Source organism: Pseudoalteromonas sp. SG41-2, assembly GCF_014164535.1.
In the GTDB taxonomy this organism is placed as follows: Bacteria; Pseudomonadota; Gammaproteobacteria; order Enterobacterales; family Alteromonadaceae; genus Pseudoalteromonas; species Pseudoalteromonas rhizosphaerae.
Genome location: NZ_JACJFK010000016.1, coordinates 1 through 57,671, shown reverse-complemented (window position 1 = coordinate 57,671; position 57,671 = coordinate 1). Strand labels below are relative to the sequence as shown.

Genomic DNA, 57,671 nt, shown 5'->3' with positions numbered 1-57,671 from the left:
AGCTTTAGCTAATGCTTTTTCATAGATCAACAACGCATCGGCAAACTCATCGGTAAAATCAGCGAGCGTTTCCCACTGTACAGGATGATCTTTCTCAGTATTTTCATGCTCAATACACAGTGCTTTTAGCTGCCCATAGAGTGAATCGAACGTAACTTGATCTTGCTGCTGTGCAGCATTCATTAGCTCACCGGCTAAGTTCAATACTGATTTATACAGTTTTGTATTCATTATTCTTTCATTACCTTTTGTTAGAAATTACAGCCAAATTAACTATCTTGCATGGCTAAGAACAACAACTCAAAGCGAAACGAAAGAAAATACAAGGCCGAGAGCGTACTATTCTAATACACTCGAGACTAAAATGATTCATTCTAAAGCGTATCAAGCCTAAGGCGGGGAAAAAATCTCAGCTCAAATCAGGTGATAACCCCCCTGTTACAAGTTATCACCTCAGCCAAATTTTTATTGTTTCAAGGCTAACTCTCAGTTTTTGCTGTATCTTTACCACTTGCATGAATAAAATACAGCGCAATACCCAAACATATTACAGCGCCAATACGACTTGGCGAAAAAGCAATCACATCGTTACCAAGCCAACCAAAATTATCAATTAACATACTCATAAATAATTGACCGAATATTACCGCAACCGTTGCGACTGCGGTGCCAATTCGCTGCACAGCAAACACCATTATCACGATATAGGGTACTCCACACATTGCCCCTAATAATTGCCACTTTGGCACATCCAACAGGGTTAGCGCATGCCTAGGTTCAAAATAAAAGATAAGTAACCCGGTGATCAACGCACCCACCGAAAAGGTTAAAAATGCGCAGCGAAAAACACCTACTTTACTTCCTAATTGGCCATTAATGGCAGCCTGAATACTCAAGGTTGCACCACCAATCACCGCCAGAATTATCATAATTATAGTCATTAGCGTCCCCTAACCTTGTGCCATCAGAATTAATGCAATGACAATAAAAAATAGTGCCATAAGCCGTTTACGGTCAATCTGGCGATGTTGACTACCAAATAAACCATAATGATCTATCAGCAAACTTTTCGCTATTTGTCCCATCAAGATACTGATCATCGTCATAGCAATACCTATCACAGGTGCTGTGAACGTCAATATAACGACATAAACAGGCCCCAACACGCCGCCTAACAATGTCCATGATGGTTGTTTGAAAAAAGATGGGCTATTGCGAGGACTAAAAAATAGCATCAACATAAAGGTAAGAGCAGCACCAACACCAAACACACTAAATGTGGCCCATAATTCTCCAACCTCACCACCTAAAGGGCCCAATAAGCCTGCTTCTACAGACAGCCCCATTCCTCCCATAACGACAATTAAAATCAAAATAAACTGCATGCAAATCTCCTATTAATAAGGAATAAATAATAACCTAGAGCTTTAACGCGAAAAATGGGATTATATAAGAAACACTTTTGCAGGATTTGCACAAATGAATGATTTCAGTTCGATCAATATCAGAGCGTTAAAATTTTTTATCGCCGTGTATAAATGTAAAAGCTTTTCTGTTGTTGCTCGACATGAAAATGTATCGCCTTCTATGGTCTCTAGAGTAATTTTGCAACTTGAAGATGCCCTTGGTCAGCAACTTTTTTACCGTAACACAAGAGCAATAATGCCAACCGAAGCGGGCCGAATTTTTCATGATTATGCGCGCTCAATGACCGAGCAACTCAACGAAGTACGAAACGAGCTGCAAGATAGAGCAACTCAACCTAAAGGGTTGATAAGAATTAATGCGCCGGTTTTTTTCGGACAAAAACACATAGCGCCTTGGCTTGGTGAGTTTTTAAATCGCTATCCGAAAATTCAAGTAGAGTTGACTCAAACCGATGATTTTATCGATCCGCATATTGATGCCGCTGACGTGATTTTTCGTATCGGATCTCTTGCAGATTCATCGTTACATGCTAAAACATTAGGACTGCAAACTTATCATTTAGCCGCATCCCCTGCTTATCTGAAAAAATATGGCACACCAAAAGTACCGGCTGATCTTAGTCAGCATCAGGGCTTAATTTATCGCGGTTCATCGGGGCAAAATCGTTGGTTATTCAAAATTAATTCGTCATGGCAGCAGCAAAGTGTAATACCGACTTTAGTATCTAACAACGCTGAAACACTGTTTATCGGGGCTTTGAACGACATGGGAATTGTATTATTCCCTGATTGGTTAATTGGTGAAAGCTTAAAAACAGGCACTCTTGTTTCACTCTTAAGTGAATTTGCGCCAACAATAAAAACAGGACCACAAAACATTACTGCAATTTACCCTAATACACGACAACCACCGTTAAATGTTCGAGTATGTATTGATTACTTTAGTGAAGTTTATGGCAATCCGCCGTACTGGAAATACCAAAATTAAGTATCTGCGTTATGCTCTAACGGGTGCATACAGACCAATAGTGATACCTAAAAAAACACACCCGCTCAGCACACAATTGCATGCAGCTAAGTGACGCAGTTACTCACTGATTTTTTTGGTGAATAATTTAGTCTGAGGGTAGATTTATACACTACAACTAGGGGTATACTGGAAATAGGTTTTCAATTGTGGAAAATAGTATGCTCCCAACAACACACCCTATTTTTTGGCGCGACCCCGAGTTACCATTTGTAGAGCTGCGCCAAGTATTAGATGGCCGCAAAGTCACTTATGCTCCCCACTCCCACCAGCAATGGTCAATTGGCGCAATTTTAGCGGGGCAAAGTGAATTCATTTGTGAAGATCGTCTACATCAAGTAACACATGGTAATTTAGTATTAATGAACCCTGATGAAGTTCACGCCTGTAATCCAAAGCAAAACTCAGCGTGGGCTTATTACATGATGCATATAGATAAAAATTGGTTAGCGGCGTTATTGTTCGAGTCTGGCGTCACAAAGCAACAAAACTGGCAAGGAAGTCGCTTGGATACAGTGCTACTACCACAGCTTTATCAGGACTTTGTTATCTTGTGCCAAAACCTAATGACAAATACGTTTACCGCAGCACAAAAGCGCACGTTGCTAAGTAGTTACTTCGTACAATTATTTACGTACCTTGATTGCGTTGAGCCATTACACGAGCAAACGTTATTACCTGAAAATAAGCTATATCAAATAGCGAACTACCTGAATGAGCACTGTTTTGAAGACCAATCAATTAACACAATCAGTACACTTTTTGGCTTTAGCAGCAGTTATTTAGTGCGCGCTTTTAAACGTCATTTTAATATGACTCCGCACGCTTATCGGTTAAATCGTCGTATTCAATTAGGTCAGCAAGCACTAAAACAAGGCCAGCCAATAGCAAGTATCGCTCACAGTGCAGGCTTTAGTGATCAAGCGCATTTTCAGCGGGTCTTTAAACAACGCGTAGCGGCAACTCCCGAGCAATATCGCCGTACTTTATCACTGTAAATTAAAACCACTAAATCAATAATAAAAAGCAGCTGCCAGCCAGTAATAGTGCAAGAATTTTATTCATCACTCGCATTTTAGCTGGGCTTTGAAAATGCTGCCCGAGCCGTATACCTAGCCAAACCCAACAGCCAAGTGATAACCAACAAATAGGTAAATATAAACTTGCAAAAGTAACCAGTTCAAATCCTTGCGCCCCTGGACTATATGCTGCAATGCCTGATAAAGAAGCCAACCACGCTTTAGGGTTAAGCCATTGCATGATCACACCTGTCATAAAGGTAGGGGCATTTTGCTTAGCGTCAGCTGTAAGGCCGCCATCATCTATAAATAATTGATAACTGAGATAAAGTAAAAAAGCGATACCGAGCCACTGTAATACACCAGTGATCCAGGCTAATTGCGCAATGAGATAATGCAAACTAAAACCAATAAACAAAAATAATGCAATGAAACCAAAGGTAGCACCAGTCACAAATATTAAGCCTTTTTTTGCCCCATATCGCGCACTACTACTTAACGAAACAAGGTTAACTGGCCCGGGTGATATAGACGCCGCCAAGGCAAATAGTGCCATTGAGATGATCACTGATAAAGTCATAACGTATACTTAGGTTATTTAAAGTGGCGTTTATTATCTGTTGTTGCAATAAGCCATGTATTGAACAAAATTGACCTTGTTGTAAATAAAATAGCATCTGACAAATTACCCCTGCAAAAACACAGCTGCACTAAAAAAATCGGTGTTACACTAGAATTAGTCCATCTTACAAATTAGCGAACCATGAAAGAATGTAATCAATGTGGTAAATGCTGTATTAAATACGGTGGTGGCGATCTGAGCGCCACGCAAGAAGAGATTGATCTATGGGAGATATTTAACCCCGAAATCTTTGAGTTCGTTAAAAATAACCAAATATGGCACGACCCACAATCGGGAGTAAAACTAAGCCAATGCCCTTTTCTTGAAATAGCCCCAAAAATAAATCCCCTCGCCGCAAATAAATATACCTGCAGTATTTATTTAGACCGCCCTGAAGATTGCCGCCACTATCCTAGCCTTATCACCGAAATGGTAAGAGACGAATGCGAAATGATTGAAGTAATCGATTTAGATAACTATAAAAAAGCACAAAGAAAACTAGATCTATTAATGCAAGACAGTCGCCCTGGCGGCTATACAGAATAAAACAGAGCTTAGCTTTGAGTGAGCTCCTAGCCATTAGACTAAAGACTTAGAACCCAGTAATTCATTAATACATGCCGTATAACTGGCTTTTTCAAAGCAATAAACAACAAATATGAAAATAAGGTATTGATTATTAACAATAGAAATTAACTTTTGAATATTTTCTTCTCTGCTGGCTATACCTGCGCCAAGCTACTTTAATCCGTCATGCTCGACCTTTGCCTAATCGTAATTGATAAACCTCTACTTTATTCTATCGATTCAATATTCATTGCTTTATACAAGCTGTTTTTTTATTTTGAGTTAGCAACAATGTTGCAGGAGAATTCATGACAACCACGCCAAAAGATGACACGTCATCCCAAGCTGAGCAGGTAAGCGATACTCAAACCGTTTCCGATAGCTATAAAAATCTTCATAAACCAAGCTCTGAGTTTGCCAGTCGAGACGATTATCTCGAGCATGAACTGCAAATTATGCAGCCAAAGCGCTGGCGTCCTAACTTGCCTTTTCGGGATTACCGCTTCGAATTTGAAGACACGATTCCCGCTATGGCAGGGACAATTGGTAAAGTTGTTATGGTAGGCGCTATTGCCGCCACCTTTGCCGCACCGCTTGGTTTAAGTGACGCCTTTGTGTTAGAAAACGTACGCTATGAGTTACTCATAGTGGCTATTTTTATCATCTTGTTTTCAGGTTTTATTTTACCCACTGCTAACTTAGCGGGAACCCACGGACCACTCATTCCATTAATTCCCATTGTTGTTGCAGCAGGCGGACACCCAATGGCATTCGGGCTACTCATTGGCGCCTTAGGGTTACTGCTTGCCATCAGTAAAGGCGGCAGTTTGTTGGCACGACTAACCAGTAAAGGGGTGTGCGGCGGATTATTACTTTACTTAGGATTCATAGGCACTATATCGCAAGTAAAGAAACTGTTTGCATGGGCTGAACAAATTCAAATGACCCACATTGCCTTCATCGTTATTTTGGCCACTATTTTACTGTACGCGCTACTCGAACATTTTAAAAAACGTTGGTTAGCTGTGCCGCTCAGCTGCCTTATTGGTGGTTTAACGGCCTTTGCCTTAGGTGCGCCGTTTGAATTTAAAACCGCCCCTGGGTTACCAAATATGAACCCTATGTATTGGTGGGGTGAAAACACCGGTTGGATGTTAGGTTTGCCGACTCTTGAAAGCTTTGTAGTCGTATTGCCCTTTGCCATACTGGCAGTGGCCATGTGGTCGCCAGACTTTTTAGGCCATCAAGTATTCCAAAAGATCAGCTACCCAAAACGCACTGAAAAAGTGCAAATGAACATTGACGATACTATGCTCAGTGCATCAGTTAGGCAAACCTTTGGCTCTATTTTAGGTGGGTCTAACTTCACCTCATCATGGGGCACGTATATTGTGCCTGCCGCGATTGCTAAGCGCCCTATTCCAGCTGGTGCAATTTTAACCGCACTTTTTTGTGTAATTGCAGGTATATGGGGTTATCCAATGGATCTCGCCATTTGGCAACCGGTACTGTGTGTGGCGTTAATAGTGGGTGTATTTATCCCACTGCTTGAGGCAGGTATGGAAATGACTCGCGAAGGTAAAACCACGCAATCAGCAGCTATTGTGGTATTTGCTTCAACGTTAGTAAACCCAGCGTTTGGCTGGTCACTGACCATGCTGCTCGATAACTTAGGCTTAATTGGCTGTAAAGAGCGCAGCTCTGAGCTGACCCATATGAGTCGCTGGATCATTCCGCTGTTTATGTTTGTATTATTGACCAGTGTTATGGCCATGGTGGGCATGCTGCCAGGTATTCCAGCGTTGCTAGAAAACTTTAGGCACTAATACAAAAAGGGGGGAAGCCAGTACAGCGCTTACCCCCCCTTTTTAATAACCGTGACTTCGTTTTATTCGTCTTGCAACGCCATAGCAGCAAGTTTCATGGTACTTGCAAATGATTCTGCGCCAGCGATAAACAAGCCATTGTGGCAAAACATTGCGTCATCAATGCCCGTTTGCGCTTGAAATGCAGCATCTGATAAACCAGCCCATGCTTTTGGTAGTGACTTTCTGTCTTCAAATGAACCCGGTTCAACAGGCACCGTTTGCAAAATCCATTTGCCTGAATGCGATGGATAAACCATGTATAACGCTTCTTGCGATAAAGCATGCACGGTTTTTTTCCACGGCGTATATTGCTCTAATACAATCACTCTTGCATCATCTGCGTTATCAATCGCTTTAGCGACGATTGCTTTAGCATTAATGCCGCCACTGGCTGCTGCAATAAAACGTGTTAAAACACGCGATGCAAATTCAACCGCCTCATCAAAACAACGATCAAAGTCACTTTCCTCTTGCCATGTTGGGTTAAACATTGAAATTGTTTGGCTAAGACTGATCCCTTTCGATACACCTTCAACATGACCGCAATCAATCGCATCAATGGTCGATACCAAACCGGCATCAACTGCATGCGCAACATCTTGGTCACCCTGACACAGCTCTAAACCATATTTTTGCCAAATTAAACCAAATGATGAGTATGGGATGCCATTTTCACGCTCACCGGCACCGCCACGTTGGTGATGATCAAAACGTCCAGCAGCTGGGTCATATTCGCCGCCAACATCAATCACTATGTCAGCTTGCGCGATTAATTCTAAATCACGGGTACGTATAAGTTTAAAAGTAGGAAGAATATGCCTAAGTGCGGCGATACTAAACACATCATCCGCATGAAAATTACCGTTATGAGTTGCTACTGTTATATCATTCATTTATTTAATATCATTTTAGAAAGGAGTAAGAAGACGGTGAAATTTAAACTGATCCGTTAGCACAAAATAGATAAGTCAAAATTACAAGCACAACAGTATACGCTATCGGCGAGCAGCCCACAAAAACAGTGAACCACTTTGTGGTAATTAATCGTCTAGAGGAAGATAAGCGACAGTAATAACAAAGCAACAGTAGATTGATGGTAAAAACATAACCAATCCATACATGAACTATCTTCAGTAAAACTTTCTCCTCGAGCGATACCTCAGTCTTTGCTAAATAAAATTGCCGAACCCACAGCCATTAAACTAAGTATATTATTTAAAGAGCAAGTTAAATAATATTGTTACCCTGCTCGGGATCGCGAGAGCGCTCAGCTTGTTCACGAATTTCATCAGCATCACTGCTCACATCATCAATACCAGCATCCAGATGCGCAATCGGTTTGACTTTTTGATCTTGCGTAGTGGGTTGTTCCGGAGTCTTTTGTGCTTGCTCACTTGGTGCATTTAAAATAATCCGTTCACGAGCATCATCAGGCATACTAATACCATGCGCGTTAAAGCTATTAACCATTTCACGCATCAATTGCGACGCTACCTTAACCGGGCTGTTTTGCTCACTATTAACCCAAAAGTAAATACTGAGATTGATAGTGGCTGAGCCTAATTCATCAAGTAACACCTGTGGAGCCGGATCTTTTAGCACAGCAGCTTGTTTATCCATTAAACTCAGCGCTAACTGCTGAGTGTTACGTATATCGTTATCGTAACCTATGCCTATTTTATAGTGACCGCGCATTTTCGGATTAGCAGTAAGGTTTTTAATCACATTTTTATAAACAGTCGCATTAGGTATTTGAATATGATTACCATCAAAATCAACTAATGTGGTCGCCCGCGCAGTGACCTTTTTTACTACCCCTAAGCAGCCATCGACTTCAATAACATCATCAATACGAAAAGGACGTTGCACACTTAATAGCATGCTCGATATAAAGTTCTCTGCAATATCACGAAATGCAAAACCTAAGATTAGCCCGACTAATCCAGTTCCGCTCATTATCGCCACGGCAAATTCACTTAAGCCTGCTAAGCGTAAAAATAAATAAACTCCAAACAAAATGATCACAGTACTAATAAAGCGACGAGCAACAACATGCAATAACCGCCTATCACTTACATAGCCAATAGGTTTCACTAATAAATAAGACACAGGCTTTGCTAAAAAATAGCACACGATTATTGCTGCTATACCTAAAGTGAGAGCGGGTAACATTTGCCAAGCACTTTGTAAAAAATGCGCAATTTGTGAGTTTATACCTTGCCAAGATACTGGCGCTAAAGGATCCGCATTGGTACTCGTTGTTTGTATTTTTAATGCGCTAATAATTTGATTATTAATACTATTCATTATTTCCATATGTAACTCATGCGCTCTTTATTGATGAAACCATTAATTCTGTAGAAGCAAATTAAACGCCAACTTAAGCTGGCAAGCACCTTGCACCCTAACTTCTAATAAATAGTGACTAATAACCACCAGCAAGGAATAAAATATGGCACATAAACCACGTGGCTACACAGCAGATAAACCAACCGAGATCCCCTTGCTGGGCTGGTGGGATATCAGCAAGCGGGTATATCAAAGTATGTCGCAAGATAACTTATCCTTTGTTGCCGCTGGTGTCGCCTTTTACGCATTACTCGCTATTTTTCCAGCACTGGCAGCCTGTGTTTCGCTGTATGCTTATTTCGCCTCTACGGCGGATGTTAGTGAACAGATTAGTAAGTTTATTACTTTATTGCCACCAAGCAGCCGAGAAATCGTTCTACAACAGGTATCTGAAGTTACCCAACAATCACAAAAAGTGTTAAGTGTTAGTGCAATAAGCACGTTGTTATTAACCACATGGAGTAGCAGTAAGGGCTGCCAAGCACTGATCACAGCCTGCAATATTACCTACCATGAGCAAACCAAAAGGCAGTTTTTCAAAGCGCTTTTAGTGCGCTTTCTATTCTCTATTGGCGCTATATTGGTCGCCGTAATCGCATTATTAATCATTGGTATATTGCCTATCGCACTTAATATTGTTGGTCTAGAAAACAGTATCGATACGGTGATCAAATTACTCACTTGGCTGTTACTAGCAGCGACTTTTCATTTTGCTTTAGCTTTTGTATATCGTTATGCACCCCATAGAAAAGCGGCAAAGTGGCGTTGGGTTACAACTGGTTCAGTAATGGCTACTGGGCTTTGGATCATCGCATCATTAGGGTTTTCATATTATGTGTCACAGTTTGCTTCATACAATGAGACCTATGGTTCTTTAGCCGGGGTCGTGATCATGTTGATGTGGTTGTATATCAGCGCCTATATTATTATTTTTGGCGCTGCAATTAATGCCAGCACCGAACAGCAAACCATGGTTGATAGCACCGTGGGACCTGCACATCAGTCTGGCAATCGCGGGGCTTTTGTAGCGGATAACCTAACGAAAAAACAAAGATCAGAACGTTCTGTTAAAACGAATGAATAGTGCTATTTATACCCATGGTTGTTTAATTTTATTGTGTTTAAATAATACCATACAAGATTCGGAGCAAAGCAATGAAAGTAATAAAGCAACTCAATAGCCATGCAACCCAAGATGGTGATGGCGTAAATATTAGCCGGATACCAGGCTTTGATGGTAAGCATTTAGATCCTTTTTTAATGATCGACGAATTAAAATCCGACGATCACAGTGACTTTATGGGTGGGTTTCCTGCCCACCCGCATCGTGGTATCGAAACCTTTACCTACATTATTAAAGGCGGCTTTGAACACCAAGATCAAATGGGCAATAAAAAAGCTATTCGCGCAGGTGACGTGCAATGGATGAGTACCGGCTTTGGCGTTATCCATAGCGAAATGCCACTTGCCGATGCGATTGAGGGGATGCATGGCTTTCAAATTTGGCTCAATATGCCAAGCACTGAAAAGCTCAGAGCACCGAAATATCAAGATACTACTGAGCACTCTGCACCTGATCATAAAAATAGTCAAGGTGTTGAACTAAAAGCACTGGCTGGCAGTTGGCAATTTGACCAGCAAACTCAGGTTTCAAGCCTACAAGAACTAGCAGCCAATGGCATGCTAGCAGATGTAACATTACCTGTAGGCACTGAGTTTGCCCACCCACCTCTGATACAAAGCAAGGTGATGATTTATATTCATACCGGCTCTATCAACACCGAACAAGGTGGTCCAGTAATGGCTGGCAGCCTACTTATTTTAGAGTCCGGTAGTGATATTAAATTTAGCTCGCAAAGCGGCGCTGGGGTACTTATTTTAGCCGGTGATCCGCTTAATGAACCTATTGCTCACATGGGGCCGTTTGTGATGAATACGCAAGCTCAATTACGAGAAGCAATTAGTGATTACCAAAGCGGTAAATTTGGTAGCTTTTAAAACACGATATAGGAGTCAATTATGGGATTACTAGTCAACGGTAAATGGCAAGATAAATGGTACGACACCGATAAAAGCGATGGTGAGTTTAAACGCGAGTCTGCACAATTACGTAACTGGATAACCAAAGATGGCAGCGCAGGCCCAACTGGTGAGGCGGGCTTTAAGGCACAGAAAGGCCGTTATCATTTATATGTTTCATTAGCCTGCCCATGGGCGCACCGCACCTTGATTTTTAGAAAATTAAAAGGCCTTGAAGACTATATTGATGTCTCTGTGGTTAGCCCAGATATGTTAGATAACGGTTGGACGTTTGATAAAAACAACCACAGCACTGGAGATGCACTTTTTGATAAGCAATTTATGCATCAAATATACACCGAAAATAAAGCAGATTATTCCGGAAGAGTAACTGTGCCTGTGCTTTGGGATAAACAGCAAAATAAAATAGTCAGTAATGAATCTGCTGAAATCATTCGCATGTTTAACAGCGCCTTCAATGATTTAACTGGCAATAAACTAGACTTTTACCCAAATAACTTGCACGCTGAAATCGATGCAATTAATGAGCTGGTGTACAACAACATTAATAATGGCGTGTATCGTACTGGGTTTGCGACCACTCAAAAAGCCTATGAAGAGGCATTTAATGACTTATTCACTGCATTAGACAAAGTCGAAAGTATTTTACTCAAGCAGCGCTATTTGGTGGGCAACACCCTAACCGAAGCAGATTGGCGATTATTTACCACGCTAATACGCTTTGACAGTGTGTATGTTGGGCATTTTAAATGTAATCTGCGTACTATCGAAAATTACCCGGCACTGAGTGAATACTTACGTGAGCTTTATCAAGTTGCTGGCGTTAAAGAAACCGTTGATTTTTATCATATCAAACGACATTATTATTTTAGTCATACCATGATCAACCCAACGCAAATCGTCCCTAAAGGGCCCAATATTGATTACGCTCGCGAGCATAATCGCGGTTAACCAATTTATACTACCCCTGCAAAATGGCAGGGGTAGTTTAGGCCTTTTTATAACCACCACAAATCACAATAATGCCTTTTAAAGCTTTGATCACCACTGTATTGTATTGATAATATAACCAAAATAACTTTTTTCACCGACCAGATTTACTCTTTTATTCTTGAGCGTTAATAATTCAGCTTTATCTAAATACCATCTTATTGAATGTGTTTCTTCACTTGCTAAATCGGAAAACTTTAATTCTACGCAGTGCGGCTCATAGTCACTACTACATGTTGTTGCCTCAACTAATAAATATTCTTGCGACCAATACTCAGCCAATTGATAATTTGCCCATAACTGTATTGGGATATTAATGAATGTCCAAAAGTAAAAGTAAATAAACACGGGACTAAAAAGCAGCGTAAAATACTTAACTAAACGTCCCTCAGCAATAAAATGCTCATCTAAGCTTTCCTTCACTTGAGCAAAATTCTTATACTGACTAAAAAGGTAACCAATCGTCAGCACTGTCAGCGAGGGTAAAACCCATTTTAAAATAAAATTGTAATTAGCATTAGGGATAAATGCGGGATCCACACTTTCATACCAGATGAAAAAACCGCAAGGCATAAAACAGGTAATCAATAATATTAAAATAATCCAAAAAAGCTGAGGTTTTGCCATAGAAATTTAAAGTCCTTATAATTTATGACCTGAGATAGCATAACAAATGCCTATTATACAAACTGTTGCAGCTATAGTTTACTACTCTCAATATTTATTATTTGAACAAACTCTTTAAATTTTTACTATAGGTACGACTGACTTTAAGTGTTTTACCACTTTGTAATACAGCCGTGTATTCAGAGTTTCTAAGTGGATTAAGTTGCTTTATATGGCTTAAATTTACAATCGTTGATTTATGTATTCGCAGGAAATCTTCAGGCAAGGTGTTTTTTTCAAGCTCTTTTAAACGCGCACGCATTACGTGTGTTTCAGCAGGTGTGTGTACACACATATAATCCCCCGCCGCATCAATCCATAAAATATCTTTAAACGGAATAATTTGAATTGGGTTTTTAGCATCTTGAATAACTAAATTCTCAGCTTCAAACTTATAGTCAGAATTACCCGCCACTTCTAGTGGTTGGGATTCATTGATCACCAGCGATTGGTGCACTTCAATAAGTTCGGTTTTTCTGTTTAGCTTTTGGGTTTTAATAACTCTTTCAATGGCTTCTGCAAGGCGAGCTAACTTAACGGGCTTAAGTAAATAATCCAGCGCCCTCACCTCAAAAGCTTTAACAGCATGTTGATGAAATGCCGTAACAAAGATAACCGCAGGGCAGCTCTCTGGTTGAAAATGTTTAATTAATTCAAAACCTGACTTTGTTGGCATTTCTATATCTAGAAACACTAAATCTACATCATATTCGTTAAGTACTTTAATTGCTTCATCAACACTTTGTGCACTGCCAATCACTTCAATTTCAGCAAAGGCTTCTAAGCGAATACGCAAACCTTCAATAGCACTGTATTCGTCATCAACGAGTAACGTTTTTAATTGAATCATGATTGCAAACCATTAATTGGAAGAGAAATACAAAACCACGCACCACCGGTAGTCGCATTGCCTTTTTCAATTCGGTGACTATTACCATATATTAATTTTAAGCGTTGCTCACAATTAGCCAAGCCGATGCCTCTTTTGGTTTTTTTATTATCATCAAAGCCTTTACCAGTATCAGCAACTTTAATGAGCAATGCGGATTTTGTTTTTTCAACATTAATTGTGATCACCATTTTTTGATCTGCTCGCATACCATGTTTTAACGCGTTTTCTACCAATGGTTGAATTAATAAAGAAGGTATTAATAAATCGTTGCATGGTTCATCAACGCTAATATTAACCTCTAGCTTGTCAGCAAATCGGCATTGCTCTATATCTAAGTAGGTTCTTAACATTGCGATTTCTTCTTTGATAGCTACTTTTTCAAGTGGGTCGGTATATAAACTATGGCGCAATAAGTCACATAGTTTTTCAAGCATGTTTACTGCCTGCAAGCTTTCTTTTTTCAATATTAACGTGCAAATGGCGTTAATACTATTGAACATAAAATGCGGGTTAAGCTGATATCGAAGCATTTTTAGCTGTGACTCTTTCGCTAAATGGGTAGCTTCTGCGGCCTTTTGAGTTTGCTCAAGATTATCTAAATAAATTTTAATCCCGTAATAAAAGGCAGTCCATGTTGAAAGCATGGTTAACGAGGCTGACGTCCATGTACCAAAGTCAAACCATGACATTGAAAGCCACCAGTTACCATATAACCACTGCAAGGAAATCCATTTAATTTGCGTCCAGAGTAATGTTGCAATTAGAAGCAGCATAATACGTAACGCGACTTTAACTTTGAGCTCTTGCTGACTAAAACAGTTGTAAAATCGTCTTAACGTTAAAGTGATCAAAAAGCCACACGCTACATCAATAATTAAATGCGGTATATGTATTGTCCATGGCTCTTCGCTTGGTATTTTTATCATTAATTCGGTCAGCATTGCATAGACAATCCAACCACAACTTTGGAATAACCAGAACAACTGACTTCTAGGGTTATTACTATTCACATTATTAAATCCAATGTTATAGGCTGTTGATTAATAAACGTTAATCAACAGCCATAGGGTATTACTTTGCACACGTTAATGATAATGAGTAATTACTCGGTTTTATAGTCAACACCACATCAGCAATTGCTAAACTTAAATTTTGACTGGTAATGCGCAGCGCGTCTGTTATTTTTTGCTCAGCAAGTCCGCTATCACCACAGTGCAAAGAGATTGCTAGAGTATGCCAACTTTTGTCTGTCATTAATTGTGAAAACGATGAAAAATCAATATTCCTTAAGCAATGATTTTCGCTACACATGACTTGCAAGTTTGCTCCTTGTTCAGGAGCTTTATCTATGCGCATTTTTAATTCAAGGTAACCTGCACTAAATTTACTATCTAGCTGTTTAGGCTCTAGGTAACTCAAGCTAACAGCAGCTTGTGCGCGCCAATTAAAGCCACGGCCATCTTCTTGATAAGATAAATTGACTGATTGCATAAGTAAACTCTGTTTATCGCCACTGGTTGCTGATGCACCGCTGGCTAACACCTTTTCTGTGCTTGTATCTGCCAGTTGCCAAGTCATATTTTTGGCTAAGTTTCTTACAAACAGCGGATGTGAGTCACTATTAACAATTTTTTTAGGACTGGTTTTCTCACTCAAAACAGGCACATTTATGTTGTCCTGATAAGTTAAGCCATAGCCATAAGCAAATAATGGGTCATAGTCAGCATCGTTTAAGTTTAACGTAAATTGGTCATCATATTTAGGCCATGAAAAACTCAACTTACCGCTGAAATCAAACTGGGCTTTACCTTCGCTATTAGTTAATAGTACATCTGCAACGCCCTCACCTTCAGAGCCTGGTAGCCAAGCAGCAACAAAGGCATCCGATGCATTGAGCTCTTTATTAACCCACAACGGGCGGCCGCTTAAGAATACCGTTACTACCGGAATATTGTCTGCCTTAAGCTTTTTCAACAGTGCAAGTGCGTGTTTGGTTTCATGCTGAAACTCAAGCATTTCTATATCACCAAACCATTCTGCATAAGGTTCTTCACCAATAACAACAATGGCTACATCTGGCTTGGTTTTATACTCACCAGACTCGCTCAAAGTGATCTCACCACCCGCTTTTGTTACTTGCGACTGTAAACCCGCATAAATAGAGGTCGCATTTGGAAAGTCACTATTGGTATTGTCTGTGCCCTGCCAAGAAACGCTCCAGCCACCCGCTTGCATATTAATTGCATTCGCGCCTTTGCCGGCAACTAAGATGCGGCTACTCGCTTTGATTGGCAGCACGTTTTCGTTGTTTTTTAACAGAACGAGTGACTTACGAACCGCTTCTCTTGCCAAAATGCGATGCTCATTAGCACCTAACCACTGCGGGTGTTGTGATTCAGGTCGCGCTGATGGTTTGCTCTTCGAAAACACACCCCAGCGGATTTTAGCCCTTAAAAAGCGCCTAACGGCATCGTTAATTCTTGATTCTGCGATTACACCGTCTTTCACTTGCTTAACAGTATTATGATAAAACGCTTCAAAATGCTCTGGCACCATGATCACATCAACGCCCGCGTTAATTGCTTGCGCACATTGCTCTAAATCGCAGCCTTCTACAAACTTGTGAGCATTCCAATCACTGACTACAAACCCATCAAAACCAAGTTGGTTTTTAAGTACATCCGTTAATAAATGTTTATCACCATGTACACGTTTGCCATTCCAACTATTAAATGATGCCATCACTGATTGCACACCTTCATTAATAGCCGAAAAATAACCTGCGCTGTGAATATCTCTTAATCCTTTTTCATCGATAAGCGTATTTCCGCGATCAACGCCTCGCTCTGTACCACCATCGCCCACAAAATGTTTTGCGGTTGCAATACGGTTACTGCCTTTTAAAAAGTCAGCGCCTATATCACCTTGAATACCTGTCACCATACTACCTGCATACAGCCTAACTAATTCAGGATCTTCTGAGTAACTTTCATAGGTTCTGCCCCAGCGATCATCTCTGACTACAGCGACAGTAGGAGCAAAACTCCATTCAATCCCAGTGGCTGAGACTTCTTTCGCTGTTGCTTGGCCTATGCGCTTAATTAAGTCGACATCATGCGCAGCTCCTAAGCCAATATTGTGCGGAAATAACGTAGCGCCATACACATTGCTATGTCCATGCATGGCATCAGTACCCCAAATAGTCGGTATTGCAATACCGTCTTTCGTTGAGTCTATTGATGCTAGGTACATTTCATCGGCATATTTTAACCATGTGGCCTGATCAGCGCGTTTGTCGCCATAGGGGGCTGTATTGCCGCCATTTAGGTATGAACCAAACCCATATTTACGCATTTGTTCAACACTTAAATAACCAATTTCGGGCTGAATCATTTGCGCCACTTTTTGCTCTATGGTCATCTTTGCCAGTAGTTGTTCAATTTGCGCTTCTACAGCGGGATCGCGTTTAAGTTTAGTGTTTACATAAGGCCAGTTGACTTGCTCACGCTCTGCACTGAATGAATATTGACAAGTAAGCGCCCCAACTACGGGCAGTAAGCAAAATAATAATTTAGAATATTTGATTTGAGACATTAAAAACCTTCGAGATTAAATTCTATTTATAGATACAAACTTCTTAATTTTATTGGGGAATGTACTCAATAAAATCATAGTACGCCCACGAAGGGCTGCCATAGTATTGACCAGGGAAGTAATAGCCTTCGGTTGAGTTATCACCATTCCATTGGTTAATCATTATTTTTGTATTATCCATCGGCCATGCATACGCGGGAATTTCATTTTCAGCTAAATGACCATCGCCATTGTCTTTGTAGAGCACTCTTAATGTTTGCTCATTTCCTTGAGCGTCGTATAGGTACCAACGAATCGAGTTGCTAGACCAATCAAAGCCAATAGTTAATAAGTTTTCTCTGTAATCAAGCCCAAACTGACTTAAGTCGATGTCCTTTTCCCAGCTTTGATAAGTGCCGCCTTGCGGCTGGTAAATCACATTGGTATGAACAACGTTTCCAAGAGAGGGTAAAAGCTCAATATCTATCTCTTGCCATGCTCTGCCGGGTGAATCCCACCACGATGTGTAAGTAAAAATGGAAGACACAGTGCCTTGTGTATTTCCTGACTTAACACTGCCTTGCACTTTGCCAAAGCCATAAAAATTATTACTTTGCAGCTCGGCACATGCGCCTTGCGATAATGAAAGCGTGATCCCCTGTTGGCTTGGGTTAATCATTGCAGGGGAAAATTCACAGCCAAAAGGCGAGCCATTGTCGCCACTTCGCGCATTCCAAATGGTATTATCGTAACCCCATGAAAAATTATCTTTAAAATAATTGGCATATGTAAAAGGTGAGATAAACACACAACCTGCAACTAACGAGCTAATAAGCTTAGTTTTCATTATTGATCCTTATTTCAATTGTACACCTCCCACAGTGGTATATTGACTGTGGGAAGTTTAATTGTGGTTAGGTTATCTAGAATGAAAAACCAGCTCTTACACCGTAATACCTTGGCATGCCAAAGCTGCCTTTTGGAATTCCTTTGCTAGTATTATTCCAATATTGAATAGTTTCATCAGAGGCATTATTAACGAATACTTCTGCGTACCAGCTTTGTCCTTGCGGCTCATATTTAATTGACGCGTTATAGACTGCAAATGCATCTCGGCTATCATCAATGTATTTTGTCGCCTCGTCCGACACGCTAAAGTCCATATCATCTAAGTGTTTATCAACATTCCATACTGTTGAGTACGATTCATCTTTCCAGCTCGCATTAAGCCAACTATGGATAAAACCATATTCACCTAAATCAAATGTATGTGTGTAGCTGATGTTCGCCGTGAACTTAGGCGTCATCGCTAGGTTATTGCCTTTAAGGTTGGTTGATAGCAGTGTATTTTCAGGATTTTTTGATTCCTCATAAGAAATATCAAAAAGATACTCAGCATCGTAATCCCATTTAGTATTCCAATCGTCCGTCACTTTAGCATCAGTCCAGGTTACATAACCGGTGATACGCCCGCTTGGGTAAGGCTTCCAATCAAACTCAAGCTCAATACCTTTGATTGTTGAACTAGGAACATTTTGTGTGTAATAAGCAATCATAGGCTTGTTTTGAAAATCAAGTACCGGCTCGCCATTGCTATCTAAAACGGGAGAGCCATCTTCATCTTCTACCACAGATAAACGTTCTACATTACCGATTGAGCCCACTGATGCGTATTGCATGTCGGTGTAATCTGTGTAGAAAAACGCGGCTTTTAAGTTTAATGAATTATCAAAAAAGCTCGATTTAGCGCCAAGCTCCCATGTAAGTACTTCTTCTGGATCGAACTTAGTTTCAAAGCGTGTTACGTCGCCCGTTCTATCATTTACGACTTCATATACATCACCAATTCCACCAGCTTTAAAACCACTGGCAAGGTAGGTATAAACCATCGTTTCAGGTGAAATGTCGTAGTCTAAACCAACACGAAAGTCATGATGCTGCCAACTTCCTTTATTATCGTTTGCAAAGTATGACGCATAAATTGAAGGATCTTGGTAGTAATCAACTGGTAAATTATTTAGATCCGTTCTATTTAACCAACCTACGGCGCAGCCATCAGCATTAGAACAGCGATAGGTTTTTCCGCCTTTATCTTCTTTCGTTTCATCACTAAAACGATAGCCAAGTGTTAGGTGTAATTTTTCAGTTAAATTGTATGTACCTTGGCCAAACAAAGCGAATGCGTCTGTAGAGCGATCAGGTTGTTCCCAAAAGGCTTTATCGTCCATTGGGTTATCGTAATAACCTAAGGTCGTGGTTTTTTCGTGGAAATAGTTAGCACCAACAATCCAAATAAAATCGCCGTATTCGTCAGATTGTAATTGCACTTCTGTAGAAAAAGATTCAGCACCAGTGCCATCTAAAAAGTACGTTGCCCCATCCCAAGGATCGAGGCCGACTTCGCTATCTTGTGCTGAAGAGCGTTCCATATCCTCATAGCCAAGTAGCCACACAAGCGAATATTCATCATTTATATCGTAGTTAAGGGTATTTCTAAGATAGGTGATATCTAAATTAAGCTTACCAGGCACATTCACAACAGCTTGATATGTATTATCACTGGGTAAAAAGTTTTTGCAATCGCCGCCCAGCTCTTCACTTCTACCACGAATTTTATCGCAGTTAACTAAATCGAGATTGTTATTGCTGTTATTAACGTACTTTTGAAAAACGGTATGATTTGAAAAGCCACCATCTAACGGCTCCCAAAGCGTACTAATTCTAAAAGAGTATTCATCAGCGTTGTTATAAAAGTCGTCTTTTTCTGCGGGGGTTAATTGGCGAACTTTTTGCGCCTCTGGATTTGTGCCTGCGCCATCTATCCACCAGTTTTCTCGCTGCGTGACTGTTTGACCAATACCTTGATAAGAATCCTCTGAGATAACAGGAGCATTGAGTATATCGTCGCTTAATCGTCTTGAGTCGTATTGGTTAGGATCATAGTAACCCTCAAGGTAAGAATCTCGTTTTAATCCTTTGCCAGAAAACCGTACTGCAAATTCGTCATTAATTGGAATATTAATTACGCCATCAATATTTTTGCTGTTGTATTTTCCTGCTTCAACGTTCACATTGCCATATAAATGAGTGAATTCAGGCTTTGCTGAAATAACATTAATGCTACCAACTGTAGAGTTTCGACCAAATAATGTGCCTTGTGGCCCCCTTAATGCCTCAACTCGTTCAATGTCATACATCAGAGCTAGCGCTCCTTGCATTCTTGGCGAATAAATACCGTCAAGATGCACACCAACAGCAGGGTCGCCAAGCTCAGTAATATTGGTAGAGCGTACGCCACGCATCGAGATAACAGGTGCTGATTGATCCGTCGCTGTGGAGATATCTAACCCTGGCACTAGATTAGCAATATCTTTAACACTATTTACGCCATTTTGCCTGAGCTCAGCCTCCGTTAATGCTGTAATAGCAACAGGGGTTTCCATTAACTTTGTTTTACGTTTGGTTGCTGTTACAGAGATAACCTCTAAGGAGGTACTTTGTTTTTGCGCAGTGTTGCTTTCATTCGTATTCGTTGGATTATTCGTAGCAGCTTGTTGGGCATGTAACGGGAATGAGCAAGCCAATGCTACGGCAATTGATAATGCTTTTTTATTTATTGTGTGCATATTCGACCTTTTGATGTGTGTGTAAAACGTTAAGGTTTGTTACTTTTATTTAACAGTCTCACAGTATCCATAGGGTCTTTTTTGATTACTAGTCAAATACGCTAAGGCGAGTTAGATATAATACAAGCCGAAATTAAATCTTGGACAATAAATAAACTGACTCCTTGATTTAGTATCAACAGTCAAAAAACTTAAAAATTTATTGCATGAAAGTAAAACTGACCACCGATGCCATAAACACAAAGAAAGCGGATATAACCAATGAGCGATGAAAAATACCATGGCCTAACTTTATATACCCAAAAACGCAGGTCAGTACATTAGGTAAGTTATCAAGACTCACTCATTGTCACCTGCTAAGGCGTGATTAAAGCCATGCTTAACATGCTAAGCTCGATATAAAATACGTGGCTTTAAACACTGCCCCTATATACCCAAACCACCTCAAGATGCGAGTTTCAGTTGGAATTAAAAGCGATTTAGGCAAGGCATTGATTGCAAATAATAGTGGTTCTATTGTTAAAATCAATAACGCAGTATAAATCGCTTTTAAAACAACCCTTCGGGCGTTTCACAGGCACTTACTCTCAGCGTTGTTACTTCTTAAAAGGGACGGCCATTCTTGCAAAGTAACGCCTTGATATTAAGCACCTGTGAAACGCTGAATTCTGCATCTTGAGGTGGTTTGGGTATATTATTAACCAATCGTTTTATACACATCAATATTACTGTGAGTAAGTAGAGCACCAGCCTGTTCACCAAACGTTTTAAAATGTGGCGCTAACTTATGCTCTTCAAAGTGCTCATTTGTAGCCCATTGTTCAGTTACAATGTAATCTGTTTGCGTGTCATTATTTTTCACAGCCAGCTCGTAGCGCAAACACCCTACTTCTTTGCGCGATAACTTTTGTAAGTTATCAAGTGCACTAAGTAACGTAGCTGCATCAGCGTTTTTACATGACAACATTGCTATAACGGTTAACATAGTTATTCCTTTGCATTAAAAAGTGCAGACTCACTGCACTTTATATTGAACACGCTTAAAACGTGTCTTGATCCCACTGCGGTGCAAAACTTGGGGTTGCTTGACGGTCGCCGCAATCGAGAGCATCAATACGCGCAATGTCTTCTTCATCAAGTTTTACGGCTTTATCATTAAAGTTATCTTCAAGATTTTTACGCTTAGTTGATGACGGAATGGTCGTCATACCCTTGGCGTTTACCCATGCAATAACCACTTGTGCAGGGCTTGCATCATGCTTCTTAGCAATATCAATAATGGTATGATCGTTTAACACTTTACCTACCACAAATGGCATATAGGCGGTGACATGAATGTCATGCTGCTGACAAAAAGCACGTAACTTGGTATTGGTTAAATAAGGGTGTACTTCTATTTGGTTGGTGAATATTTCACGTGAGTCCAGTGTTTGCATGGCTTCTTTTAAATTCGCAATAGTGAAGTTCGATACACCAATATGCTTAGTTAATCCAAGCTGCTTTGCCGTTAATAACTCAGTTAAATACTCGCTCATTGGTTCATCGTTTGATGGCGCAGGCCAATGGATCAACAATAAATCGACAGAATCGAGTTGCAGCTTGTTAAGAGACTCTTTCTCACTGGCGATAAAATCGCTTTTATTCAGTTTGTTATTCCACACTTTGGTGGTAATAAATAGCTCGTCTCTAGGGATATTGCTGTCTTTTATCGCTTGGCCAACTTGCTCTTCATTGCCATAAATCTGTGCGGTATCAATATGGCGAAAGCCAACTTCTAATGCCATTTTTACAGATTCATAAGCTGTTTTTCCTTCTAAGCGGAATGTCCCCATGCCTAAGTCTGGCATTTCAATTACACGTTGTGTCATAACTTTATCCTTATAAAAATAATCGGTTTAAATACAAACTTATTAGATTTCTAACCTAAGTTTTTCGAAATACACCTGTTACTTTGTTCATTTAAAATTTTTGACCTCGTAAAAGGTATGAGGCCATTAACCTTAGTTTCAAGGGCTAGAGCCTGTTTATCTTTCACAGTTACTTTTACATCCGTATGTTTGGTTTTTAGATAAGGCAGTATTAATGTAGGTAGAGAGCCAGAATAAAGTGCGGAAGTTTTACTTAATTTTTTACTTAACCCATCAGATTACAAACCTAGCATGGTGATTAAATAGCTTGTAAATTAAACAATCTTCAACCAGAGAGGTAACCGGCCCTAGCACCTAATAATTATATTTATAAATGACCGCTTTATAAAAAATTGAAAGTGCATCTCTCAAGGCCGCTATTTTCAACACTGTTAGCGCTGAAAGTAGTGGCTCAGAGTCGATTTATTCTACTGCGCTTTAGGGCGTGTTGACCTTTGTGGATTATTTTCGTTTTCGATCTGTTGCATTAGCGAAAACATTTGCCGCATTTTTGGTTCCATATGCGATGTTTCTTTATCATGCATCATCTTGCCCATCATCATATGGTGTTCGCCTTCGCGTTCATCTTCTTGGGCAACTGCTGTAACAGCAAAAACAGCGGTTATAACCCCCACGATTAGATATCCTTTCATAACGAACTCCTTTTCACAGTCAGTTCATCATGAATAGCATGCGTACCTTCAGCACCTTTGGCAATTAACATTGCTGAGTCAATTTGGCTTTGGCTATCAACAATACCAATTAAACGCACATCGCCTTTATTCGTAATGACTTCGATATTAAATGCTCTGAGAATAGGATCATTCATTAAAGCCATTTTAACGTTTGTAGTTACATCGATATCTAAAACATTGTTAGCCACCGTACTTTTTGGCGGCTTTTCTGCAGCAATTTCTGAGGATTTATAGCAACCAGTTAATTGTGAAACCATCAGTATTGCAATAACACATAGTATTTTTGAAAAGTATTTATCCATTAGGATATCCTCAGTATTAAGTGGAGCGATCACCATCGGCGGTAAAGTGTATTCTTCACTACCTACCATCACTTTATTATGTAAGAGGCTAACGTTCTGTTCGTTATCGAACTCAAAACAACTGTGTGTCAATAATAAAAAGCAGCGATTCATACTGGTCATTACTGCATTCATGTAATTAACTCGCTAATTTGGCTGTGTACTGCAGCGCACAGACAACCGCGGCAAATAAGCTAAAACTAAAGCGGTTCATTCAAATCATCGCCTAGTTGGCAACCTCAATATCAGCTCTAAAACACGCCAACACTTTATACTGTCGACCCCATTAAAAAGGATAACTACTATGTTACGTAGCATGAAAGATCTTGAAAATTGCGCTATCGCTGCTACCGATGGTGTGATCGGTAAAGAAAAATATTTTCTATTCGATGATTTAGCATGGGTGATCCGCTATTTTGTTGTTGAAACAGGTTCTTGGCTATCCAGCCGTCAGGTTTTGATCTCACCAATTGCGGTTCAAAAACCAAACTGGATAGAAAAAATTCTGCCTGTGTTGATCAGTAAAGAACAAGTTAAAAACAGCCCAACTATCGATAACGATAAACCCGTGTCACGGCAAAATGAGGCCAGCTTACTCGATTATTATGGCTACCCTTATTATTGGGTAGGCGAAGGATTTTGGGGAGGCGGTATTTACCCTTATTTATTGTACCGTGACCACCAACACCTCCCACATACAGAAGCAGGTGCACGCAGCGCACAACTAACTCACCATAATGTTAAAAGTGAAGATAATAAAAAAGCCGATCCAAATTTACGAAGTTGCAAAGAGGTTATTGGCTATCATATTAATGCAAATGATGGTGATATTGGTCATGTATCTGGATTATTAGTAGAAGAAACAACGTGGGCGGTGCGTTATCTGATCATCGATACCAGTAATTGGTGGGGTGGACATAAAGTGCTCGTGCCACCAGAGTGGATCAGCGAAGTATGCTGGCTCGACAAAACCATCAGTGTTGATCTCAACCGCCAAGTAATAAAAGATGCGCCAGAGTATGATTATAACTTGCAAATAACTCCCGAGTTTGAAACAGCTATATATCAACATTACGAACTAGCGGGTTACTGGGACAAACTAGCAAAAGCGAAAAAGGATTGCTGAAATGATCGGCTTTCAAGTAATGCCTAGCGAAAAAAATTTGGCAAAAAGTCATATTCAATAAATAAAAAAACACCACTCACTAAACTAATGAGTGGTTTTTTATTCTTCGTTATCTGCTGATAACTGAATCTAAAATCGCATAGGCGGCTTTGACCCGTTCTACGTTGGGGTAATATTTGTTTGCTAACATAACAATTCCAGCATTTTTTGCCGGAATAAATACAATATATGCGCCAAACCCATTTGTTGAACCTGTTTTATTGATCCAGCCATTATGCAAAGCTACTTGAGGAGAATTATTAATATCGATTGGTTGAGGTTGTGTAATGGTTTCAACTGAATTTCCAGCTAACAGAGCAGCCAAGTTAGTTGGTAAAGGATACATTTCCCACGCTAGTCCTTGCGTGAAAGTGCTCGCTTGATAATAGCCCTTCCTAGTACTTTTCAAGGCCGTATTGATTTTATCATCGAGAGAGACTAACCCTAAATTCGCTTTAATAAATTGCACCATATCTGCACTAGTAGACTTAATGCCATATGCTTGTGCATCCAGCATACCGGGATTTACTCTCACAGCATCGCCTGAAGCATTATATCCAAATGCATAATCATTCATTTTATTTGCTGGGACATTAACAAACGTATTTGACATGCCTAACGACGGAAATATTTTAATTTCCAGAAACTGTGCATAATCAACTTTCATACTTAATGCAGAAACATAGCCAAATAAACCTATACTTGGATTTGAATAGAGTCGTTGTGAATTTTCAGCAAAGGTTGGCTGCCAAGATTTATAATATTGCATCATATCATCGTCAGTCTTAACATTATCAGGGAACTGTAAAGGCAGACCACCTGCTGTATAGGTAGCTAACTGTGTAAGTTTTGTGCTGCCAATAACGCTATTTTTCAACTCAGGTAGATATTTATCAACAGTGTCATCAAATGATAAAGTACCATTGCCTTGAGCATAACTCGCAAAGGTTGCAGCAAAGGTTTTACTGACCGATCCTAATTCAAACAGTGTATTCTGTGTTACTGCTTGGTTCTTTTCTTTATTCGCAACACCATAATTATAAAACTGTGACTTACCATCAACAATTATACCCACCGCTAAACCAGGAATTTGGTACTGCTGCATTAAGCGCTCGGCTTGCTTATCGACTGCTTTTCTCAACATTTGATTATTATTTTCAGCCCGAGCATCATTAGACATCACTATAGTTGCAGCTAAAGTAGTAATAACAAGCTTGTTTAAAATTATTTTCATTGTATCTCTCGTTAATGAATAAAATAGCCACGCCAGTGCAACCATATTGCAATAAAAACTCAACTCTCGGATTGAATTCTGGCGCCTGAGTTCATTCAAATATTGTAAATGGAGTATATTGATATTTAGCTTAACCTCGTTTTGAAAATGGTAGAGATGAGCATATTCAAGATCTACTCGTTCTAAATGCAAAAGTCAGCAAAGCCGCCGCTATTTTGTGAGTACGACTATTAATTTTTACTGAATTAAAATACGGTGTTGGTATTAAATTCTATGTTCATAGAAAATGAAATGCACAAATCGTCTTGATTTGAGCTTACTACTCCCAAAGCTCAAATAATTAAAGACGAAGAATATGGGTATGTTTTGCTGAATGATTTATATAAATGTGAAATTAATACAGCCAATGTTGTATGCAGCATAAATTAACAAACTAATACTTAGGTTATAGCAGAGGATTGCCTATTCTCTATGAATTATCGTGCGGAAATACACATGGTATAGTTCACACAGAGTCACTCGTAGCAAATTGTTCAACAAATAAAGTCGTTGTTGCTAACAAAGGCTACGATTGTAAAAAACTGAGAAAGTTGGTTCGTGATAACAACACGACACCCGTTATTCTACGCAAGGATAACAGTTTAATAGGTAATGAAGATATTGACTGATGCATGTACAAATATCGGCACTTGGTTGAGAATGCATTTGGCCGTATTAAGCAATATAGAAAGATAGCCACACGGTATGAAAAGCTTGCACGAAATTATCATTCAATGCTCGCTTTAGCATTTACGATGATGTGGCTACCAATGCGGGCTGATCAATATATGTACCACAAAGATCAACAGCCCCTAATGACATAGCGCTCTCAGTAGCCTTAAACAACAAGAATATGATCCCTCACCAACGAGTGAAGAACCACAAATAGTAGAGAACATCTATTATCTAGCTCCTTGTATATTTATCGAATCTACCTGTCGATAATGCCACTCAATCCTTAATTAAGTTCAAATAATGCTTTGCGAAAACTGGTTAGATAATTAACGACTCTATTATTTTTGCTGGGGTTTTCTGTATGATTTTTTCGTGTCAGGTTCTAAAGCTGCGCGCTTGCTTGCCGCTTCTTTTTTTAGTGTTTCAGCAGACTTTTTATCATCTACTTTTTTATCATGAGTTGGATTTTGCATAGTTGCCTCAGAGTTCTCGCCCCTCACGTTAATGTAAAAGGCCGAGATTTAAAGCCTAGTTTATAAAGCTCCCCAGCTCTGTGCGCTACAACACTTAAATACTATATTTGATTTGATTATGGTTACGGTTCAATTTTAAATTTAAAGCACCAGCTTTAGCTAAAAACCAGCACTACTTAAAAAGCATATTATTTGAGTCAGACATAAGTGTTCTAACCAAGTAAAGCCTGGTGAATGATCGGTTTCGCAATACCGCTTTATTTAAACTATTAATTCTTTCAATGCATCTAAAGGCAGCGCTTTATAAAAATACCAACCTTGAACCTGGTAGCATTTATTATACTTTTCAATGAATTCACACTGTTCTTTCGTTTCAACGCCTTCAAAAATAACAATACGATTAAGGTTCGTGAATAGTGCCATTATTGCCAGTAGCATATCTTTTTTCAAAGGATCAGTAATCGATTGAGTAAAAATACGGTCTATTTTTATGATATCGAAGTTAATTTCAGTTAACCAAACTAAATTTGAAACACCTGTGCCAAAATCGTCCAAGGCAACAGTAAACCCATAACGTTTAGCCTGCAAAGCAAAGTGTGACAACTCATTTAGTGGCAGTCCTATACGCTCAGTGATCTCAATTTTTATTTGTTTTTGGCTTATTTTATATAATTCGCATTGCTCATTTAAAAACGGTAAATACTCCGAACTTTGAATTTCAAAGGAGTTAACATTAATCGCAATACTAAAGTCATCTTTTTCTATAACAAAAGGCGACAACTCTTTAAATGCCCGCTGTACAGATGAAAATGCCATCGACGGATATAAATTTAACTGCTCAGCAATACTTAAAAATAACTCAGGTGAGACTTGCCCATGTACCGCATCTTTCCATCTAATTAAACATTCTACACCAATAATCTGCTTACTCTGGACCTCTAAAATTGGCTGATATTCTAAATAAATACTTTCATCTGCGATTGCATTACGTAATCGAAATTCAATCGAATTTGTTCTTTCTATGTATGAGATAAAAGAATAAATAATTAAAAAACTAATAACGCAAAGTAGTAAAAGTACTGCAGTCAGAGTCAAAGTGGAAAAAAATAGTAACCCAGGGCGATTATTAAGCACGCTAGCGCAATAGCCAAACTTTGTACTACAGCTTTTAACTTCTTGTGATAGTAAGTTAAATTCATTATCAAACTGAAATTCGGAGTCAAATTGATGGAAAACGTACAAACCATCAATAGAGGTTATGTTAAACGAAAAATCCTTATTTGCTTGATCAAAATATTTAAAAGGATCTTGAATTGTAAATGCAACGATACCGTTACGTTTTGCAATATCATATTTGGCATCAATAGGAAAAATCCCCTCAACTTTTTGCGCAAAATAAAAACCTGTATTGCCCTTAAAAAAATCAACATTAAGTTCAACAGGCTCTTTTAAAATGCCCCAATTTGCCGAACATATAATTCTATTTTGTTTAACTAAACCAACATCATGCGTGTAGTGGTAGTTAGTTAAAAGGATACGTAATTTATTTACAGTTTCTTCATCACAGCGTCGAGGGTTAATGGCTTCTGTCTGATAAATGGATTGGCTTATATCACTGGAGATTTCTTCGGCTTTACTAATAAGAGATTGCGTAAACTTTTTCTGATAAAGCATTTGTACATAGTTTGCGCCAAAATGGGATATACAAATTAAAAGCAGTAGCAAAAGCGGTAAAAAGAAAATTATTACACTTGGTTTTTCTTTAAAAGCTCTCAATGACATAGATTTTCCCTTGCAGTTAGCAACATTAATGATCATTTAATACCATTTAATTGTAACGTACGCTAGCAGCAACCCCCTACTATTAACTATTATTTAACAGCTGGCAGTTTGTTTGCGTATGAAAAGCTGAAATTATTGAGATACCCAAAACATAGTTGATCAACTGAAGTGGTCCCTGTCACTACTAAAGACTTAGGTATTCATGAATCGCAAATCTACGATTGGCATAATATGTTTCAGCAAAAGAAAAGCACGAGCCAACGTGAGGCCGAGCTAGCTGCTGAAGTAGCCAAACTAAAACGTCAACTAGCTGAGCAATCAGAGGACTTAGCCATATTAAAAAGGCTGCCACCTACTTCGCGAAGAATCAAAAATAAAGCGGTTCAAATTCGGTGAGCTGGTAAGTCAGCGAGTTTCTTCCACTCATTGAAAGTCGAAGCGATCCATGGCGAGCCAATTATGGATAGTAAAACAATGCGTCAAGCAGTATTTGAATACATTGAAGTTGATTAAAACAAAAAGGCATAGTGTTAATGACTATCTCAGCCCAGCCGCATTTGTACTAAAGAATATTGCTTAAGTTTTAGCGCCGGGGATCACTAACTTTCGTCAGCCTAACAAGATTTTTTAAAGTTCTGTCTAGTAATATATCAAACTCGATTCACTGTGACTGCTCAATCTATAATCTGATGAGCTAATGTTTTAAGCTATTATATCAACGCTTGGTATTACCTTTTCGGCTTACTAGGTTTAGCCAATGTTATTACATCATGAGTATAATTCGCCTCAATAACTTAAAAGTAAGCCTCTGAATAAGTTTATCTTTAGATAACAACGACAACTCAAACCTTAACAAAAACATATAAATAAAGTGCAATCTGCTGTTATACTGTTTTTAATCACAGAGGGTCTTATTCTAGTATGGTTACAATTAAGCAAGTCGCTGTCCACGCAGGTGTTTCATTCAAAACTGTATCGCGAGTGGTCAATAATGATCCAACAGTCAAAGATATTAACCGCGAGAAAGTTCTTAAAGCGATAAAAGAATTAGGCTATCGTCCTAATCGTGCGGCAAGTTTAACGCGACGTAAAAACTCCAACATTTACGCAATTATTGCTGATGAACTGCTTAGTGTTCCTTATACTTTTGATATTATTCGTGGTGCCCAAGAAATTGCGTGGCAGAAAAATAAAGAACTGTTGATCCTCAATGTTAACGAAACCCAAGCGAGTATAGACAGAGCTATAGAAAGCCTTTTAGAGTATCGCGTAGAGGGCGTTATATATTCAGCAATGTACCATCGCCAAGTTGTGGTAGCTGATGAACTAAAAAAAATACCAACAATTTTAGCTAACTGTTTTCCTGCTTCAAATAACTTTCCTTGTGTAGTACCTGATGAACAGCAAGCCGGTGAAGATATTACTGACGCGTTAATCCGTAAAGGCTATCGCCGAATTGCTTTCTTAAACTTAAATGAGCATATAGTTGCTGCCAAAGGCCGTAAACAAGGCGTTATAAATTCATTTAAAAAGCACGGCTTACCACTCGATGATTTACTCATTGAATCGGTGATTATTGGTCAAGCCGATGGTAGTGAGATTTCTACTTCGAGAGAGTCTGCAGCGCGAGTGATAGACGAGTTTAAACCTGATGCTATTATTTGTGGTCAAGACCCCATGGCGCTGGAAATTTACTTTGTTGTGCATGATAAAGGAATGATCGTTGGTAAAGATATTGGTATAGCAAGTTTTGATGATTGGGGCAGTATTCCACAATTATTACAACCGAATTTAACTACCATGGCATTACCCCATCATGCAATGGGACGTTGGGCAATGGAATACCTCATAGACCAGCGCACTGATATTGTTCACCACCACTTACCATTTAAACTAATTGCTCGTGATTCGTTTTAATTGCATCTGCCTTTAATGCAAAAAGCGATAATACAATAAACACACACACAACCAAACCCAAATATTGGTAGGCTAACGCAAAGCCTAAATGATCATATACAACGCCTACCGCGACGGCTAACATTGACGCCATCAATTGTGTAGTAAATTGAAAGCCAATGATATAGATCATGGCTGAATAACGAGCTTCAAAGTGTATGTTTATATATTTAAACAATGCAATTAACATTAGCGGTAACTCAATTGCATGTAACAATTTTAATACACTAATGCTGATAGAGTCATTAACAATCCCCGAGCAATATATTCGTATCGCCATCAATACACCACTTAACAGCAACGAGTTTTTAACGCCCAAATAATTCACCCATTTTACAGCTAAATACAAAGCAGCAGCCTCAAGGATAACTTGCGCTGAAGTTAAATAGCCAAAAAACTCTCGACCTTGCTCTGGGGTGTCAAAAAAAGAGGTGTAATAAATAGCAAATTGCTGATCAAATACCGCATAAATACAACTAACACCGATCACAAATACACTTAAACGCCACAATCCTGCGATTTTAAAAAATGCTGTAAGCTGTTTTACAGGAGAAAAAGTTCGAGAAGGCGCTATTTCGGGCTGATTTTTTGCGACCTTAACAAAGGCTAATAACCCCATTAAGCAAACCGCCGCAATGCTTGATAACCAATAATTTAAACTAGGGGATAAATTAAAGGATAAACCGGCAAAGTAGCTTGCCATGGCCCAACCTAGTGACCCCCACATTCGAGCTTTTCCAAATTCAAAATTCGTCGAGCGACTTTGTTTATCAATATAACTTTCAAGTGTCCCGACTCCAGCCAAAAATGCACATGAAAAAACAGCACCTCCTAAAATAGCAGCCAGATAAAACTGTGTTTGTAGTAAGGGTGCGTATACATAACTGACAAATGGACCAATCAACATTATAAAAAATGCAATGAAGTAAAGCAGTGTTTTTTGTAAACCGAGTTTATCTTGCAAAATGCCATAGCAAGGCATCACGAGTAAAGCCATGATGGAATTGATACTAAAGATGACCCCTACTTTAGCACTGTTGAGGCCTACTTCTTGACTAAGCCAAATAGGAAAAAATGAAAATGAAAAAGACCATGCCATAAAATAAATAAAGAAAATGGCGCTTAATAGCCGATAATTACTACTCATATATCGCATAGCCTTATAAAAAGTAAGCGACTCTATATTACTATAGAGTCGCTTCAAATGTTATTTTTCTATTGCTATATTGTTTAACTTTACGTCACTAAGCGACAAAGGCTGCTCAGCACTCACTTGTATTTTATTATAAGGAGAGGTTGGAAAAACAATCGAGGTCATAGAGCTAACCCCTTCATTTACAAATACTTCTACCGACGCTTTATCTACCCATATATCAACATCGTAATATTCAAGTCCTTTTTGTAATGGCGCAGTTTGTAAAGATGCAAAACCATCTTCAAAGTCTTTTAAACCCGACTGCCTGCGGTCAAGTATTAGTTGCCCTTGAGCTGGGTTTAGCTGCAGCTTAGTGTATTCGCCCGTATCAGAGCTAAGCACGATATCAGTAACTTGTTCAGAGTTCGCTATACTAAAGCTCACCTTAAATTGCCCGGGCTCAATTGTAAAAAGCTCATCTAACTGATAGCTATTTGCGCCAGTTAAGGTTGCCTTTTGTTGTGAGTTACTCAATAAACTATCTAACTCTTTAACCGGTTGAGATGCCAAACGCACGCCTGTTGGCGTTTGCAATAACTTTAATTCTCTGGGAATTGTCATTGCACTGCGCCATACCTCAGTGGGTACTTGATTTGCGTATTGCCAGTTACTCATCCACCCCATAAATAAGTGTCTACCGTCTTGAACATCAGAGAAAGTTACACCAGCATAATTATCTGTACCGTAGTCTAGCCATATTGAAGGTTCATACTTTTCTTTTGCTGCTTTATCAGAAAATACAATATCAGCGATTTTAATATGCCCCCAATCACCTCGTTCATTGTCTACCACTTTAATATAAGCTTGCTGACCTTTTAATTGACTCACGTTCCAAGAACGCTCAGTCAGTGTACCTGTATTATTTCCACTTGCGGTTTTAACTATCTCGCCATTAACTAACAACTGTATTGCGGTACTATTGTGAGGCTTTCCGCCTGCAATCTTGAAGTTAATGAAATCATGATCGATTTCAAATGATTTTGAGGTTAAGGTGCCAATTGCCTCATCCGAACCTTTAAAAGAACTGGCAATGGTATTTGCTGGTTGATCATTTACTATATGAAATGCTTCACCCGATACTTGCCAATTCTTTAAACCACTCTTAAAATTAGAGAAATCAAGTCCTTGAGGGAAAACGGCGGGTGTTGATGTAAGCATTTTTTGATAATCGCTATCAAGTACAAATTTTTCACCGTCAAAATCGCCAACAAAATATTGTGTACCAGAGCCGCCATTTGGCGCGCCAGGATTGATACTCACTAATAGAACATATTTATATTCGTCGGTGCCTTCAATACGCACGCGAATAAGATCTGGACACTCCCATACACCTGCGTGACTGCCCCAATCAGCGCCAAAGTTACTTTCAAATTGCCATGTTTTTAAATCTTTTGAGCTGTAAAAGCCAATATGATCATCTTGAGCCAATACCATAACCCATTGCTCGGTATCTTCATGCCAGCTTACTTTAGGGTCGCGGAAGTCGCGGATCCCAGGGTTTTTTAATACCGGATTATTAGCGTATTTTTTCCAAGTGCGGCCTTTATCGGTGCTATATGCTATGCCTTGCGTTTGAAAATCAATCGCTCCCTGTGCCGCCTTTTTATCATCGTGATAGGTAAATATAGCCACTAATGGTGGGTTTTCTTTACTGCCAAAGCCGCTGCTATTTTGCCAATCAACCACCGCACTGCCAGAGAAGATAGTACCGTGCTCATCAGGAAACAACTTAATTTCTTGATGCTGCCAATTAACCATATCTTTACTAATTGCATGTCCCCAATGCATTGGCCCCCATACCGATGAATCAGGATTATGCTGGTAAAACAGATGATATTCGCCTTGGTAGTAAACCATACCATTAGGATCGTTCATCCAATGCTTTTCAGGAGTAAAATGAAAAGCAGGTCTAAACGCCTCTTTGCTCGGTTTATCTGCACCCTTAAGGGCTGTTTGTTCAGTTGGGTTTGTCATGCTACATGCTGCCAAAAATGATGAAATTAAAACTAAATTAACGGTTCGCATCTAATGCTCCATGCTTATTATTGGTATCTAATGAAATTGCTTCTAAAGAACGTCCTTTTGTTTCTGGCATAAACCACGCAACAAAAATCAATTGCCCTAACATCATTAAAGTAAAGAAAGTGAATACTTCAGTGGCACTAAAACGTTCTAAGAAAAATGGCATAAGTAAAGTGATTGCTGCGGCAAAAAACCAATGCGTACCGGAGCCTAAAGACTGCCCTTTTGAACGTACTTTGTTCGGGAATATTTCTGCAATGAAGACCCAAATAACGGTACCTTGGCCAATGGCATGAGCGGCAATAAACACAAATACAAACGCTACAACCGTTAAGCCTCCAGAGTCAGTACTAAATGCCCACGCCACAACAGAGAGGGAAATAACGTAGCCAATTGAGCCGATATACATCAGCGAACGTCGGCCAAATTTATCAATCAACGATAAACCAAGCATGGTAAAACATAAGTTAACCACGCCAATTCCAGCGCCAGAAAGTAATGACTGATTTACATCCAACCCTGCAAGTTCAAATACGCGCGGTGCATAATAAATGATAAAGTTAATGCCAGATAATTGATTAAATGCGGCAAATAAAAATGCAAATAAAGCCGCCTTATTGTAACTACCACCAAATAGCTTTGATTGACTGTTTTGTAACTTGTCGCGTTCAATGTCATTTAATACTTGGTCTGGGTTTTGTTCACCTAAAGTCACTAAGATTGAACGCGCTTTAGTTTTCTCATTTTTCTTTTGCACTAACCAACGTGGGCTTTCAGGTGCCTTAATGATCATTAATAAATAAGCCAGAGCAGGTATTGCCTCCACACCTAACATTAAACGCCAGTCAATTGCAGATGTTCCTGCAATTAAAAAATTAGAAACAAACGCAACTAAGATACCAAATACAATTTGAAACTGATAAAGCGCAACCAAACGCCCACGGTACTTAGCAGGTGCAATCTCAGAAATATAAGCAGGTACAACAATTGAAGAAATGCCCACTCCCACGCCACCAATGAACCGTAATAAGGCGAAGCTATATGCGTCAGGTGCCATGGCGGAGCCAAGCGCCGAAATTAAAAACAACACTCCAACTAAAACTAATGTGGGTTTTCTACCCCACTTATCGCATGGGTAATTACCGGTTAAGGCACCCAGTAGTGTTCCCCATAAAGCTGAAGACATAATAAATAAGCCATGAAATAACGAGCTCGTATTCCATAACGCTTGAATAGGTTTATCCGCACCGGATATAACTGCTGTATCAAAGCCGAATAAAAAACCAGCAACGGCAACGGTGACTGACCAATAAATAATTTTTTTCATAATCACTCTTAAAACTTAACGATTAAAAGGTGGGCCGAAACCCACCACTATTAATAACCTGGGTTTTGTGTGTACGACCCACCACTTAAAATCATCTGCTGGTTCGGAATAGGTAAATACTCATGTTTACCTTTAGTGAAAATAGCATCGACCAAATAAGGTTTACGTACAGCTTCAATAGCTAAGTAACTATCAATAGTTTCTTTCGCTATTCCCCATCGAACTAAGTCAAAAAAGCGATGTCCTTCAAGCCCTAATTCTAAACGTCGCTCAAAGCGTAGTGCCGCTCTTGCCTGTTCTTTAGAATCAAAACTTGTATATAAGCCCATGTTATAAATACTCGCGTTGTGTAATTTACTGGTACTATTTTTAGCACGCTCACGAATACGGTTAATAATTGGCAATGCTTCGTCATACCTATCTAACTCAATTAATGCTTCAGCTTTCCAAAGCAATACATCAGCGTAACGAATGAGCGGTGTATTTAATGAAAAGATAGGAAAAGGGCCATTCTCACCACGACAACTACAGTCAGGGTGTTCAAGATCTTTCATTGCCGTAAAGTTGCCATAAATACCAGGGGCACGTGCCCAGCTATCACCGCCATGAATTAAGTTTTCGTCATACTTAAATGGTTTACCTTCCATTGCCACAGTGTGATCTAGGCGAGGGTCAACTGAGTCTGTCGTCATGTCGTAGTTAAAGTCGTTAAAAGAGTCGAATAACGGCAAACCTTGTTGGTCTGTTTTAAACGCATTAACGAAATTTTCTGTTGGTACATGAAAACCACAACAGCCAAAACCACCAGCCATTGGCGCATTTAATGCACTAGGCCAGCTACCACGTCCATCTGGAGAGCCGTCATTTAGAGAGCGCTGAATAGCAAAAACTGACTCTTTACCATTCTCACTTTCAAACAAAAAGTTATTCGCGTAATCATCAAATAAACCATAGACGCCCGCTTTTTCAATTTCATCAACTAGGGCCACTACTTTTACAAGTTTATCTTTATTAATATTGATAACTTGATGTAGCTCATTCTGCTCATACGCTTGGTAAAGCAATGTTTTAGCTAAATATGCCTTAGCTGATAACGCTGAAGCGCGCCCTACATCTTCTTGGGTTTGTGGTAAGTTGTTTGCAGCAAACTCAAAATCTGCGGCAATTTTATCCCATAACTCTTGATCGCTTAGCTCACGATTAGTAGCGCTAAGAATTTGATCTTGTGTCATTGTTTCATCAATCCACGGGATATGCTTATGATGTATTTTTAAATCAAAGTAGAAAATACTGCGAATAAACCGCAGTTCGGATTGTTTTGCAGCACTGTTTTCAATGGCATCTGGCGCATTTGCGATTACCGCTAATGCTGAGTTTGCTCTTGAAATACCGGTGTAATTACGTACCCATTTTTTGTTGTTCAAATCAATTAAATCTGGCGGGAAAGACTCCATATCAGGCACTATAGGCTGATATAAAGACAAAGCATGATAAGCAAAGATATCACCAGGTCCATTACCGCCTTTATGGGCGTCTCCAGCGCGTAAGTTTCCTGTCGGCCATAAAAAGTTAGGTGCGGTATAATGATCGTTTCCTAGATATGAGTAGGCAGCAATAATCAACGCATCTACATTTTCACTGTTAGAAACTTGTTCTTCGGTTAATACTCCTGAAGGTGCAACATCAAGATCAGAACCACCACACGATGCTAAAGAAAGCGCGAGTGTAGCTGCTGTAAATAGTGTTTTAATTTTATTCATAATATGTGCTCGTATCGTTGTCGTTTTAATAAATCAAAAAGAAAGGTTCACGCCTAACGTAATACGTTTTGGAATTGGGAAGTTGCCGTTTGGAGTTTCTGGATCCTGGCTTAGCGTCCCTGACGGAGTAATGGTCAATAAGTTACTTCCCTGCAAATAAATTCGTGCAGAACTTATACCGTATTGACTTAACCACTGTTCATCAGGTGTATAACCGATAGATAAGTTACGAAGCTTTATGTAGCTGCCATCTTCCCAAAACAAACTTGATTGACGGCCTTCACCATTGTTATCGATTAAAGTTAATGCCGGTACATTGCTGTCAGTATTGTTAACTGACCATGCATCAAGAACGCGATCACCGTAATTAGAGCCTATATTTAATGATGTGAAGTCAGTAAATCCACGCCAGCTATTACGTATCTCACCTCCTTGAACACCTTGCCAGAACATATTGAAATCCCAATTTTTGTATTTGAAATTCATGTTCAATCCATACATAAAGTCAGGATCAGTATCGGTGAAAAAGCTTTGATCGTTTTCATCAATCACGCCATTGCCGTCTAAATCTTTCCAGCGAACTCGGCCTAAACCAGCCCCAGATTGCGCTGCGTGAGCATCTATCTCACCTTGATTTTGGAATAACCCATCGGCGACATAACCATAAATAGAATTGACTGAATGACCAACAATCGTTTTATCATCACCATTACCACCAAATGAATTCACAACATCCTCTGGTAGTGAGACAACCTTATTTTTAGCAGAAGAAATGTTAAAGCTAATATCGACATCGATATCACCATCTAAGCTATCAAAAGTAAGGTAATCGGCGTAGCCAATGAGAAACTCAAAACCAGAGTTTTCAATCGTGCCACCATTGACCCATTGCTGAGCGCCTTCACCTAATGTTGCAAGTGGATTGGTTAACGTTAAAATATCCTCTGTGGTTTTTTCAAACCAATCGATACTGCCGTATATGGTTTCGTAACGCATGCCAAAATCAAGACCAATGTTTGTTTGCGTTGATGTTTCCCACTTTAGGTCATCATTCCCTGTTTGTGCTTTTACAAATCCAGAAGGAAGCGTGCCGCCATTTGCACCGCCTATATCATAAGCGGTCCCTTCATCTTGCTGATCAGTGAATAAAGACCGAGTTGCATAACGGCTTAAATACGTTGTATATGTTGCATCGGTAGGGATTTCTTGATTACCCGTTTTGCCCCAACTAGCTCGAAGCTTTAAGGTAGATAAAAATTCAATATCATAGAATGATTCGTTGCTGATCACCCAACCTGCAGAAATAGCGGGGAAATTACCGTAGCTATTATTACTACCAAAACGAGATGAGCCATCGCGACGTATTGTTAAACCTGCTAAATAGCGGTCATCAAAGTTATAGTCCATACGGGCGAAATAAGAATTAAGAGACCATTTATCGCCATCCCCTTCCACACGAACATCACCCGTTGCTTGTGATAAATGAGCATAATCACGATCATCAGACGCAAAACCTGAACCAAAACCAACAGATCCTTCATACTCATAATCTATTTGTTCTGTACCGACCAAAAACGTAAAATGATTTGCATCTAAATCAAGCTTATATTCTGCGGTATTAGTCCAACTAAAACTGCTATTCCAGTTTTCTGTCACTGACAGCTGATCACCATAGTTTAGCGAGCCAGCTTGAAAAGCACGGGTATAGTTTCTGAAGTAGTATTGCCCGTAATCTAAACCGATAGAGCTTTTTAGTGTTAAGTCCTCTATTGCCTCATATTCAACAAAAATATTTCCCATTAATTTATTGAATCTACTAACATTGTCTCGATTCATTTCAATTAGTCTAACCGGATTATCACGGTCAGTTACACCAGGAACAGGCCCTCCCCAGCCACCTTTATCGTTGTACACAGGAACGATAGATTGTTGTTCTATAGCCAAAGTTAGAATATTACCGGCCAGATCATTAACCAAGTTTGATTCTTGATTTGTCACTATAAAGTTTTCACCAATCTTAAGCTTATTTGTTAGCTGATAATCAGAATTAACGCGAAAGCTTATTCGTTCAAACTCTGAGCCATCAACAACACCTTCTGAGCCGAAATAGCCAAGTGAACTATATATCGAAGCTTTGTCTGAACCACCTGAAACTGAAAAGTTAAGATCGGTTACTTTTGCAGAGCGCGTAACTTCATCAAACCAATTAGTATCTGCTGGGCGTTGCACCTGTGCAGCATCCGTAAACTCAGGAAAAACAACGTTGTTTAATTGAGGGTTATTAAAATCATTATTCCAATCATAGCTATAAAGAGAACTTGCTGCATTTGGATCTGAGCCGTCGTTTACTGCAGCTTGCCAAACTGCTTGTCCCCTTTGCTGTGTATTTAATGGGTTTAGCTCATAATTAAAATCATCATATGACTGATTAAAAGAGAAATTAAAGTCGAGCCCTTCATTCCCTTTTTTGGTGGTAATAATAATGACCCCATTACCAGAGCGAGCACCAAAAATACTTGCAGCTGCCGCATCTCTTAGCACCTGTATATCAGCAATATCATGGCTATTAAGTTCATGCATGCCTGATTTAGTTGGTACACCATCAATAACATAAAGAGGATCGTTATTACCTAAAGGTCCTAAACCTTGACCACGAATACGCACTGTTGCTGCAGAGTTAGGTGAACCATTAGTTGTAATTTGCAAGCCAGGCACACGCCCCTGCAAATTTTGCATGATATTACCTGAAGGCTGATCAACGACATCTTCAAGCTCAACTGTGCTAACTGCGCCGGTTAAATCTTGTTTTTTAACACTTCCATAACCATATGAAACTTCAATAACTTCAATACCAACCTTGGCCGACGCTTCTTCTTGCAGTTGTTCAGCGGCAAAGCTGTTGGATGGCAGCCAACAACCTATCAATACTGTACTAACACTCGCAGCAAGCTGGTTTTTCCTAAATCTGAGCATTGTGTGTGTCCTCATTTTAATTTTATTTTTTAATGTTGATTTCATTATTTAAATTAACAACGTTGTCTTTATGGCGTAAAAAAATATCTTTTTACATTTTGTTGTTTGGCTTGGTCGGTCCAACACAAATAAACAACGTTGTCTTTTTAACATTAAAAAAACATCTATTCAATATAAATAACAAAATATTTTGTTTTTTATATGTATAACTTGAAATACAATGCTGCACGCTAACATGGTTCAATAAATTCTAAGATTTGCTGATGCGTTATATCTGGTGTTGCCCCTAGCTGCTGAGCAACCATAGCTCCGGCAGCACAAGCAAAATTAATTGCCTGTTGCGGATCGTTTTGAATGCACAATTGATAAATTAAAGCCCCCAAAAACGAATCCCCTGCACCAACAGTATCCACAACATCGATCAGGTAGCCTGAGTTATAGTAGTTTTTACCTTTAATCGATAATAAAGCACCATGGTTTCCTTTCGTCACGCACAAAAACTCTGTGTTGGTTTGCTTTGCTATAAATGCTAAGTTTTGCTCTAATGAATGGTATTTACACCCCATTCCTTTTGCTATTTCATATAGTTCTTCATCATTTAGTTTGATAAAGTCAGCGCTATTCATTAATTCTATTAAGCTCTCAAGTTGATAGTGAGGAGCTCGTAAATTTACATCAAACACTTTAAACTTCGCATGTTCTAGTAGTTGCTTTAAAGTTATTAATGAAGTGTCGGTACGGCCAATTAAACTACCAAACACAAAAATATCCGTCGATTCAACTTTGCCAATAATTTCATCAGTTAAAACAATATTATCCCAGGCAGTATCAGGCATAATTTCGTACTTAGCAGAACCATGGCTATCAAGTGTTACCTGTACCGTACTGGTATTTTTGTTTGGGTTTACAGCAATGTACTCTGTACTCAATTGCTTTTCTTTTAATTCGTCAAGCAGAGCATCACCTAACTCATCCTCCCCTACTGCACTTATCATTTGTGCATCAATTCCAAGTGATTTAACCCTAAAGCACATATTTAAAGGTGCGCCTCCCAAACGCTTAGTTGCGCCAAAACAGTCCCAAAGGACCTCCCCAAAACAAACTAGACTAATTTTATTAGCCACGTTTTGATTCACAATTATACTCATTCAAGAGCTTCCTTATACGCTTCGTATGGTCAGATAACGGATTAGACAAAGTTCAACTTACCTTTCACTTCATAGAAAGTAAGATATTAAATTTCAATAACTTAAACATTTTTAACTTAAAAATTAAAATGCAGATATATTTGTTAAATAAATGTCGTGAGATATTATTTCATCTAAGCAACAAAAAGACAACGTTGTTTATTTAAGTTAATAAAATTAACTAAATGTCTATCTGCAACTTATAAATAAAGCAAATAATATGCTTGAGAGTTTAATTTATGAATTTTTACCGCAAACTTTTATCCCTAAATGGTATTTGGAGTAGAAGTTTACCTCGAGTTCTAACGGATCGCTGATAACTCGTTAACTTGTGTTGACAGAGTTAAGGCTCATATGTGTTATGTGCATTTACTGCTTGTGAGAAATTATCATTTCTTTTGCAACTAGAGCAGCTGAAGGTAAAAACATTGTTGAAACGATTCTTTGATCAACGACCACTTCGTGTTTATCTTCTAAGGTTTTTTTGTTTTGTGCAATAGCTCCATTTTTATTCAACTGACTTTCAACAAGGAAAGGTAGCAGAGTACCTTGTTTAGCCCATGACTTAGATTTTTCAGTAGAATTAGGAAAACCAGCAATTTTTTTACCTTTAACAAGATACTGACCAGAAGATAATAATACATCGGCAAACGCACCGGCACCGTGACCACCTGCACCAATAATACCGCCAGATTCATAAACTTTGGCGATAATTGATTGTAATTCCTTGTTATTAGCTACATCAAATAATGGGCCATACCCTCCACCAATATAAATTCCCCAGTAATCATTTGGGTTAATTTGTTCAGGAGCAAAGCTGTTTTTCGCTTTATCCATAAAGCCTTCATATTTAATGGTGTAACTACTAATACCCAACGGATCCATCATGAACTCAACCTTTCCTCCATTTGGAGAAACAAAATCGACATCATAACCATGGCTCATAAAAATATGGTACGGTGGAGCAACTTCCCATAAATTATTTCTCGCATCGTGTTTTTCAGAATCCCCCATATCGATCATATTTGATGCGATGATTAATACTTTTTTTGTCGACTCTGCGCTTAGGTTAGTTGAAGTAAACAGTATTACTGAAAGTAAAATAGATATAAAAAGCTTCATTGTTTTCTTTTTTTAAATGATTAAATTCATTATTTAGACGATACAATTGAATAAAAGGTTTAAATACGGAATCAGCCTAGACACTTAAAGCCCCAAGATGCCGACGAAACGAGCGTAGCGAGTTAAGGTCGGAATAATTGGTTTGTTATATGACGACTTCACGTCGTGGCGCTCCATCACAAGTTAAAATAATTTCTTTTTTATCAGTAAAGACTAAAAAACGTTTTATCGCTCTCATTCCAGACTACATCTATTAGCCTATCAATGCAGTTGTCATCAACGCTTTATTAAGCAATTTACCATAAATCAAGCCTATCAATTTCAAACTCGACTGAGCCTTGGCAAGGTAGATCACCGAACTCGATAAGAAAACCTTGAACCTCAATAACCCCTTCATTTTCATCAATTACTTTGCCACAACCTATGTATGAATAAGGCCCCGTTTTTTCAATTCTTTCTTTAGATGCTTCTGCAATCATTTCTACCGGCCAATCGGCAAGGTACGCCGCTCTAACGTTGGCATCTAGCACTTTAAGGAGGTTATTAACTTTATCACCTATGGAGTATTCACAAATGTGACAAAAAACGTCAACGGCTGAGTGTTCATTTTCAACAGTTACTAATGCTGTTTCATCCGAGTAAAACTCAATATTCGTCACTTTAAGTTGATTGATCATATGCACCTTACAGGTATTCCACAATGCCCACATTAACACTGCTTCCCAAAAAAATAGAAGCCAATTCAAGAGACTCCACTAACGTTAATCCGGGTTTAAAAACTCAACTTTTTCTGTTAAATACTCTGAACCGAATTCTTTAGCTATGATTGCTTCTACCTCTTCGTCAGAAATAACGCCAGAGTGCTGCCCCATATTTTTTACCTTTGATTTTGCCAGCAACATAATGTGCTCAGCCCAAGTAGGTTTAGATTCTTCGAGTAAAGACGCCCAAAGTTGTAACTGTTTTTGCACTATCTCGTCTTCATCACAGAAATTAGATGCTTCTTGTAAGCAAATTCGATATATCCACCCTTCAACTGAAGGCGCATAAAAATCAGCAACGATATCATCATGTGGACATAAAATGACCCTGCCATTATTTTTATTATCCAAACACCAAAATGCAACACCATGGAAGACACCAATTGGCAAAATACCATCAAGTACGCCCTCAGGAGCTATTTCAATTTTCAATACATTTGAGCTTGAAATCCACTCTAACAAATACATATTGTAGGAGCTGTCTTTTGTAATACCCTGTTCGATCCAATCACGGTAAGATTTAGGTAACTTACCAATACTGCGCTCAATATTTTCTATTTCTTTAGTAACCACAGAACCTCCTCTTAAATATCGTTCATATTAACTGTGAAATTGCTTATTAGCTCCATATCACGTGCTCTGTTACTCTGTTCACAAGTCGCACTGCAGTAATTTGCTATGTTTTTAGTGCAATCGCATTGCCCACAAAAATAGACAGTTTATCAGCTATTTTCTCACAGCCACCTGCACCCGACTTTATCGTCGAAACAAGCTCTTCAGTGCTGAGTGCCACATCATGCAACACTTCATAAAGAGGCGGATCGTCGCTTTGATCCGTTGGAATTACAAAACAATTATCAGCCCAATCAGCGCCATAACCAATAACAAGATAGTTTGCTGGCAACACATACATTCCTGAGTAGGAATCACAATTAACTTCTTCCATAAATCAATGTTCACAATTTGAATCTCTTCAATGCCATCAAAGTCTTCTTCTGGTTCAAATTTTTGCCAGCCAAGAAGTAAATTGCAAAATAGGTGTGGACATTGCCTCGATATACCACTTAGGAATAATACCGCCTATTTTTTATTTAATCGTTTTAACTTTTCTAAATCAGCCCGTTCTCCGTTTTGGTCTGACTTTGCTATGAATGCAGCTATTTCACTATCAAATGATATTTAAACTACCTTAATAAATATAACGAGCCTGTTGAATAACTCGTTTTAATTTATTTTTATTGATGGATTAACCATAGCCGAGTTCCTATTTTGATTCAATCGACAACTGACTTTCACGTAAAATATAAAAAAGAGGACTTGGTGTTGTTTTAATTGGCTTTTTTTCAAAGTATTACAGATATTTAAGTGGCTTATTTGCGGTGATAAGGGCTTACCTTTGCAATGATGAAGCCACATCGGCCGACGAAGTAAACAAATTTGTTTATTGATTTATAATTGACCGTCACTGAATAAAAAGGTCAAAAAGAATACTAGTGCCTATTAATAGAGTTAAGGCTCATATGTGTTATGTGAATTCCCGATTGAAGCGCCGAACTTTTGTTCGCATGTTTTTCATAGGTGATGACGTATTAAATTGAATCATGCGCCCTAGAGTCCATCGCTCATACCACGCAACACCATACAACTCATGATTACTTAAACTTGAAATGAGTAAAAGTATCTCGTGAACCGTAGACTCCAGCTCAACAAGCAGATCATCGTATTTCCAGTCACGATATTTTTCGTGGAAACTTTCAGCTAGTAACCCAAGTTGATTCCATTTGTAGTCAGTTTCAGGGAAATCTACATCCTGATTTTGAGACTTTAGATGATGCCATTTAAGGACCAGTTTGCCCCAACCAATCAGGTAAGCAACTGTGTCACTAACGCTAATGATTGTACCTTTGATATTTCCTTCTACGCCCAATTTACGAGCTTTGCTTTTTGAAATTGAGCGATAATCAGCCATTAGTTTTGGGAACACTGAGTTTATGGCTAACTCCAATTCATCCTTATTTCTTGGCACAGAAGACAATTTAACCTCCATTCACATAATGCCTTGCATTTGCGGCGGTTTTGTAGCGCGGTACGAGCGGAAAAACCGTCCAACCACTCAGTAGTTTATGCAACATGCTTTTGTTATGTTTTTTCATTCACCAACTCCTGCGCAACCTGTAGCTGAACTTGATGCATTAACCATAGCCGAGTTCCTATTTTGATTCAATCGACAACTGACTTTCACGTAAAATATAAAATAGGATTTAGTGTTGTTTTAATTGATATTTTTCAAGTTGTTACAGATATTTAAGTGGCTTATTTGCGGTGATAAGAGCTTATTTTTGCAATGATGAAGCCGCATCGACAGACGAAGTAAACGAATTTGCTTATTGAATTAAAGTTGATTTTGAATTGACCGTCACTGTATAAAAACGGTCAAAAAGAATACTAGTTCCTATTGACAGAGTTAAGGCTCATATGTGTTAAAGCTCTGCAATTTATTGCCAAAATATAGTGGATATCTGCCCCCAAGCAGCCAATACTAAACAAAATTGTATAGACATCATGATCGATGCAATATCCAATTTTATTAACTTACTTTGCAACTTTCCTCTTAAAGAAATCCATAAAGAAAATAAAAGTGTTATTGGCAAAACCCCTGATAAAAAAGCCAAGCAAATACTTGCCGCAGTAATATCACCAAACTTTAGAAAGGATTGATTAACATAGAGATATATGGACAAGCTAAATAGTACAAGGTTTATAAACCCCCATTTAATGCGCCTTAAGCCATCTTTATCGCGTTTAACAACTCTAGTTAATCCTACTAAAAAGATATAAATCAGTCCAATTAGACCATTACATAATGTGTTGGCATGACTTTGCGTTGTTTGCCAAAACCATGACAACTTAACATTGTTGGAGTTAAGGCGCTTGTTATGTCTTGCTTACTCATTTCAAAGTTTATTCAATAAATAATTAATCTCTGCGATAACAATCTCTGGTTCATGTTTTTGTATGTAATGCTCTGGAGTTGTTGCAAATGTAATTTTGGTATCTTTAGATAAAGTCTGCATCTTATTTAATTCGGTAGAATAAGACTTTTTAATACGCTCCCAGACTGCTGGATGCCAGTTATCTGGAGTTTGATTTGCAGGCACCCAAATTGCGTCTCTGTTCCAAAGTAATACATAAGGTGTGTCACCAAAATCGTCGCTTTGCTGAATGAACGTTGAACTAGTTCTCATATTAATTTTTTCTAGATTATCAGGAGCACCATGCCAGCTAGCAAGTTCAGCTTCCATATTCTTCTTGGTATCAGCATCATATGTGTCATTTTTTGCATCCCACTTTTTTATATGGCTTCTAAATTGGCCATACAATGAAGGATCTACAAGTAAAATGGCGCTGACCTTTTCAGGGTAAAGGTGATTAAATAACTTAATAGGATATGAGCCATAAGAGTGTCCAACCATTACGTAAGGAGGCTGAATTCCAGCCCTTTGTAACAATACATTTTGATGCTCAACAATAGTGCCTAGATCATAATGGCCTTGCGATTTATCACTTTTCCCCAAGTTGGCTCTGTCATAAATACACACTCTATTTTTTTTGTGAAGTGATTGTATTACCTTCTTCCAGTTTCCGTCTTCAACCGTACCACCAAAGCCAGCATTGATAATTATTGAAGGGGAGGCTTCACCATAACATTCAATAAAAAGGTTCACTTTATCTACTTGATACAAGCCTGAAACACTTGGTTTAATGACGTCTTTTGCAGATACGCCAAAGGCTACGATAAATAATAGAACTAAAAGTCCAGTTTTCATTATAAAATCCCTTATATAGCTAATTTAGAAGTAAAATTTAGCACTTAAAATATAACGAGCCTGTAGATTAACTCGTTTTAATTTATTTTTATTGATGCATTAACCATAGCCGAGTTCCTATTTTGATTCAATCGGTTACTTCTATTTTATCTAAAAGTAAATATTGCAAAAATTTTTGTCTGTCCTTTTATTTCAGCTGAACATCTAACTGGATATAAGGCTGAGCATGAATCAATTGGGTGAGTTAATAACCAACAAGGTTTAACCTGATTATATGCCTACAGACCTAAACCACTTGCCTTGATTAGACACTCAGTACGCGTGCATTAATACAATAAACAAAGTCGCTTACACCTGACTTGATAACTGCGTTACGCACCTAAATATAACTTGATCACAATGATGAAACCAGCCGCCTTGAATAGTGCCATGATAAGGTTAACCGATGAATGTCTCGGCTCTAGCATCCTGCTTCGCTCTACCTTCTAAATCCATTTAGTCGTAGTGCCCCAGCGACTCCAAAAGGATATGGGAAAAACCTGGCTGCGATGAGCTCGCAATAATCGATTACTGCGTAACGCGCCTATATGTGTTTGCCGTAAGCTACTTGCTTAACCGCCGCATCGGCCGACGAAGTAAACGAATTTGCTTATTGAATTAAAGTTGATTTTGAATTGACCGTCACTGTATAAAAACGGTTAAAGAAAATACTAGTGCCTATTGACAGAGTTAAGGCTCATATGTGTCACATTTTGTCATTGCTACAGCCCGAATAGATTAAGAACTCGACTTGAATAGAGCTGCGAATTAATCACAAGAAGCTCTTTCACTGTGCTACCGCTATTGCCAACTTCGCCTTCCAGGGAAGCACCATTTTGTAATAATAGTGAAATAATTTCCGGTTTATCCGCAACTTTGTTGTATCCATGGCACGCCGGCCATAAGGCCTCTGATGGATTAGCGCCTTGCTCAATAAGCTTTTGAGTAAAGCTAAGCCATTTATCAAAATTTGGATTTAGACCATGGCCAAACTTTACAGCTAATTGAATTACGCTAGTCTCAGGCCCTGCTGGCATTTTTGCCTTTACGTTAGCCCCCAACTCTATGAGCTTGTTGGCAAGCTCAAAATCTTCGCATTGCATGGCATACATCAAAGGAGTCTTGTCTCTGCAATTAGCGTTATGGTGCCCAACTGTTTCGATTACGCCCTTATCCTTTGCAAGGATACCAAGAACTGAATCCTGGTCGTGCTTTTCGATTGCAACAAACAACTTTTTAATTTCTGCCTTGGTCATGCGTATTCTCAAGAAATGTAACGAGCCTGTAGAATTACTCGTTTTTAATTTATTCTTATTGATGCATTCACCATAGCCGAGTTCCTATTTTGATTCAATTAGTTACTTCGATTTTACGTAAAATATAAAAAGAGGACTTGGTGTTATTTTAATTGGCATTTTGCAAGGTGTTTGAGTGGCTTATTTGAGGTGATAAGGGCTACCCTAATTAGTGCATCGTGTTTTGCAGCTTTTCTCTATTATGAACTAAGCAATACAGTTGCCGCAGTGTGAAGTGAAAGCATTCACTTTCGTTTGTCCGCGCAAGGTCAATTTGCTCAGCGAAATTGATTGGAATGAATTTATTTTGGTAGGATAAGTCTCGCTTGACTCCTCACCCAACGAAAGAGCCATAACGATTTACCGTGGGTGAATAATATTTACTAGATCATAGCTTGATAGTAGATTCAAGGTTAAAAGTTGAACAACTAAAAGTAGGTGCATTCGTTCCTGTAAAGAGTAATTCTACAGCCTCAACGCCCGCCATCTGCCGCGCGGGGTAAGATAAGAACGTCAGCTGCATGACATTGTTATAGCGAAACAGATTCATCACGCATTTTTTCCCATGTTTGTACCATAAGCTTCTTGGCTGGCCCCCAACGGTAACCACCAAGTGCACCACTGTGCTGTATTACCCGATGGCAGGGGATCAGTAAAGCAACAGGATTTGCTCCAATGGCGTTACCAACCGCTCTTGCAGATTGGGGCGCATTGAGTGCTGTGGCTACCTGAGAATAGCTAGCCACTGCGCCCGGTGGTATTTTCAGCAGCGCCCGCCACACAGCTACCTGAAAATTCGTACCTTTCACATGAAGCGACAGCGGACCATGTTTGGCAGCTGTATCACTACTAAAAAACGCATCAATAACATAGTGCGTAGATGTGATGCTTTCAACAATCGAACTCAATGGCCAAGCGTTACGCAAGTCATCCAGCAGCTCTTCAATGTAATTGAAGTCCATGAACTCAACCCTACAAACACCACGCTGTGTTACAGCTACAAACATAGGCCCCAGTGGTGTAGGGTGCACACCGTATTCGATACGTAGCTCCTTACCCTTATTTTTATACTCCCCCGGTGTCACTGCCTCCAGCTGCACAAAGTGATCATGCAACCTTGAACTACCGCTTAAGCCAATCTCATGTGAAACGTCGAGCAGAGAGCGGGATTTATCCAACAACTCCTTGCTACGCTCCAATGTCAGGACCTGCAAAAACCGCTTTGGCGTGGTACCCGCCCAACGACAAAACAACCTCTGAAAATGATACGGACTCAGATGCACATGGGCGGCTATCTCTTCTAGAGCGGGCTGGGTAGTTGCACGATCTACCAAGTATGCCATAGCACGTGCGATACGGTCATAGTCTGACACACTCTGCCTCTCAGACACGATTTATGGATACACCGCCATCTACCAACATCGCAGAACCAGTTGTGAAACTGGATGCATCGGATGCTAAGTACAATGCGGATTGAGCAATTTCATCTGGTGTCGCCATACGCTTGAGCGCATGCAGGTTACGCACAAACGCCAATGCTTCTGGCGTATTAGCAAACTCACGTCCCGCTGGCGTATCAGTACCACCAGGCAAAAGGGCATTGACCCGGATATTCTGAGGCCCATGCTCTGACGCCAGCACTTGAGTCAAACCAATAAGACCAGCCTTACTGGCTGCGTAGGCAGCCATGCCTGGCATACCTGCGGTGTAACCAACGAAGGTAGAGGTGAAAATTAACGAACCTCCTTTTCGGGCAGCCATGGCGGGCAGCTGGTACTTTGCGCCCAAAAATGCACTGGTTAAGTTGGTCGCAATAACTTGATTCCAGTCCGTGAGCGACATCTGCGGCACAGGGCACATAGCACCCAGAATGGCAGCATTGTTAAAAGCGATATCCAGGCCACCAAAGTGGCTTACAGCCTTATCTACCAAAGCTTTGGCAAAAGCTTCTTCGCCAACATCACCGGCTAGTGCCAGTGCCTGCCCACCTTCAGTCTTGATTAATTCCACCAGTTCATCAAGCTCCTTCTGTCGCCTTGCTGCCACCACTACGGCAGCACCTTCTCTCGCAAAAAGCTTCGCGGCTGCATAGCCAATGCCGGTGCTGGCACCAGTAACAATAGCAACTTTGTTGGCCAATATGTTCATCGATTATTTCTCCTAGCTCTGCTGACAATTAAAGGGCATATGCCCGAACAGATGCTATATTAGGAGGCCGAACGATTAATGCCGACCCGAATCTTGCTGAATTTCAATTGCGCTATAACATTTTAGTATTTATGCGACACGCAGTTTGTGTTGCATAATCGCTTGTCGGACTGAGGCGCTACCTGCTCGATGTGTAGAGTTGGTGTTGTTTATGCTATGGACTTTACATATATAGAAAGGCTTTTTATGACCTAAGCTATAGCAAGCAAATTTAATTAGTGTGCCTGTCGTATCTATGCTGTCCCTGCGTTACTCAGTGTTTATTATCTATCCATTAAACCTAATGTTTAACCCTTAAGCAATTATATTTTTCGTATGCACAGTCGTTACTGACCTGAGCAGTTAAGCAGGTTAATTAGCTGATTTGATGCAGCAAGCTAGGCCGCTAACTCGTTCGAACTATTTAATTTGTCGCTACATCTAAATTAATCGCAACATACTAGCTTGGCAGTGCTGGCAACTTATTAGCTTGTCTAATCAATGCTTCGATTACTGGCTTTGTTTTATTACTAGGTACTTTCGCTAGCATTACATACCTAGAATGTCGTTCAACTAAGGTCGCGATAAAGCTGTTTTCTGAGCCTTGGTTCAAGTCCAACTCCCAGTGATCTGGAACAGCTCTGTCTTCAACATTTGATGACCTTTCACTATTGGTACAGCGTCGACTATCTTTCCTAACCCTTTACCTTTCAGCAGCAACTAAATAAGAGAGCCACTCTAATTGAACAAATAAAACTGTGTCACTAAATTTACTTTTCAGGTTCAGAATTTATCTTTTATTGCGGGGTTATTTTTATTTCACCTATTAAATAAGTCATTAGCCCTATTAAACCTAAATTACACGCATGAAGATGACTGCAGGAAATAGAAACGGAAATAAAAAGGACAGACACATATTTTGTGTCAGAAAATTTAGCACCTCTCCCGTTGTGGATAATCGCATAATTATTTTTTCACATACTGTTAGTGTTAGTTACAGAGCTTAGAATTGAGGTGCTTGGAAAGGATTTTAGGCAAAAAAAGGCAAAGCTAGGCCGTCACTTTGTTCAATAGTGTATTTTTAAAACAACCTAATAAAGATGCAACTGTTCAGCCTGCGCCTTTGTACCATTTTACATCGTTGCTGGCGGCTTGCTGCTTTAACCGTTGTTTGCTGCCTGCAAAATTTGAGTACTGCTGCCTGAAACGTTGAATTGATTCAAGCCATTGCGCTTCTTCTATATTCAAAGTCAGGAGCACTTTTGGCATAGTTTTGTTGATATGCCCTTTTTTCTTTGGATCTATGTGGCGGCCGCTCCAGTCGACTAATTCAATATAATCCAGTAAGGCAAAGGGGATCCTGTGTTTAATGTGATTGCCGCCAAATGGTTTTAGCTGTGCTGGTTGGCTTTCATGCTGAATATTATCTTTTTGTTTGAGAAGCTTATTCGCTTTAACCGTGTCTGTGGTAAAGGCTTTAAAGTGCGCTATACGTTCTTGAATTGAGGTGAAATCACGGTCTTCAAGCGTATCGGCTATGTTTGCTCTGATAGAGTTCAAATCAACGTAGGCCATGCAACTGAGCACTGCGGTTTCATCTAATAATGCATGCGACTATTCTTTATAAGTAATGCGCCCTTCCCTCAAATTTATAAGGAATAAATTTGAATGCCGTCAGGCAGCCCGAAGGATGAGCGCCAAGGATGGCAGCGAATAATACTTACCCGTGCAGTTATCTTCTTTATTGGCCTCGCGGGCAATGTACTCATTGAGGTTTTTCATATACCAGCTGATGTCATACAATCTTTCTCGCCATTAGCGATGATCTCATTAAAAAAGAGCAAACTTGGCTTATCTAACTGCTCACCTTTTAAATGGCGGTCGACTAAAAAGTGGTCGTTATAAAGCTGATACCAGCGGTTAATTACTTCATCATCAGACCAATCAAGTGCTTGACGCCTATTGACGTTCACAACAAGGTGATAGTGATTGCTCATAATCGCGTAGGCAGCAATTTCAATGGCAAACACACTACTTAATAACTTAATTCGCTCTACTAACCACTCCCTACGGTGAGCAAAGTTTTTACCTGTGTATTTATCATCACCACACAAGAATGCACGTCTCACGCATCGTGAGATTAAGTGATAATAAGATATCGATGCTAAATCAATAAGCTTTTTTCTTGCGCGAGTCATAATATATCAACTTCAGTAGCACTGTGTGTAATAACAGTGGTTGATACTATGATTTTTGCAAAAACAGTAGTTGATACTGTAGTTTTTGCAAAAAAATGTGTCTGTCCTTTTTACTTTCCACTTTTTAATTTCCAACGAAATAGACATTAGACGCCGGATTTATGTCATAGGACCGTTACCTTTATTAGTAAAAAATTCGCTGGCGGAGTGACCATATATCTCTGTGTTATCTGAGAGATTCATTTGTAATCAAGTGTAATACATTTTGTTTGAGGGCTTTGCTAGTCTTTACTGGCTGTTTATTTTTTAACAAAAAAAGGAAATACCTACAATGAGTACCACTAAACTTGATGAAATGCTAACTGGCCGCATTCAACCCGGTGAACCTAAACAATATACCAATGCTAACCCTCAGATCGATCTAGGCCACGGATGTATTATTGTAGATGTGATCGCTGATGTTGTAGCTGATGCCGCCGCTGATGCCGCCGCTGATGCCGCTGCTGATGCTGCCGCTGATGCTGCCGCTGATGCTGCTGCTGATGCTGCCGCAGAAGGTGGCTTGAACGCGGCATCTTCATCTAGGCTGAAAAACCTAGCTCTAATTCTAGCTGGAACAGCACTAGAGAAAGCAAATGAAGCAATTGCTAATGCATTGAAAAACAGTAACAAACCCAGTAGTGAATCAACTCCATCTACATATTGGAGTGCCCTTAAGACAGAAATGCTAAAAACGTACCCATGTGATGCTGCCGCTTCTAGTGATTGCCCTAAAGTAAACAACGCGAATCAGCGTGATGCTCAGGAATACATGGTTTTGTCTTATGCTCAAAACTTGGGTAAAAAAGACAATAATGCTGTAGATGCGGTGACTTTTGAAAAGAGCTGGGATGCGGGAAATCAAAAAGCGCTTAAAAGTGGTCTTAGCAACGTAACAAATACTGCGGGAATTCCAAGTATGCTTGATTACATGGGCAGCTTTGATATCTCAGGTAGCCCCTCTGCAGCAGTGGCTGTAATTGCTGAAGCTAATGTTTTCAATAGTGTAGCCAGCTTTGAGTTTACCTAAATAAGCCATCTAGCGAGCGAAAGACAAAATGGATTCTAATCTATATCAATATCTACAAGATGGCAAAGTGCTGATGGGGTTTCCCTCTATGAGCGTACGCCTGATAGAACATGATAAAATGTCTGAGCTTGCTACGGAGTCTACCTTTGGCAGCGACGCTATTAATAAGGTAGGCTCTATTAGCAAGTTGATTACAGCAATCGCTGTGCTTATTTTATGTGATAATCAACAGCTAGAACTCGACGCGCCTGCAACAAAGTACTTATCTTACCTAAAAAAAACCCACTGGGCTCAAAGTCAAAAATCACCAGTGACCGTAAAAGATCTGTTGATGCATACAGCAGGTTTACCTAGAGGTGCTTTTATTGGTTCTTCCCCAAGTGAAGAAGAAATAGCAGCAACCTTAAACAATAGAGACCTCATGTCACTTGGAAAACGTGACAGTAACCCGATTAAATATTCAAACTTGGGCTTTGTTTTATTAGGCCAAATTATTGAGCTGGTTACTCAGACGCCTTATACGCTTTTTGTTAAAAAAACCATCTTTTTGCCGCTAGATATGAAAAGTACAGGCTTCGGCGTACCTGAACCTGATTTGATATTTGCTAGGCCACATCAGCTGTCCTGCTTTACTAAGGCCAGTAAGTCACCGTTTACATGTGAACCAATGCCCTTAATTAGTACGCCGCCGTCATCGTCAGATATGCATTCTAATACGCGTGACATCATGCAGCTACTTCAATGCTTAATTACAGGTGGAAGATGCAATGGAACAAAGTTATTAACTGAAATCAGTCTCAATTTACTGTTTACTAGCCACAACTCTATTGACAATGGCATTTCTCGGGGTATGGGGTTACTGTTTGCTAGCTCAAAGCTGGGAAATTTAGTATTTGAAGCAGCTGAACACTTAGGCCATAGCTGTGTAATTTATATGGTGCCAGAAAAAGGCTTTGCATTGGTCGCTATAGTCAATAGAGCCTCAGCTGGAGATGAACTGTTTCACATAATAAATGAATTTGCCAGTCATTACTTAACACGAAATACAGACGTAAAGCTAAGTCACTCCCCTGCAGATAAAAACGCTTTAGTAGGTGAGTATTTCGATCACCAAGGTACCACATTAAAAATTGTACTAAAAGAAGGCGAGTTAAAAGCGGCTGTTGGCACTGACGTTTTGTCTCGAGTTATCGCTAAAGGTCAGCGAGGGTTAATTACAGAAAATGGTAGATTGGCAAAATACCCTTGGTCTATCCAAACGTCCGGTGGCACTACTTGGATTAACGCTGGGCCTCATCAGTTTTGCCAAAGTACACACACCGCCTTTGAGCGCCATTCTGGCAAAAACTATGACGCGTTAGTGGGTGTATATAGCAATAATCAAGTTGGTCGCATCGCTATCTATAGTCGAGGTGGTCAGTTATACGTCGCTTACTCCCCGTGGAAAGAAGCACTCCTGAAGAATGTTAAAGGAACTCTATTTAGACAAGTCGGAGGACCTTTTCCCTCAGAGCTCGTAAAGTTCTCTACCACATTGCAGCAACTGACTCTATCTGATCATTCATTCTTAAAAACAACTGAGGTTTACTAGTGGCATACTACATTGAACTATTTATACATGGGTTAACTAACCTGTTTATTATAGTAATTTTGTTTTGGTTTTTTTTCTGGGATTGTGAACGACACAATGCCATACGACGTTATTTCATCCCTAAAGTGTACCGGCCATTCGCTTGGATAGGCTTAAATGTTGAGTGGACTATGTTTACACCAGACCCCCCCATGAGAGACATGTGGCCAATGGTAGTTTTCACCCACGAAGACGGTTCAAAATCGAACTGGGAACCAATCCCTTATAACGAACTAAAAATTTGGGAAAAACTAAAGTATAAAAAAGTTTTGAAGTTTTATTTTCAAGTCACTGCAAACAAGGCTGACAAACAAATAAAACGCGATTTTATTGAATATATACAACGCACTTACAAAAGCAGGGTCAAACGGACCAAAATAGAGCTTTTCCGCATCGTTCGCGACACACCTCCAATTGAAGCGCAGAGTGAAATTTTGGAGGCTAAAAAAGAGCTAATATTTACTTTTCATCCATACCTTGGTGAGGACTAAACATGCCTATTGAAACTTTACTTGAAGCGTGGAACAATTTTTTCTTTGCTCCAATCTCTGTTTATCCGATCGCGGTATTTCGCATTATTTTTGGCTGCGTGTTATTGACTGATGCCATATATTTGCAAAACCGAGCAGAGCTTTATTTGGGGCCAGCAGGCCTGACTGAATATAATAGATATGTTAAACGAGCAGGTGGCGTATCAATGTCTTTGTTCTTGTATTTACCGGGAACAATGAGGTCTGCACAGCTCATTATGGCTGTTCACCTCACTGCCATCATCATGTTGATTATAGGTTTTTTAACACCGCTGAGTGCCGTACTCGCATATATTACCACGCGTTCAATTGTAAGTCGTACCGATCATTTAACGAATGGAGGCGATGCAGTGGCAAAAGTGATGTGTTTCTTGCTTATTTTTACACCATGCGGAAATACGCTGTCACTCGATGCTCTGCTATTTAATCTACCCGAAAACTTAAATAACTCTCCTGCCGAGCAGGCTCCTTGGGCACAAAGATTGATGCAGATCCAGCTGTGTTTTATATACTTCAATACCATGTATTGGAAATTGAAAGGTAAAACTTGGCGAGAAGGTACAGCTATTTATTACGCTGTGTCCAATGATATGTATCGACTGTTTAAGTTTCCTAACTTTTTACTCAAGAAATCTTTGGTTCAGATAATGACCTGGGGAGTTCTTATCTTTGAGCTATTACTGGCACCTGGTCTATGGATCACAGAGTTGAGTCCTTGGTTTGTCGGCGGAGCGATGTTAATGCATTTGAGCTTTATGATTTTCCTGAATATCCACCTATTCAGTCTGTATATGATGTCTGTACTTATATTGTTTATTAGCCCCGCAGTCATAACATCTGCAATAAGCTTAATAACATGACTAAATTGAAAGCTTGGTCTCACAGGGAGTCACCTGAAGTGCCTAAATTTAAAGATTCTGGCTGCATAGTTTTTGTTGATGGGACCTGTGGTGCATGCTCTAAAGGCGCCCGCCTGATTGCCAAACTTGACAAAGATGAGGAGTTTCTGATTTGCCCAGTTGGTAGCCTACTTGGAAGTAGTGTTTTACGCCACTACGGACTATCTCCTGATAATCCTGAAAGTTGGTTATATCTAGAAAATGGTAAACCCTACTATTCAATGGAAGCGATTATCAAAGTGGGTGAGCGGCTTGGCGGGTTAGGGAGTTTATTGACAGTTTTGAGGATATTACCTATTTCGATGCAAAATAAACTTTACAGATGGATAGCCAAAAATCGCTATCGCATGATGGGAAGGACTGATATTTGCACAATCACAGACCCAGCCTTGCAGAAGAGGATAATCGAGTAGCTCAATTGCATCAACCTGCTTTCTTAGACTATGTTAATTAAGTTGGACGCTCCTCCCTTTGATCGGATTAATCTAAAGACAGAACTTCATTAGAGATATTGGAGTTTCTATTTGAACCTTAGCTATAAATTATATTATGCTAAGATTTTCTTAGTATCTAACCTATAATTGTACTAAGGATATTTCATAGGTTGGATCTTAAGAAAACTTGAAGTTGAACTCTGTTAATGATCAAATAGTTACGCCAATAAAAACATGACCAAAAACAGAGTTCACATGCAGATTAACCAAGTTTCAAATCAAT

Annotated in this window: 49 protein-coding genes and 5 pseudogenes (1 of these 54 running past the window's edge); 17 read left to right on the top strand and 37 right to left on the bottom strand. The window is 39.4% G+C overall.

Translation table 11 applies throughout. From position 1 onward, the window contains the following. The 3 genes from H5186_RS13850 to H5186_RS13840 form a co-directional block, all read right to left on the bottom strand. Positions 1-234, bottom strand: the 5' portion of a protein-coding gene (locus H5186_RS13850) for a tetratricopeptide repeat protein (RefSeq protein ID WP_182734977.1). It extends 183 nt beyond the left edge of the window; only the first 234 of its 417 coding nucleotides appear in the window; the start codon lies at positions 232-234; the stop codon falls past the left edge of the window. Between the two features lie 245 nt (positions 235-479). Continuing rightward, positions 480-941, bottom strand: a complete 462-nt coding sequence (locus tag H5186_RS13845) for a DMT family transporter (protein WP_145241067.1) — start codon at positions 939-941, stop codon at positions 480-482. Between the two features lie 9 nt (positions 942-950). Further along, entirely contained in the window at positions 951-1,385 is a 435-nt protein-coding gene (locus H5186_RS13840) for a DMT family transporter (protein ID WP_145241069.1), read from the bottom strand. Positions 1,386-1,479: 94 nt separating this feature from the next. Here H5186_RS13840 and H5186_RS13835 point away from each other — a divergent pair, with 94 nt between their 5' ends. Further along, a complete protein-coding gene (locus H5186_RS13835) occupies positions 1,480-2,415 on the top strand; it encodes a LysR family transcriptional regulator (protein WP_182732202.1) in 936 nt (311 codons plus the stop codon). Positions 2,416-2,615: 200 nt separating this feature from the next. Continuing rightward, on the top strand, positions 2,616-3,452 hold the full coding sequence (locus tag H5186_RS13830; protein WP_182794593.1) for an AraC family transcriptional regulator: 837 nt from the start codon (positions 2,616-2,618) through the stop codon (positions 3,450-3,452). Between the two features lie 10 nt (positions 3,453-3,462). Here the strand turns inward: H5186_RS13830 and H5186_RS13825 are convergent, their stop codons facing one another. After that, positions 3,463-4,053, bottom strand: a complete 591-nt coding sequence (locus H5186_RS13825; protein ID WP_145241075.1) for a LysE family translocator — start codon at positions 4,051-4,053, stop codon at positions 3,463-3,465. A 183-nt stretch (positions 4,054-4,236) separates the two neighbouring features. On the opposite strand from H5186_RS13825, the gene H5186_RS13820 reads away from it, so the two are divergent. Then, a complete protein-coding gene (locus H5186_RS13820; protein ID WP_145241077.1) occupies positions 4,237-4,641 on the top strand; it encodes a YkgJ family cysteine cluster protein in 405 nt (134 codons plus the stop codon). Between the two features lie 329 nt (positions 4,642-4,970). Further along, the gene (locus tag H5186_RS13815) at positions 4,971-6,488 is read left to right on the top strand and encodes a DUF3360 family protein (RefSeq protein ID WP_145241079.1); all 1,518 of its coding nucleotides are present in this window, start codon (positions 4,971-4,973) and stop codon (positions 6,486-6,488) included. Between the two features lie 62 nt (positions 6,489-6,550). Here H5186_RS13815 and H5186_RS13810 read toward each other — a convergent pair whose 3' ends face one another. Together H5186_RS13810 and H5186_RS13805 are read right to left on the bottom strand one after the other, a co-directional pair. Beyond that, on the bottom strand, positions 6,551-7,423 hold the full coding sequence (locus H5186_RS13810; RefSeq protein ID WP_145241081.1) for an MYG1 family protein: 873 nt from the start codon (positions 7,421-7,423) through the stop codon (positions 6,551-6,553). 334 nt (positions 7,424-7,757) lie between these two features. Beyond that, complete coding sequence (locus H5186_RS13805; protein ID WP_404936442.1) at positions 7,758-8,828, bottom strand: mechanosensitive ion channel family protein; 1,071 nt, start codon at positions 8,826-8,828, stop codon at positions 7,758-7,760. A 154-nt stretch (positions 8,829-8,982) separates the two neighbouring features. On the opposite strand from H5186_RS13805, the gene H5186_RS13800 reads away from it, so the two are divergent. From H5186_RS13800 to H5186_RS13790, 3 genes are all read left to right on the top strand, one after another. Next, positions 8,983-9,963, top strand: a complete 981-nt coding sequence (locus tag H5186_RS13800; protein ID WP_182794591.1) for a YihY/virulence factor BrkB family protein — start codon at positions 8,983-8,985, stop codon at positions 9,961-9,963. Between the two features lie 71 nt (positions 9,964-10,034). After that, entirely contained in the window at positions 10,035-10,877 is an 843-nt protein-coding gene (locus H5186_RS13795) for a pirin family protein (protein WP_182718960.1), read from the top strand. A gap of 21 nt (positions 10,878-10,898) precedes the next feature. Beyond that, entirely contained in the window at positions 10,899-11,870 is a 972-nt protein-coding gene (locus H5186_RS13790) for a glutathione S-transferase family protein (RefSeq protein WP_149982858.1), read from the top strand. A gap of 90 nt (positions 11,871-11,960) precedes the next feature. Here the strand turns inward: H5186_RS13790 and H5186_RS13785 are convergent, their stop codons facing one another. The 10 genes from H5186_RS13785 to H5186_RS22855 all read right to left on the bottom strand — a co-directional run bounded on the left by H5186_RS13785 (position 11,961) and on the right by H5186_RS22855 (position 23,744). Continuing rightward, complete coding sequence (locus H5186_RS13785; RefSeq protein ID WP_182778721.1) at positions 11,961-12,536, bottom strand: hypothetical protein; 576 nt, start codon at positions 12,534-12,536, stop codon at positions 11,961-11,963. A 97-nt stretch (positions 12,537-12,633) separates the two neighbouring features. Next, on the bottom strand, positions 12,634-13,425 hold the full coding sequence (locus tag H5186_RS13780; protein ID WP_182740493.1) for a LytTR family DNA-binding domain-containing protein: 792 nt from the start codon (positions 13,423-13,425) through the stop codon (positions 12,634-12,636). After that, complete coding sequence (locus H5186_RS13775) at positions 13,422-14,477, bottom strand: sensor histidine kinase (protein ID WP_246175609.1); 1,056 nt, start codon at positions 14,475-14,477, stop codon at positions 13,422-13,424. Before H5186_RS13775 ends, H5186_RS13780 begins: the two co-directional genes overlap by 4 nt. A gap of 61 nt (positions 14,478-14,538) precedes the next feature. Continuing rightward, positions 14,539-17,061 (bottom strand): glycoside hydrolase family 3 protein, encoded by a 2,523-nt coding sequence (locus H5186_RS13770; protein ID WP_182794590.1) that lies wholly within the window; start codon positions 17,059-17,061, stop codon positions 14,539-14,541. A 49-nt stretch (positions 17,062-17,110) separates the two neighbouring features. Beyond that, on the bottom strand, positions 17,111-17,887 hold the full coding sequence (locus H5186_RS13765) for a family 16 glycosylhydrolase (RefSeq protein WP_182740495.1): 777 nt from the start codon (positions 17,885-17,887) through the stop codon (positions 17,111-17,113). Between the two features lie 76 nt (positions 17,888-17,963). Continuing rightward, the gene (locus H5186_RS13760; RefSeq protein ID WP_182794589.1) at positions 17,964-20,666 is read right to left on the bottom strand and encodes a TonB-dependent receptor; all 2,703 of its coding nucleotides are present in this window, start codon (positions 20,664-20,666) and stop codon (positions 17,964-17,966) included. Between the two features lie 697 nt (positions 20,667-21,363). After that, complete coding sequence (locus tag H5186_RS13755; protein ID WP_149982864.1) at positions 21,364-21,651, bottom strand: putative quinol monooxygenase; 288 nt, start codon at positions 21,649-21,651, stop codon at positions 21,364-21,366. Between the two features lie 55 nt (positions 21,652-21,706). After that, entirely contained in the window at positions 21,707-22,534 is an 828-nt protein-coding gene (dkgB, locus tag H5186_RS13750; protein ID WP_182794588.1) for a 2,5-didehydrogluconate reductase DkgB, read from the bottom strand. Between the two features lie 467 nt (positions 22,535-23,001). Then, positions 23,002-23,226, bottom strand: coding sequence for a hypothetical protein (locus H5186_RS13745; RefSeq protein ID WP_182718951.1), 225 nt, complete (start codon positions 23,224-23,226; stop codon positions 23,002-23,004). Continuing rightward, the gene (locus H5186_RS22855) at positions 23,223-23,744 is read right to left on the bottom strand and encodes a BON domain-containing protein (protein WP_220496391.1); all 522 of its coding nucleotides are present in this window, start codon (positions 23,742-23,744) and stop codon (positions 23,223-23,225) included. Before H5186_RS22855 ends, H5186_RS13745 begins: the two co-directional genes overlap by 4 nt. Before the next feature lie 169 nt (positions 23,745-23,913). Here H5186_RS22855 and H5186_RS13735 point away from each other — a divergent pair, with 169 nt between their 5' ends. Beyond that, positions 23,914-24,735 (top strand): PRC-barrel domain-containing protein, encoded by an 822-nt coding sequence (locus H5186_RS13735; protein ID WP_182794587.1) that lies wholly within the window; start codon positions 23,914-23,916, stop codon positions 24,733-24,735. 109 nt (positions 24,736-24,844) lie between these two features. Here H5186_RS13735 and ampC read toward each other — a convergent pair whose 3' ends face one another. Beyond that, a complete protein-coding gene (ampC, locus tag H5186_RS13730; RefSeq protein ID WP_182784664.1) occupies positions 24,845-26,008 on the bottom strand; it encodes a class C beta-lactamase in 1,164 nt (387 codons plus the stop codon). A gap of 662 nt (positions 26,009-26,670) precedes the next feature. Here ampC and H5186_RS23390 point away from each other — a divergent pair. Beyond that, a pseudogene (locus H5186_RS23390) lies at positions 26,671-26,871 on the top strand (transposase); the annotation flags it as partial. Positions 26,872-27,060: 189 nt separating this feature from the next. Here H5186_RS23390 and H5186_RS23095 read toward each other — a convergent pair. Together H5186_RS23095 and H5186_RS13720 are read right to left on the bottom strand one after the other, a co-directional pair. Continuing rightward, the gene (locus H5186_RS23095; RefSeq protein ID WP_257326201.1) at positions 27,061-27,195 is read right to left on the bottom strand and encodes a hypothetical protein; all 135 of its coding nucleotides are present in this window, start codon (positions 27,193-27,195) and stop codon (positions 27,061-27,063) included. Positions 27,196-27,456: 261 nt separating this feature from the next. Next, on the bottom strand, positions 27,457-29,013 hold the full coding sequence (locus H5186_RS13720) for an EAL domain-containing protein (RefSeq protein ID WP_182794586.1): 1,557 nt from the start codon (positions 29,011-29,013) through the stop codon (positions 27,457-27,459). A 156-nt stretch (positions 29,014-29,169) separates the two neighbouring features. On the opposite strand from H5186_RS13720, the pseudogene H5186_RS13715 reads away from it, so the two are divergent. The 3 genes and pseudogenes from H5186_RS13715 to H5186_RS13705 form a co-directional block, all read left to right on the top strand. After that, a pseudogene (locus tag H5186_RS13715) lies at positions 29,170-29,368 on the top strand (IS3 family transposase); the annotation flags it as partial. A gap of 20 nt (positions 29,369-29,388) precedes the next feature. Next, positions 29,389-29,557: pseudogene (locus tag H5186_RS13710) on the top strand (IS3 family transposase); the annotation flags it as partial. 341 nt (positions 29,558-29,898) lie between these two features. Beyond that, complete coding sequence (locus H5186_RS13705) at positions 29,899-30,894, top strand: LacI family DNA-binding transcriptional regulator (RefSeq protein ID WP_182740499.1); 996 nt, start codon at positions 29,899-29,901, stop codon at positions 30,892-30,894. On the opposite strand, the gene H5186_RS13700 is transcribed toward H5186_RS13705, so the two are convergent. The 18 genes and pseudogenes from H5186_RS13700 to H5186_RS23090 all read right to left on the bottom strand — a co-directional run bounded on the left by H5186_RS13700 (position 30,866) and on the right by H5186_RS23090 (position 52,826). Further along, positions 30,866-32,080, bottom strand: a complete 1,215-nt coding sequence (locus tag H5186_RS13700) for an oligosaccharide MFS transporter (RefSeq protein WP_182794585.1) — start codon at positions 32,078-32,080, stop codon at positions 30,866-30,868. The genes H5186_RS13705 and H5186_RS13700 overlap by 29 nt on opposite strands. A gap of 60 nt (positions 32,081-32,140) precedes the next feature. Then, the gene (locus H5186_RS13695) at positions 32,141-34,153 is read right to left on the bottom strand and encodes a glycoside hydrolase family 32 protein (protein ID WP_182794584.1); all 2,013 of its coding nucleotides are present in this window, start codon (positions 34,151-34,153) and stop codon (positions 32,141-32,143) included. Next, positions 34,140-35,477, bottom strand: coding sequence for a sugar porter family MFS transporter (locus tag H5186_RS13690; RefSeq protein ID WP_182761300.1), 1,338 nt, complete (start codon positions 35,475-35,477; stop codon positions 34,140-34,142). The genes H5186_RS13695 and H5186_RS13690 overlap by 14 nt, the downstream gene beginning before the upstream one ends. Positions 35,478-35,527: 50 nt before the next feature. Next, complete coding sequence (locus tag H5186_RS13685; RefSeq protein ID WP_182794583.1) at positions 35,528-37,237, bottom strand: RagB/SusD family nutrient uptake outer membrane protein; 1,710 nt, start codon at positions 37,235-37,237, stop codon at positions 35,528-35,530. Positions 37,238-37,270: 33 nt separating this feature from the next. Further along, positions 37,271-40,210, bottom strand: a complete 2,940-nt coding sequence (locus H5186_RS13680; protein WP_149982873.1) for a SusC/RagA family TonB-linked outer membrane protein — start codon at positions 40,208-40,210, stop codon at positions 37,271-37,273. A 230-nt stretch (positions 40,211-40,440) separates the two neighbouring features. Next, positions 40,441-41,358, bottom strand: coding sequence for a carbohydrate kinase (locus tag H5186_RS13675; protein WP_149982874.1), 918 nt, complete (start codon positions 41,356-41,358; stop codon positions 40,441-40,443). 408 nt (positions 41,359-41,766) lie between these two features. Continuing rightward, the gene (locus tag H5186_RS13670; RefSeq protein ID WP_182718940.1) at positions 41,767-42,519 is read right to left on the bottom strand and encodes a DJ-1/PfpI family protein; all 753 of its coding nucleotides are present in this window, start codon (positions 42,517-42,519) and stop codon (positions 41,767-41,769) included. A gap of 296 nt (positions 42,520-42,815) precedes the next feature. Further along, positions 42,816-43,265, bottom strand: a complete 450-nt coding sequence (locus H5186_RS13665) for a hypothetical protein (protein ID WP_182740504.1) — start codon at positions 43,263-43,265, stop codon at positions 42,816-42,818. Positions 43,266-43,280: 15 nt separating this feature from the next. Then, positions 43,281-43,853: an SMI1/KNR4 family protein gene (locus tag H5186_RS13660; protein WP_182761302.1), complete on the bottom strand. Its 573-nt coding sequence runs from the start codon at positions 43,851-43,853 to the stop codon at positions 43,281-43,283. 103 nt (positions 43,854-43,956) lie between these two features. Then, entirely contained in the window at positions 43,957-44,226 is a 270-nt protein-coding gene (locus tag H5186_RS13655; protein ID WP_182718937.1) for a hypothetical protein, read from the bottom strand. A 579-nt stretch (positions 44,227-44,805) separates the two neighbouring features. Then, positions 44,806-45,315: a ClbS/DfsB family four-helix bundle protein gene (locus H5186_RS13650; RefSeq protein ID WP_182718968.1), complete on the bottom strand. Its 510-nt coding sequence runs from the start codon at positions 45,313-45,315 to the stop codon at positions 44,806-44,808. Positions 45,316-45,775: 460 nt separating this feature from the next. Further along, entirely contained in the window at positions 45,776-46,186 is a 411-nt protein-coding gene (locus tag H5186_RS13645) for a hypothetical protein (RefSeq protein WP_259398532.1), read from the bottom strand. A gap of 48 nt (positions 46,187-46,234) precedes the next feature. Beyond that, complete coding sequence (locus tag H5186_RS13640; protein WP_182718936.1) at positions 46,235-47,107, bottom strand: alpha/beta fold hydrolase; 873 nt, start codon at positions 47,105-47,107, stop codon at positions 46,235-46,237. 761 nt (positions 47,108-47,868) lie between these two features. Continuing rightward, positions 47,869-48,402, bottom strand: coding sequence for a hypothetical protein (locus H5186_RS13635; RefSeq protein WP_182718935.1), 534 nt, complete (start codon positions 48,400-48,402; stop codon positions 47,869-47,871). Between the two features lie 569 nt (positions 48,403-48,971). Next, positions 48,972-49,814 carry a bifunctional transcriptional activator/DNA repair enzyme AdaA gene (locus H5186_RS13630; RefSeq protein ID WP_182794582.1) on the bottom strand — a complete coding sequence of 281 codons (843 nt, stop codon included), beginning with the start codon at positions 49,812-49,814 and terminating at the stop codon, positions 48,972-48,974. A gap of 10 nt (positions 49,815-49,824) precedes the next feature. Continuing rightward, positions 49,825-50,589 (bottom strand): SDR family oxidoreductase, encoded by a 765-nt coding sequence (locus H5186_RS13625; RefSeq protein ID WP_149982876.1) that lies wholly within the window; start codon positions 50,587-50,589, stop codon positions 49,825-49,827. 514 nt (positions 50,590-51,103) lie between these two features. Beyond that, positions 51,104-51,324, bottom strand: a pseudogene (locus H5186_RS13620) (transposase); the annotation flags it as partial. A gap of 414 nt (positions 51,325-51,738) precedes the next feature. Next, positions 51,739-52,826, bottom strand: a pseudogene (locus H5186_RS23090) (alpha-amylase family glycosyl hydrolase). A 331-nt stretch (positions 52,827-53,157) separates the two neighbouring features. Between H5186_RS23090 and H5186_RS13605 the strand changes: the two are divergent. The 5 genes from H5186_RS13605 (at position 53,158) to H5186_RS13585 (ending at position 57,367) form a co-directional block, all read left to right on the top strand. Beyond that, positions 53,158-53,895, top strand: a complete 738-nt coding sequence (locus H5186_RS13605; RefSeq protein ID WP_182794580.1) for a hypothetical protein — start codon at positions 53,158-53,160, stop codon at positions 53,893-53,895. Between the two features lie 28 nt (positions 53,896-53,923). Then, on the top strand, positions 53,924-55,486 hold the full coding sequence (locus tag H5186_RS13600) for a serine hydrolase (RefSeq protein WP_182719592.1): 1,563 nt from the start codon (positions 53,924-53,926) through the stop codon (positions 55,484-55,486). Between the two features lie 170 nt (positions 55,487-55,656). Then, positions 55,657-56,016 carry a hypothetical protein gene (locus H5186_RS13595; RefSeq protein WP_220491396.1) on the top strand — a complete coding sequence of 120 codons (360 nt, stop codon included), beginning with the start codon at positions 55,657-55,659 and terminating at the stop codon, positions 56,014-56,016. Positions 56,017-56,018: 2 nt separating this feature from the next. After that, positions 56,019-56,915 (top strand): HTTM domain-containing protein, encoded by an 897-nt coding sequence (locus H5186_RS13590; protein ID WP_182719594.1) that lies wholly within the window; start codon positions 56,019-56,021, stop codon positions 56,913-56,915. Continuing rightward, entirely contained in the window at positions 56,912-57,367 is a 456-nt protein-coding gene (locus tag H5186_RS13585) for a thiol-disulfide oxidoreductase DCC family protein (protein ID WP_182719595.1), read from the top strand. The genes H5186_RS13590 and H5186_RS13585 overlap by 4 nt, the downstream gene beginning before the upstream one ends. Positions 57,368-57,671: the final 304 nt, after the last annotated feature.

What these genes read in the sequence shown, in the direction of transcription:
- H5186_RS13845 (WP_145241067.1), bottom strand. Translation starts at nt 941, where the DNA reads ATGACTATAATTATGATAATTCTGGCGGTGATTGGTGGTGCAACCTTG.
- H5186_RS13840 (WP_145241069.1), bottom strand. Translation starts at nt 1,385, where the DNA reads ATGCAGTTTATTTTGATTTTAATTGTCGTTATGGGAGGAATGGGGCTG.
- H5186_RS13835 (WP_182732202.1), top strand. Translation starts at nt 1,480, where the DNA reads ATGAATGATTTCAGTTCGATCAATATCAGAGCGTTAAAATTTTTTATC.
- H5186_RS13830 (WP_182794593.1), top strand. Translation starts at nt 2,616, where the DNA reads ATGCTCCCAACAACACACCCTATTTTTTGGCGCGACCCCGAGTTACCA.
- H5186_RS13825 (WP_145241075.1), bottom strand. Translation starts at nt 4,053, where the DNA reads ATGACTTTATCAGTGATCATCTCAATGGCACTATTTGCCTTGGCGGCG.
- H5186_RS13820 (WP_145241077.1), top strand. Translation starts at nt 4,237, where the DNA reads ATGAAAGAATGTAATCAATGTGGTAAATGCTGTATTAAATACGGTGGT.
- H5186_RS13815 (WP_145241079.1), top strand. Translation starts at nt 4,971, where the DNA reads ATGACAACCACGCCAAAAGATGACACGTCATCCCAAGCTGAGCAGGTA.
- H5186_RS13810 (WP_145241081.1), bottom strand. Translation starts at nt 7,423, where the DNA reads ATGAATGATATAACAGTAGCAACTCATAACGGTAATTTTCATGCGGAT.
- H5186_RS13800 (WP_182794591.1), top strand. Translation starts at nt 8,983, where the DNA reads ATGGCACATAAACCACGTGGCTACACAGCAGATAAACCAACCGAGATC.
- H5186_RS13795 (WP_182718960.1), top strand. Translation starts at nt 10,035, where the DNA reads ATGAAAGTAATAAAGCAACTCAATAGCCATGCAACCCAAGATGGTGAT.
- H5186_RS13790 (WP_149982858.1), top strand. Translation starts at nt 10,899, where the DNA reads ATGGGATTACTAGTCAACGGTAAATGGCAAGATAAATGGTACGACACC.
- H5186_RS13785 (WP_182778721.1), bottom strand. Translation starts at nt 12,536, where the DNA reads ATGGCAAAACCTCAGCTTTTTTGGATTATTTTAATATTATTGATTACC.
- H5186_RS13780 (WP_182740493.1), bottom strand. Translation starts at nt 13,425, where the DNA reads ATGATTCAATTAAAAACGTTACTCGTTGATGACGAATACAGTGCTATT.
- H5186_RS13770 (WP_182794590.1), bottom strand. Translation starts at nt 17,061, where the DNA reads ATGTCTCAAATCAAATATTCTAAATTATTATTTTGCTTACTGCCCGTA.
- H5186_RS13765 (WP_182740495.1), bottom strand. Translation starts at nt 17,887, where the DNA reads ATGAAAACTAAGCTTATTAGCTCGTTAGTTGCAGGTTGTGTGTTTATC.
- H5186_RS13760 (WP_182794589.1), bottom strand. Translation starts at nt 20,666, where the DNA reads ATGCACACAATAAATAAAAAAGCATTATCAATTGCCGTAGCATTGGCT.
- H5186_RS13755 (WP_149982864.1), bottom strand. Translation starts at nt 21,651, where the DNA reads ATGTTAACCGTTATAGCAATGTTGTCATGTAAAAACGCTGATGCAGCT.
- dkgB (WP_182794588.1), bottom strand. Translation starts at nt 22,534, where the DNA reads ATGACACAACGTGTAATTGAAATGCCAGACTTAGGCATGGGGACATTC.
- H5186_RS13745 (WP_182718951.1), bottom strand. Translation starts at nt 23,226, where the DNA reads ATGAAAGGATATCTAATCGTGGGGGTTATAACCGCTGTTTTTGCTGTT.
- H5186_RS22855 (WP_220496391.1), bottom strand. Translation starts at nt 23,744, where the DNA reads ATGAATGCAGTAATGACCAGTATGAATCGCTGCTTTTTATTATTGACA.
- H5186_RS13735 (WP_182794587.1), top strand. Translation starts at nt 23,914, where the DNA reads ATGTTACGTAGCATGAAAGATCTTGAAAATTGCGCTATCGCTGCTACC.
- ampC (WP_182784664.1), bottom strand. Translation starts at nt 26,008, where the DNA reads ATGAAAATAATTTTAAACAAGCTTGTTATTACTACTTTAGCTGCAACT.
- H5186_RS23095 (WP_257326201.1), bottom strand. Translation starts at nt 27,195, where the DNA reads ATGCAAAATCCAACTCATGATAAAAAAGTAGATGATAAAAAGTCTGCT.
- H5186_RS13720 (WP_182794586.1), bottom strand. Translation starts at nt 29,013, where the DNA reads ATGATCATTAATGTTGCTAACTGCAAGGGAAAATCTATGTCATTGAGA.
- H5186_RS13705 (WP_182740499.1), top strand. Translation starts at nt 29,899, where the DNA reads ATGGTTACAATTAAGCAAGTCGCTGTCCACGCAGGTGTTTCATTCAAA.
- H5186_RS13700 (WP_182794585.1), bottom strand. Translation starts at nt 32,080, where the DNA reads ATGAGTAGTAATTATCGGCTATTAAGCGCCATTTTCTTTATTTATTTT.
- H5186_RS13695 (WP_182794584.1), bottom strand. Translation starts at nt 34,153, where the DNA reads ATGCGAACCGTTAATTTAGTTTTAATTTCATCATTTTTGGCAGCATGT.
- H5186_RS13690 (WP_182761300.1), bottom strand. Translation starts at nt 35,477, where the DNA reads ATGAAAAAAATTATTTATTGGTCAGTCACCGTTGCCGTTGCTGGTTTT.
- H5186_RS13685 (WP_182794583.1), bottom strand. Translation starts at nt 37,237, where the DNA reads ATGAATAAAATTAAAACACTATTTACAGCAGCTACACTCGCGCTTTCT.
- H5186_RS13680 (WP_149982873.1), bottom strand. Translation starts at nt 40,210, where the DNA reads ATGCTCAGATTTAGGAAAAACCAGCTTGCTGCGAGTGTTAGTACAGTA.
- H5186_RS13675 (WP_149982874.1), bottom strand. Translation starts at nt 41,358, where the DNA reads ATGAGTATAATTGTGAATCAAAACGTGGCTAATAAAATTAGTCTAGTT.
- H5186_RS13670 (WP_182718940.1), bottom strand. Translation starts at nt 42,519, where the DNA reads ATGAAGCTTTTTATATCTATTTTACTTTCAGTAATACTGTTTACTTCA.
- H5186_RS13655 (WP_182718937.1), bottom strand. Translation starts at nt 44,226, where the DNA reads ATGGAAGAAGTTAATTGTGATTCCTACTCAGGAATGTATGTGTTGCCA.
- H5186_RS13640 (WP_182718936.1), bottom strand. Translation starts at nt 47,107, where the DNA reads ATGAAAACTGGACTTTTAGTTCTATTATTTATCGTAGCCTTTGGCGTA.
- H5186_RS13635 (WP_182718935.1), bottom strand. Translation starts at nt 48,402, where the DNA reads ATGACCAAGGCAGAAATTAAAAAGTTGTTTGTTGCAATCGAAAAGCAC.
- H5186_RS13625 (WP_149982876.1), bottom strand. Translation starts at nt 50,589, where the DNA reads ATGAACATATTGGCCAACAAAGTTGCTATTGTTACTGGTGCCAGCACC.
- H5186_RS13605 (WP_182794580.1), top strand. Translation starts at nt 53,158, where the DNA reads ATGAGTACCACTAAACTTGATGAAATGCTAACTGGCCGCATTCAACCC.
- H5186_RS13600 (WP_182719592.1), top strand. Translation starts at nt 53,924, where the DNA reads ATGGATTCTAATCTATATCAATATCTACAAGATGGCAAAGTGCTGATG.
- H5186_RS13595 (WP_220491396.1), top strand. Translation starts at nt 55,657, where the DNA reads ATGTTTACACCAGACCCCCCCATGAGAGACATGTGGCCAATGGTAGTT.
- H5186_RS13590 (WP_182719594.1), top strand. Translation starts at nt 56,019, where the DNA reads ATGCCTATTGAAACTTTACTTGAAGCGTGGAACAATTTTTTCTTTGCT.
- H5186_RS13585 (WP_182719595.1), top strand. Translation starts at nt 56,912, where the DNA reads ATGACTAAATTGAAAGCTTGGTCTCACAGGGAGTCACCTGAAGTGCCT.